The 57671-nt window shown below is 45.0% G+C and carries 48 protein-coding genes and 1 tRNA gene (2 of these 49 cut by a window edge); 20 read left to right on the forward strand and 29 right to left on the reverse strand.

Annotation, left to right across the window (positions count from 1 at the left end; genetic code table 11):
- Together pdxH and KDM92_RS13735 are read right to left on the reverse strand one after the other, a co-directional pair.
- Positions 1-468: the 5' portion of a pyridoxamine 5'-phosphate oxidase gene (gene pdxH, locus KDM92_RS13730; RefSeq protein ID WP_189347355.1), read on the reverse strand. The gene continues 168 nt to the left of window position 1, outside the view; 468 of the gene's 636 nt are visible here — the first part of the coding sequence; it begins with the start codon at positions 466-468; its stop codon lies off the left edge, out of view.
- Positions 469-626: 158 nt separating this feature from the next.
- Complete coding sequence (locus KDM92_RS13735) at positions 627-1163, reverse strand: hemerythrin domain-containing protein (protein ID WP_212685027.1); 537 nt, start codon at positions 1161-1163, stop codon at positions 627-629.
- Between the two features lie 206 nt (positions 1164-1369).
- On the opposite strand from KDM92_RS13735, the gene tcdA reads away from it, so the two are divergent.
- On the forward strand, positions 1370-2188 hold the full coding sequence (tcdA, locus tag KDM92_RS13740) for a tRNA cyclic N6-threonylcarbamoyladenosine(37) synthase TcdA (RefSeq protein WP_212685028.1): 819 nt from the start codon (positions 1370-1372) through the stop codon (positions 2186-2188).
- Between the two features lie 39 nt (positions 2189-2227).
- Here the strand turns inward: tcdA and KDM92_RS13745 are convergent, their stop codons facing one another.
- The 8 genes from KDM92_RS13745 to KDM92_RS13780 form a co-directional block, all read right to left on the reverse strand.
- On the reverse strand, positions 2228-3127 hold the full coding sequence (locus KDM92_RS13745) for a DMT family transporter (protein ID WP_212685029.1): 900 nt from the start codon (positions 3125-3127) through the stop codon (positions 2228-2230).
- A 67-nt stretch (positions 3128-3194) separates the two neighbouring features.
- Positions 3195-4289, reverse strand: a complete 1095-nt coding sequence (locus KDM92_RS13750) for a M48 family metallopeptidase (RefSeq protein WP_212685030.1) — start codon at positions 4287-4289, stop codon at positions 3195-3197.
- Positions 4290-4304: 15 nt separating this feature from the next.
- Positions 4305-5573: a YjgN family protein gene (locus KDM92_RS13755; RefSeq protein ID WP_212685031.1), complete on the reverse strand. Its 1269-nt coding sequence runs from the start codon at positions 5571-5573 to the stop codon at positions 4305-4307.
- Between the two features lie 213 nt (positions 5574-5786).
- Positions 5787-6755 (reverse strand): metallophosphoesterase family protein, encoded by a 969-nt coding sequence (locus KDM92_RS13760; RefSeq protein WP_212685032.1) that lies wholly within the window; start codon positions 6753-6755, stop codon positions 5787-5789.
- A gap of 90 nt (positions 6756-6845) precedes the next feature.
- Positions 6846-7082, reverse strand: a complete 237-nt coding sequence (locus KDM92_RS13765; RefSeq protein ID WP_212685033.1) for a hypothetical protein — start codon at positions 7080-7082, stop codon at positions 6846-6848.
- A gap of 288 nt (positions 7083-7370) precedes the next feature.
- Complete coding sequence (locus tag KDM92_RS13770; RefSeq protein ID WP_212685034.1) at positions 7371-10190, reverse strand: M16 family metallopeptidase; 2820 nt, start codon at positions 10188-10190, stop codon at positions 7371-7373.
- A 241-nt stretch (positions 10191-10431) separates the two neighbouring features.
- Positions 10432-11142: an SOS response-associated peptidase gene (locus KDM92_RS13775; protein ID WP_212685035.1), complete on the reverse strand. Its 711-nt coding sequence runs from the start codon at positions 11140-11142 to the stop codon at positions 10432-10434.
- 74 nt (positions 11143-11216) lie between these two features.
- On the reverse strand, positions 11217-11798 hold the full coding sequence (locus KDM92_RS13780) for a 5-formyltetrahydrofolate cyclo-ligase (protein ID WP_212685036.1): 582 nt from the start codon (positions 11796-11798) through the stop codon (positions 11217-11219).
- Between the two features lie 33 nt (positions 11799-11831).
- On the opposite strand from KDM92_RS13780, the gene KDM92_RS13785 reads away from it, so the two are divergent.
- The 5 genes from KDM92_RS13785 to KDM92_RS13805 all read left to right on the forward strand — a co-directional run bounded on the left by KDM92_RS13785 (position 11832) and on the right by KDM92_RS13805 (position 17996).
- Positions 11832-13871: a lytic transglycosylase domain-containing protein gene (locus KDM92_RS13785; protein WP_212685037.1), complete on the forward strand. Its 2040-nt coding sequence runs from the start codon at positions 11832-11834 to the stop codon at positions 13869-13871.
- Positions 13872-13888: 17 nt separating this feature from the next.
- Positions 13889-14608, forward strand: coding sequence for a glutathione S-transferase family protein (locus tag KDM92_RS13790; protein ID WP_212685038.1), 720 nt, complete (start codon positions 13889-13891; stop codon positions 14606-14608).
- 47 nt (positions 14609-14655) lie between these two features.
- Positions 14656-15891 carry a multifunctional CCA addition/repair protein gene (locus KDM92_RS13795; protein ID WP_212685103.1) on the forward strand — a complete coding sequence of 412 codons (1236 nt, stop codon included), beginning with the start codon at positions 14656-14658 and terminating at the stop codon, positions 15889-15891.
- A 158-nt stretch (positions 15892-16049) separates the two neighbouring features.
- Positions 16050-16874 (forward strand): hypothetical protein, encoded by an 825-nt coding sequence (locus KDM92_RS13800; protein ID WP_212685039.1) that lies wholly within the window; start codon positions 16050-16052, stop codon positions 16872-16874.
- Between the two features lie 105 nt (positions 16875-16979).
- The gene (locus KDM92_RS13805; protein ID WP_212685040.1) at positions 16980-17996 is read left to right on the forward strand and encodes a PstS family phosphate ABC transporter substrate-binding protein; all 1017 of its coding nucleotides are present in this window, start codon (positions 16980-16982) and stop codon (positions 17994-17996) included.
- A 143-nt stretch (positions 17997-18139) separates the two neighbouring features.
- On the opposite strand, the gene KDM92_RS13810 is transcribed toward KDM92_RS13805, so the two are convergent.
- Positions 18140-18640, reverse strand: coding sequence for an Lrp/AsnC family transcriptional regulator (locus tag KDM92_RS13810; protein WP_189347382.1), 501 nt, complete (start codon positions 18638-18640; stop codon positions 18140-18142).
- A 200-nt stretch (positions 18641-18840) separates the two neighbouring features.
- Between KDM92_RS13810 and hppD the strand changes: the two genes are divergently transcribed.
- The 3 genes from hppD (at position 18841) to KDM92_RS13825 (ending at position 21956) form a co-directional block, all read left to right on the forward strand.
- The gene (hppD, locus tag KDM92_RS13815) at positions 18841-19959 is read left to right on the forward strand and encodes a 4-hydroxyphenylpyruvate dioxygenase (protein ID WP_212685041.1); all 1119 of its coding nucleotides are present in this window, start codon (positions 18841-18843) and stop codon (positions 19957-19959) included.
- 89 nt (positions 19960-20048) lie between these two features.
- On the forward strand, positions 20049-20933 hold the full coding sequence (gene phhA, locus KDM92_RS13820) for a phenylalanine 4-monooxygenase (RefSeq protein ID WP_212685042.1): 885 nt from the start codon (positions 20049-20051) through the stop codon (positions 20931-20933).
- A gap of 228 nt (positions 20934-21161) precedes the next feature.
- Entirely contained in the window at positions 21162-21956 is a 795-nt protein-coding gene (locus KDM92_RS13825) for a type IV pili methyl-accepting chemotaxis transducer N-terminal domain-containing protein (RefSeq protein WP_212685043.1), read from the forward strand.
- A gap of 166 nt (positions 21957-22122) precedes the next feature.
- Here the strand turns inward: KDM92_RS13825 and KDM92_RS13830 are convergent, their stop codons facing one another.
- Positions 22123-23019, reverse strand: a complete 897-nt coding sequence (locus KDM92_RS13830) for an LpxL/LpxP family acyltransferase (RefSeq protein WP_212685044.1) — start codon at positions 23017-23019, stop codon at positions 22123-22125.
- Positions 23016-23876 (reverse strand): lysophospholipid acyltransferase family protein, encoded by an 861-nt coding sequence (locus tag KDM92_RS13835; protein ID WP_212685045.1) that lies wholly within the window; start codon positions 23874-23876, stop codon positions 23016-23018. Before KDM92_RS13835 ends, KDM92_RS13830 begins: the two co-directional genes overlap by 4 nt.
- Before the next feature lie 285 nt (positions 23877-24161).
- On the opposite strand from KDM92_RS13835, the gene metK reads away from it, so the two are divergent.
- From metK to KDM92_RS13860, 5 genes are all read left to right on the forward strand, one after another.
- Positions 24162-25340 carry a methionine adenosyltransferase gene (gene metK, locus KDM92_RS13840; protein WP_212685046.1) on the forward strand — a complete coding sequence of 393 codons (1179 nt, stop codon included), beginning with the start codon at positions 24162-24164 and terminating at the stop codon, positions 25338-25340.
- A gap of 81 nt (positions 25341-25421) precedes the next feature.
- A complete protein-coding gene (locus KDM92_RS13845; protein ID WP_230408354.1) occupies positions 25422-26297 on the forward strand; it encodes a M14 family zinc carboxypeptidase in 876 nt (291 codons plus the stop codon).
- Between the two features lie 257 nt (positions 26298-26554).
- The gene (locus tag KDM92_RS13850; protein ID WP_230408355.1) at positions 26555-28639 is read left to right on the forward strand and encodes a prolyl oligopeptidase family serine peptidase; all 2085 of its coding nucleotides are present in this window, start codon (positions 26555-26557) and stop codon (positions 28637-28639) included.
- Between the two features lie 122 nt (positions 28640-28761).
- Positions 28762-30513 (forward strand): ABC transporter ATP-binding protein, encoded by a 1752-nt coding sequence (locus tag KDM92_RS13855; protein WP_212685047.1) that lies wholly within the window; start codon positions 28762-28764, stop codon positions 30511-30513.
- Entirely contained in the window at positions 30503-32302 is a 1800-nt protein-coding gene (locus KDM92_RS13860) for an ABC transporter ATP-binding protein (protein WP_212685048.1), read from the forward strand. The genes KDM92_RS13855 and KDM92_RS13860 overlap by 11 nt, the downstream gene beginning before the upstream one ends.
- A gap of 47 nt (positions 32303-32349) precedes the next feature.
- On the opposite strand, the gene KDM92_RS13865 is transcribed toward KDM92_RS13860, so the two are convergent.
- Complete coding sequence (locus tag KDM92_RS13865) at positions 32350-32955, reverse strand: hypothetical protein (RefSeq protein WP_212685049.1); 606 nt, start codon at positions 32953-32955, stop codon at positions 32350-32352.
- A 253-nt stretch (positions 32956-33208) separates the two neighbouring features.
- Here KDM92_RS13865 and KDM92_RS13870 point away from each other — a divergent pair, with 253 nt between their 5' ends.
- Positions 33209-35452, forward strand: coding sequence for a penicillin-binding protein 1A (locus KDM92_RS13870; RefSeq protein ID WP_212685050.1), 2244 nt, complete (start codon positions 33209-33211; stop codon positions 35450-35452).
- A 268-nt stretch (positions 35453-35720) separates the two neighbouring features.
- On the opposite strand, the gene KDM92_RS13875 is transcribed toward KDM92_RS13870, so the two are convergent.
- Together KDM92_RS13875 and KDM92_RS13880 are read right to left on the reverse strand one after the other, a co-directional pair.
- Positions 35721-36323 (reverse strand): DUF2242 domain-containing protein, encoded by a 603-nt coding sequence (locus tag KDM92_RS13875; RefSeq protein ID WP_212685051.1) that lies wholly within the window; start codon positions 36321-36323, stop codon positions 35721-35723.
- A gap of 195 nt (positions 36324-36518) precedes the next feature.
- The gene (locus KDM92_RS13880; protein WP_212685052.1) at positions 36519-37583 is read right to left on the reverse strand and encodes a 3-deoxy-7-phosphoheptulonate synthase; all 1065 of its coding nucleotides are present in this window, start codon (positions 37581-37583) and stop codon (positions 36519-36521) included.
- A 261-nt stretch (positions 37584-37844) separates the two neighbouring features.
- Between KDM92_RS13880 and KDM92_RS13885 the strand changes: the two genes are divergently transcribed.
- Positions 37845-38360, forward strand: a complete 516-nt coding sequence (locus KDM92_RS13885; RefSeq protein WP_212685053.1) for a hypothetical protein — start codon at positions 37845-37847, stop codon at positions 38358-38360.
- Between the two features lie 141 nt (positions 38361-38501).
- Here the strand turns inward: KDM92_RS13885 and KDM92_RS13890 are convergent, their stop codons facing one another.
- From KDM92_RS13890 to KDM92_RS18890, 5 genes are all read right to left on the reverse strand, one after another.
- On the reverse strand, positions 38502-38795 hold the full coding sequence (locus KDM92_RS13890; RefSeq protein WP_212685106.1) for a CocE/NonD family hydrolase: 294 nt from the start codon (positions 38793-38795) through the stop codon (positions 38502-38504).
- Positions 38796-38880: 85 nt separating this feature from the next.
- Entirely contained in the window at positions 38881-39996 is a 1116-nt protein-coding gene (locus KDM92_RS13895) for a S41 family peptidase (protein WP_212685054.1), read from the reverse strand.
- A 127-nt stretch (positions 39997-40123) separates the two neighbouring features.
- A complete protein-coding gene (locus KDM92_RS13900) occupies positions 40124-40564 on the reverse strand; it encodes a hypothetical protein (RefSeq protein WP_212685055.1) in 441 nt (146 codons plus the stop codon).
- Positions 40565-40710: 146 nt separating this feature from the next.
- Complete coding sequence (locus KDM92_RS13905; protein WP_212685056.1) at positions 40711-41448, reverse strand: response regulator; 738 nt, start codon at positions 41446-41448, stop codon at positions 40711-40713.
- Positions 41449-41519: 71 nt separating this feature from the next.
- Positions 41520-43241, reverse strand: a complete 1722-nt coding sequence (locus tag KDM92_RS18890; protein ID WP_212685057.1) for an ATP-binding protein — start codon at positions 43239-43241, stop codon at positions 41520-41522.
- A gap of 299 nt (positions 43242-43540) precedes the next feature.
- On the opposite strand from KDM92_RS18890, the gene KDM92_RS13915 reads away from it, so the two are divergent.
- Positions 43541-45283: a cation:proton antiporter domain-containing protein gene (locus tag KDM92_RS13915; RefSeq protein WP_212685058.1), complete on the forward strand. Its 1743-nt coding sequence runs from the start codon at positions 43541-43543 to the stop codon at positions 45281-45283.
- A 32-nt stretch (positions 45284-45315) separates the two neighbouring features.
- On the opposite strand, the gene KDM92_RS13920 is transcribed toward KDM92_RS13915, so the two are convergent.
- The 8 genes from KDM92_RS13920 to KDM92_RS13955 all read right to left on the reverse strand — a co-directional run bounded on the left by KDM92_RS13920 (position 45316) and on the right by KDM92_RS13955 (position 53917).
- Entirely contained in the window at positions 45316-46107 is a 792-nt protein-coding gene (locus KDM92_RS13920; RefSeq protein WP_329603162.1) for an oxygen-binding di-iron domain-containing protein, read from the reverse strand.
- Between the two features lie 233 nt (positions 46108-46340).
- A complete protein-coding gene (gene ggt, locus KDM92_RS13925; protein WP_329603163.1) occupies positions 46341-48041 on the reverse strand; it encodes a gamma-glutamyltransferase in 1701 nt (566 codons plus the stop codon).
- Between the two features lie 354 nt (positions 48042-48395).
- Positions 48396-48983 (reverse strand): 50S ribosomal protein L25/general stress protein Ctc, encoded by a 588-nt coding sequence (locus tag KDM92_RS13930; protein ID WP_189347423.1) that lies wholly within the window; start codon positions 48981-48983, stop codon positions 48396-48398.
- A gap of 117 nt (positions 48984-49100) precedes the next feature.
- Positions 49101-50057 (reverse strand): ribose-phosphate pyrophosphokinase, encoded by a 957-nt coding sequence (locus KDM92_RS13935; RefSeq protein WP_189347425.1) that lies wholly within the window; start codon positions 50055-50057, stop codon positions 49101-49103.
- Between the two features lie 148 nt (positions 50058-50205).
- Positions 50206-50282, reverse strand: a tRNA-Gln gene (locus KDM92_RS13940).
- Between the two features lie 101 nt (positions 50283-50383).
- The gene (ispE, locus tag KDM92_RS13945; RefSeq protein ID WP_212685059.1) at positions 50384-51256 is read right to left on the reverse strand and encodes a 4-(cytidine 5'-diphospho)-2-C-methyl-D-erythritol kinase; all 873 of its coding nucleotides are present in this window, start codon (positions 51254-51256) and stop codon (positions 50384-50386) included.
- A 4-nt stretch (positions 51257-51260) separates the two neighbouring features.
- Positions 51261-51914 carry a lipoprotein insertase outer membrane protein LolB gene (gene lolB / locus KDM92_RS13950; RefSeq protein ID WP_212685060.1) on the reverse strand — a complete coding sequence of 218 codons (654 nt, stop codon included), beginning with the start codon at positions 51912-51914 and terminating at the stop codon, positions 51261-51263.
- 173 nt (positions 51915-52087) lie between these two features.
- Entirely contained in the window at positions 52088-53917 is a 1830-nt protein-coding gene (locus tag KDM92_RS13955) for a tetratricopeptide repeat protein (RefSeq protein ID WP_212685061.1), read from the reverse strand.
- Positions 53918-54068: 151 nt separating this feature from the next.
- Here KDM92_RS13955 and mutM point away from each other — a divergent pair, with 151 nt between their 5' ends.
- The 3 genes from mutM to KDM92_RS13970 form a co-directional block, all read left to right on the forward strand.
- Positions 54069-54890, forward strand: a complete 822-nt coding sequence (gene mutM, locus KDM92_RS13960) for a bifunctional DNA-formamidopyrimidine glycosylase/DNA-(apurinic or apyrimidinic site) lyase (protein ID WP_212685062.1) — start codon at positions 54069-54071, stop codon at positions 54888-54890.
- 83 nt (positions 54891-54973) lie between these two features.
- A complete protein-coding gene (locus KDM92_RS13965; RefSeq protein ID WP_189347435.1) occupies positions 54974-56899 on the forward strand; it encodes a dynamin family protein in 1926 nt (641 codons plus the stop codon).
- Between the two features lie 125 nt (positions 56900-57024).
- Positions 57025-57671 carry the 5' portion of a beta propeller repeat protein gene (locus KDM92_RS13970; RefSeq protein ID WP_212685063.1) on the forward strand. Its footprint extends 454 nt past the window's final position, so 647 of the gene's 1101 nt are visible here — the first part of the coding sequence; its start codon is at positions 57025-57027; its stop codon lies off the right edge, out of view.

A 57671-nucleotide genomic window follows, 5' to 3' on the forward strand; every position in this document is an offset into this window, starting at 1 on the left:
AACTTCTGCCAATTGATCTTCTAATTGCTGACGATTGGCGATCACTTGGCTTTGCTTAGAAGCGCATGCGCTTTGTCGGCTGCCTAATGGTCGGCTATGGAAATACGCATCATTGTCTTCTTCTGAGATCTTATGAATCTTACCTTCGATGCGCACCTGACGCTCGAGCGCCGTCCAAAAAAACAATAAAGCTGCATGACGGTTTTGTGATAGCTCTTGTCCTTTACGGCTATCGTAATTGGTGAACCAAGAAAAACCACGTGAGTCAAATTCTTTAATTAAGACGATGCGTGATGAAGGTTTGCCTTCGGCATTCACGGTTGATAGGCTCATCGCGTTTGCTTCCGCAACTTCTGCCTTAAGCGCTTGGTCGAACCAATGTGCAAATTGTTTAAATGGATCGTGAGCGACATCACTCTCAGCCAAACTGGCGAGTTGATAATCTTTTCTGAGGCTAGCAATTGACATACTTTTTCCTTGAAATGAAAACTTCGTCTAGAGCGAACTGAAGTTTTTTAAATAAATCTTCTTATTTGATCTTAGCTTTAAACACGTTGTAAACACTAGTAAAAACCAAGTCAGTTTTTAAGTGCAATTAAACCAGTTATGGACGCTGTTCGATGCTATCAGATACTATTAATACCACGTCGCGCCTGCATTGCCTGACCAAGTTTGTGCATTTGACCAGGATTAAATAAGCGCATTGCCATTGGTGCGATTTGCGTTTCTTCGATTTGCATGTGTTCTTGATAAATTGCTTGAAACTCCGCTACATCTTTTGCATCCAAACTCGAATTACTTCCATCTGCAATACTGCTTAGTTGCGTTTCTAAGCGTCGCCATTGGTCTGCCATTTGCTGATGCTGTTGCAGAATTTTTGGCAGTATCGCGCTGAGTAATTCAGCATCACTTCCTTGTGCTATTTGCGTTAATTCTGGCAATAAATCAATTTCTTCATCATCGTGATGTAACGGAGCCGCATTTTGAAAATACTTCAATACGGCCAGTACTGCTTTTTGTGCTTCTGCATCTGCTCCATATTTTGCCAAGTGCGGTAATAATTTTTCTAAAATACTGAGTTGCTTACGAATTCGATCATGGCAATGCTTTAGAACTGCCAAAGGCTGATCGAAGCCAGGGGCGCTTGCAAATAGAATATCCATGATGAATTTAAATTAAGTAAAGTTAAAACAAACAACTAGGCAGAAAAATTATCCAACATTCTAGCGAATTGCGCTCAATTCTGGCTGATCACGCTTGCGTAAGATCAAGTCGCCCATGCTTAATTAAGCCGAAGCTTGTAAAATAGCGCCAATTTTAGCTGTAATCGCAACCGCAGCCTTCATCTCCCAATAAAGAAATATTTCCCATGCAGCAAGCTGTCTCCACTTTTGATGATATTGATTATGAACGCCGATTTGCTGGTGTTGCTCGCCTGTATGGCACAGAAGGTCTTGCTCGATTTCAACAAGCGCATATTTGCGTGGTTGGCGTTGGTGGGGTTGGATCGTGGGTGGTCGAAGCATTGGCGCGTAGCGCAATCGGTCAAATCACGATGATCGATTTGGATAATGTCGCCGAATCGAATGTAAATCGACAGATTCAAGCAACAAGCTTAACTTTGGGCAAGGCGAAAGTGACTGCGTTGGCAGAACGTATTGCTATCATTAATCCGTATTGCAAAGTGCATGAAGTAGAGGAGTTTGTCGAGCCTGATAACTTATCGCAAATGATAGGACAACACGGCTTTGATTATGTGATCGATGCGATTGATAGCGTCAAAGCAAAGACCGCATTAATCGCTTATTGTCGCGAACAAAAAATACCTTTGATCACGATAGGTGCAGCAGGTGGGCAGACCGATCCTTGTAAAATCGAAATTCGTGATTTATCTAGAACAGAGCAAGAACCATTGCTTGCTTTAGTGCGTAAGCGCTTACGTCAGAATTTCGGTTTTCCACGCGGTAGCAAAAGTAAGTTTGGAATCGACGCTGTGTTCTCGATGGAGGCATTGCGTATGCCCGAGACAGCAGAGACGGCAGACGCATGTGCAGTTGATGCGAGCCAAGGAATTTCTGGCTTAAATTGCGCCGGTTTCGGCTCTTCAATCGTCGTCACCGCCTCTTTTGGATTAGCAGCCGCTGCCCATGTGTTGCGTAAGTTGGCTTTTGCAACTGAGACAGATTAGCCTCGTCGAGATCGCCATCAAGACTGTGACTAGATGGCGTTAAGCGCGATTAGGTTCTCCGCGCAATGCCCAAACCACGCCCGCCATACACAAGACCATGCCCGACCATTCTATCCATCCTGGGTGGTAATTTTCTAATTGAATCGATAGCAAAACTGAGATGATCGGCGTAATGACGCCAATGAAGACAGTCTTTTGTGCGCCAATGCGATGGATCAGTGTGAAGTAACATGCGAATGCAATCACCGAGCCAAATAGGGATAAATAAATCAAAGATAACCAATAGTTGATGCTAGATGGCAGTGTCCATTGTTCGCCACTGATCATCGCAAACAAACTAATCCAAGCGGTACCCCAAGCCATCGCCCATGCCATCGTTAACAAAACGTTTTGACTATGTTGACGGACTTTGACGACCACAACATTGCCAAACGTACTCGCAAGCGTTGCGGTCAACGCCAAGCCTAAGCCGAGCAAAAAGTGGGTGTCGTGACCAGAGTGCGTTTCTTCCCAATTATTTTTTAGGGCAGGAAAGAACAGTAAGATCACCCCAGTTATCGAGACAAATGCCGCGCCCCAGATGCGCCAACTGAGCGGCTTTTTGAAAAATATTCTCTCGGTGATAGGAGACCAGATCACCATTAAGGCAAATAAGACCGCGACCAAGGCAGAAACTAAATATTGTTCTGAGGTGTAGGTACAGACGTAACTTAAAGAAAAAGTGAAGAAACCTTGCAGCGCCAGCCAACCCTGTAGTTTCCAAGGTAAACGCAGCGATTCCTTTTTTAATAAGCACCACAAAAAAAGACAGAGTGAGGCTAACCCAAATCGATATGCGACCGAAACTGCGGGTGCGACTTCGCCCAGTTGTTGTGTAATGGCCCAAAAGGTCGAACCCCAAATTAATGAGGCGATAATAAATAGTAGAGAAGATGGCATAGCCCGCTAGTGTAACTTTTTTTGCGCGAGCTTGCCGGTATTTGCTAGCCTTGTGCAGACCTTGTACTTACTTTGCCGCTTGTCTAAATCGCTCAATACGTTTTTCGGTCATTGGATGGCTAGATAGGTAATCATTGATTTGCTCTTCTAACCAACTGGATTGGCGTTTCTTTTTTGTTAATTTGTCGGTGGATGTATCCTGATCCAATGACTCAAATAAATCTGCCAAATGGGCTGGTGAAATACCGCGAGATTGCAATAAGCGAATCGCGTATTCATCAGCTTCGGCTTCTTTTTCTTGCGAATATCTTGCATTTAATAAGCCGCCAGCTGCAACACTTAGGATATTACTGAAATCACCTATGGTAGCACCAAGCAAAACGGTCATCAGCGATGTTTCGGTAATATTGTGCATGCTGTGCCTTAGTTCAATGTGGGCGATCTCATGGGCTAGTACGCCTGCCAATTGCATTTCGCCAGCGCGTGTTAGAGGCAAATTCAGTGGCGAATTCCGTTGCGATGTTGCTTGCGAATCCTGCTTGGGCATATGTTGTATCATCGCATCCGTCAGATAAATGCTGCCATTCGGCAGTGCCAAAGCATTCGCGCCTATCTTTTCACTTTTACGCAATTCCAAACGTAGCGGAATTCGGGTTGCATTTGGTTTAATCGCTTCAAATATCTTGGTGATTTGCGCTGCTTGCTCAGCCTTGATATCTGATTCTGTGAAATAGTCAGCATCTAACATGCTTTCAACTTCAGTCCCTAAAAAATCATCGGCTTGCTGTGGAATCATGGGCACAATTTGCTTAGCTAAAATTGGTCCGCCATAACGATAGCTACCGTAGAACAGAGCTAATACGACTGCGATAGCAAATAGCGCGATGCCCCAATTGCGTTGCCAATGTTCAACGAGACTGGCTTGGTAAGCAATTTGCTTCAATGCAGCTTGCTGATCTACGGCTGCGTGTATTTCACAGTGCGATCCATCGTCAAATTGTAAGATCAGCGCGGCATTGAGATATGGTTCTGCTACGTGTGTGGTCTTCTTAGAAAAAAATTTATTGAATTGTGATGTGGTGATCTTGATCTGATCTGCATCGATGCTGATGTTGGCGGGCTGGATAATGCTACTTTGTGCATTAAAATAATTTGCATTCATTTAGGTGCCTCGCTTTTACCAAGAAAGATCAAAGCCAAAGAATTCTGCTGAACTCTCCGCAGTTGCATTTTCATTGTTTGTACTCGATCTTGTGGTCTCGAACGCATCTGCATTGGCAATCACCAGCATATGTTCTAATCGGAAGCGATAGCTACGAACTACCGCAAATGGACGATATAAACCGAGTGTGCAAATGGTGAGTAGTGCATTCACCGTTTGTAGGCGGGTGTAGCCCCACACTGGCAAATTGGATTGGAATTGAATGTCATCTAACTGCGTATGATTCCATGAAGCGTTCCAGATTTTGGTTTGCAAGAAAGGTCCGAGTACTGAGTACACAAGCAAGCCGATCAAGGCAGAGCTAATGATGCCGATAAGAGCGGTACTAAATCCCACATCAGTTTCAGTTCCGCTGCTCAAGAAAATAGATACGCCAAGCGCGAATATGATTCCACCAATGATCGCCACTAGGGTGGCATTGAAAAAAGTAACGAAATACGGCCAGACAAAGGCATGGGTGGAAATATCTGCCTTAGATTTTTTTTGTCCAAATCCAAAATTATTATGCTGGTAGTACTTCATGCGCGCGTGTAGCCACGGCCAAGACAAATACAGCAAACCTGGTAGCGCGACGAACCAACTCAGAGGAAATAGCACCGCGATCAAGGCGGGCAATACAAAGATGATCGCGATCGGTAGATAGATGGCATAGGCTGTGCTGAGTGCGCCATGGAAATCGAATCGTAGGCCACGATAGCTGGTGTTCCGTAAGCGAAAGCGTAATGCGCTGCGCATCATCCATGGCAGGCCAAAAAATAATAGCGACGCGAAAACCAGCGCAAATCCTTTGGATAAGCCAAAGACATAATGGTATAGAAATAGCAGAATGGCGGCGATGATACGACCGCGCAAAATCGTTGTTGGGTCACCGTGAAAATTAAAGCAGGCACCTGCCAATTGGGTATTGCGATCAAAGTATTGCAGTCGCCTGACTTTTGCCCAAGCTGAGTAAATACCCAAGCTGAGTAAGCTCAAACAAAGATTCACTATCCATATTTTGAAATACTCTTTACCACTGCCAGTAAAAACGGCTTGATAGTTGAGCGGCGGTGGTGGGTATAAATCTGCGTAGTTGGGTAATTGTTCCGCTGAACCTTGGTCCACTATCGCGGCTTGCGTGGTTTGCGCAGACTGGCTGAAATCATCTATGCTAGAAACAACTTGGTTGGATGGCATGGACTGACCATTTGTTGAACTGACCGTATCAAGCGCATGTTCTGGCATTGCGACTCCTAGAAAAAAGCGATAGTGAGTCAAGGATCATAACATGCGAGATTGTCAATTAAATAAATTTCTCGCGATAATGCTTAAGTTGCGGTGCAAGCTGCTAATTGGCTTAGTTACCTGAATTAACTACCTAAATTAGTTACCTAAACTTGGATTGGAATACTGATTCGTCTAATGAATAACTTATTTATTAATTCATCGACAATCTCGCTAGCGAATTGCATGACAAGTGGCCTCACCTTTATCCAGAATCTGCTTACTTTCTGCTGCGATAAATTCCCAAGAATATGCATTGCTTGCCAGCGCAAGTTTTAGCACGCCATGACGATCGTTCTGTCTCACTTCACTACCATCTTTCACCAAAAAGATCGGTGACAACTTTGCACCGCCAGTACCAACTACAAAGCTTCGAATACCGTTGCTAGCATCAGGCACGCCATTTTTATCTAGCGGCGCGAATCGCTCATAATGATGATCATGACTCGTTAGTACGAGATCGGCTTTTGCATCTGCTAACAGCTTCCACGCATCTTGCATGACTTTATTATTGCCGTGGCCGCCAGATGAATAGACTGGATGATGCCAAAACGCGAGTATGCATGATGCTTGATTTTCACGCAGCGTTGATTGCAGCCAAGTCAATTGAGTTTGCATGGCCTGGTGCTTGATATTGCTGTTTAGCGAGATGATCAACCAGTTTCCCAAAGTCTTTTTGTAGTAACCGCGTCGATTACTGCCAGCTAGCTCATCAAAGTAATTGTAATAGCCAGAGGCGAGGGGAATTCCATAATCATGATTTCCCGGTGATGGCAAAGTACGTTGTTTAAACTGGCCCCAAGTTTGATCGTAGCAATCGTTAAATTCTTCGGCTTTTCCTACCGGATAGGTATTGTCCCCTAGTGTGATGACATAGGCATTTTTGTCTTGTTGTATGCCTGCTCTGATCAATGCAGCAGTTTGTGCTGCGTCTGTTTGTGAAGCAGCTTGCTTGCGACAATCAGCGATATCGCCAGCTGCGTAAATGGTGATGGGATTCGGTTTTTTCGGAATATTCTTTTTTGTTTGTGCATCGACAGTTGGGTGAAAAATCAATGCGGATAAAATGAATAGCGCGTTCCGATGGAGACTACTTGCACGAATTGATAAATTTGAAAATTGGAATTGAACAAAGTTAAGCATCGGCATTCAGGACAAGGGATAAAACAATATTTTACCCGCATATCCTGAGTCCTAGCGTAAATGCGATGCGTGAATCGCTTTGATAATTGCTTAGGCGCGAGCCACATTCGGATCGCAACAGCCGCAGCAAGGGCTACCTGATTTTTCGCTTGGTACAACTTGTTGTACAGCGTTTTGCACAGGGGCGTTGTTGTTGCTTAATTTAGCAGGTGATTTGGCAGCGGAAGATGATTGCACTGCTGATTCAGTTGTCGCTTGATTATTGATTTGGCTGGCGCTGGTTAAACTAGTGAAGCTGCTATTTGTTGTGGATTGTGACGTGTTCATACTCTACTTCCTAAAAGACGATGGGAATAGGTAGTGTAATTCTGCCTTGACGGATTACTGTGCAGGCTCGTATGCAAGTTCACGATTTCTTGATTCTCGATAAGTGGAGTTGAATCGCGCGTAGATTTGCCGTCGATTTACGTGGGATAGGCGGAAATGAAAGATTGAATAAGGATGAAGCGAGGATAAGAGTAAAAAAGGCAAAAAAGACAAAAAGGGCAAAATTCAATAAAGAATTTTGCCCTTTTGTTGTCTGGCAACGCTAATTTGCGTCACATAGCGATCTTACTATTTACTGATTTTTGCTTGATCACCCGCATTGATCACCGAGATGTTTTCCGGCTTGATTAATTGACGTAACGCTTGATTGACTTGCGCCACAGTCAAGGCAGCGACTTTTGCTTCAAAGTCTTGGTCAAACTTCATGGTGCGATTAATCGCCAGATAGTTTGACAACTGCGCTGCTAAGCTTGCATCTTGTGTGCGACCTACTTCTTCCGCTTGCTTCCAGCCTTTTTTCGCTTCGATCAATTCGGCTTCTGTGAAACCTTCAGTGACTGCTTTTTGCACTTCTTCACGCAAAGCCGCTTCGACCTTCGCGGTGTTTTGTGGCGCGCTCAATGCATACGCAGCCCACATGCCACTTGGATCTTGACTTGGCACGTTTAAGAAGGAACCAACACCATACGACAAACCTTCTTTTTGACGAATACGATCAGCCAAACGACTACGCAAAGCACCGCCACCCAGCATATGGTTTGCCATCAACAATGCTGGATGAACTTCAGCATCGTCTTTGATCGCCACAGGATGAATCGCGAGTAAGAAACTGCTGGCCTTATCTGGTGTATTGAGTACCAGCTTTTCACCTGCGACGGCTTTGATTTGACGTGCGATCCTTGTATAAGTTTGTTTGGCTTTCCAATCACCAAATAAGCTTGCCAACTGGGCTTTTAAGCTAGTCGGATCAAAATCACCAACCGCTGAAAAACTAGCACTATCCGCACCAAAATATTGTTGGTGGAAGGCTTTCACATCTTCTAATTTGACAGTTTTTGCGGCAAGCACTTGCTCAGGTAAAGTATTTACGTGCAATACATGACCAGCTGGCGTCGCATCGGTGAGGCGTGCCATTGCATTACTTGCTTGTGCTTGTGGTTCTGGAATAGATTGCTCAATACGCCCAACAATGGCTAATTTGAGTTCTTCAAATTCGCTACTAGGGAAGGATGGTTTTTTCAAAACCTCTGCCAACAAATCAATCGCTGCCGCTAACTTATCGCGTGTGGTTGTGATATTGGCGGTAATGCCTTCTGCATTGCCGCCTATCGTCACCTGTGCATTTAATTTATCGAAGCTATCTTTGATTTCTTGACGAGATAAACGATCTGTTCCTTTGTTCAATAGGCTCGCTGTGAATTGTCCAATTTCAGCTTTGCCTTGTAAGCTTGCTTCACTACCCATACGCAAACGTAAGCTTACACTGACAGTCGCACCTTTGGTTTTCTTCGGTAGCAAAGCGAGTTTCATTCCATTGGATAGATTGGAACGTTGTGTACGTTTTTCGATATTTGCAGGACTAGGATCAAATGCCTCACCTTGCTCAACTACCGCTTGACCTTTGTAATCCTTCACGAGCTTGAGGATGTCCGGTGTCGATGGTACTTCGGTACGATCTGCGGTATCGGTTGGGATAAATCGACCGAGTGTACGATTGGTCGCTTTTAAATATTTTTCTGCAGCGGCTTGTACGTCTTTCACCGTCATTTTTTCGATCTGATCACGTTCAATAAAGAACAAACGCCAATCGCCTGCGGCCATTGATTCAGTTAACGCAATCGTCAATTGTGCTGTGTCATTTAAGGCGAGTTGAATTTGTTTACGAGCAGCTTGCTTCGCGCGATCTAATTCTTCTTGTGTAATCGGTGCGGTTTTTAAATTTTCGAGAACCTTTAACAAGGCTTCTTGTGCGGCATCCAAATTATTTTCTTTTGGCACGATGGCACCAAATATGCCATAGCTGGGTTCTAGATTGCTGACTGTGTTGTAGTTCACCGCGGTGGCAAGCTTGGTTTCAACCAAGGCTTTATGCAAACGTCCGCTTGGAGCACTAGTCAAAATATTTGCCAGCAAGCCTAGTGCAGCGGAATCGATATGCGCAGACGGTGCCATATGGTAACCAGCGCCAACAAACTGCGTACCACCGGTGCGACGCACTGTTACAGAACGCTCACCATCTTGCGTTGGTTCTGTGGTGTAGGTTGGGTCGATGACGCGATTTGGTTTTGGAATGCGACCAAATAGCTCGTTCACTTGCTTGAGAATTTTTGCATCGTCGAATTTACCGGCGATCATCAGAATCGCATTGTCTGGCTGGTAGTATTTTTTGTAGAACGCACGTAAGCGCGGGATGTTTACTTGCTCAATATCGGAACGCGCGCCTATCGTTGATTTGCCGTAGTTGTGCCAATCGTAAGCGACCGCTTGGATACGCTCAGTAGTGACACCAATCGGATCGCTTTCACCAATTTCAAATTCATTGCGAACGACCGTCATTTCACCTTTTTGCGTTTTTGGGTTCCACAAATCGTTTTGATCAATGGCAGCGTTGATCATGCGATCGGCTTCCATCGCCAACATTTGTTTTAAATTGTCTTCGTTGGCAGGGAAGGTCGCATAGTAGTTGGTACGATCGTACCAAGTGGTGCCGTTGAATTCTGCGCCAGTCGCGTTCAATACTTCCACTGGGGATTTGGTGCCTTTCTTAATGCCGAAATTAGCACTTGGTTTGAACAATAAATGTTCCAATAAATGCGCCATGCCGGTCTCGCCGTAATTTTCATGACGCGACCCGACCATGTAGACTAAATTGGTTGTCAGCGTAGGCTTACTCGCGTCTGGAAACAAGACCACGCGCATTCCGTTCGCCAATTTATATTCTGTGATGCCTTCAACGGTAGTGACTTTGACTGGCGCTGCTAATTGTTTTGTTGATTGCTTAGAATTACTTGTGCTGATTGCTGTTGTTGTTTCGATTGGTGTTGTTGCTAGTGTCAAGCCTGGTGTCAAAATGCCAGCACTGAGCATGAGTAAAGTAATTAATTTCACCTGGAAATCCTTAAAAATACAACGAGGTGAGCAACATAGTTGATTTGCTAATTATTTGCAATTAGCTACAAGCAATTCTGCTAATTTTTTGTGAATTACTTAAGTGAAATAAGGAATTAATTATTTAATTGATTAAGTAATTAATTAAGAATGCTGTTTGAATTATTGGAGAGCGAGAGATTTGCTAAGGTTTTTAAATTGTGAGTTATTACCGAAAGAATGGCGGTATGCAATGACTTACTTATTCATCGTCAAACAGTGAAGCTTGAATTGCAGATGGGTTTGTCGTTGGACGTTTTGTTTTCGCGCGGGTTCTATCCAGGTTCGCCGCCTTTGCCCACATCTGTTCAGCGGGGAAAAGTTGTAGAAATTGGCGCGCTAAATCTGGATGAGGACATGCAAGCCACCCATCGTAATCTTGCTCATGCAAAATCACCAAGGAGCGTTTTTCATCTTCGGGCTTTTGAAATTGTCGCATCACAGGATGCAGATCGGCATTGATGGTGATTTGCGTGAAGGAAAAACTCTGTTGACCATCTTCTTCATTCCATCCTTGGTAAAGGCCAGCGACTGCAAAATCGCTATGATCTTTGACACCAATTTGCCAACGTTCTGCCTTACCTGTCTCATAGTTGGGTTCGAAGAAGTTTTGCAATGGAATAAGACAACGTTGCCCCATACGCCAAGCTTGCGCAAAACTGCGTAACTGATCGATTGTTTCGGCACGTGCATTCATGGTGCTAAAGCGCTTAACTCCAGCGGGAATTTTGCTCTTCGGGATCATGCCGTAACTACCCAACTGCGCACGCCGGCGTTTTAAGTGATCGTGTGTGATGAATGGAGCAGCGTAGTCTTGCCAAATCTCGGGTCGCCAGTCTTCTCCGGTTTGATCAATCGCAGCAAATTTCTCGACTAGCTGATCGCGCCGAGTTGGTGTGTAGTTGACGCACATGACAGTATTTTTGTGAAATGACTTTTTCGATTCGGTGCTAATTTAGCCTGCATATGTTGGCAGTTTTTGCAGATTTAAATTGAAAGCTGAAGTTCGGTAATTATATGCGTGAGTGGAATATCATAAACTTCGGGCGTGAATTCGGTTTGAGCCAGTTGGTAAGCGATACCCACCGACTTTGCTTGCCGTAGTTGCGCCAAACTACGGTCATAAAATCCACCACCGTAACCTAGCCTAAAATTTTGCGAGCTAAAGCCGACACAAGGGATCAGTAGCATGTCGGGGGCAATACCATGCTCACGATTGCGAGGAATTGGGATGCCAAAACTATCGGTATCCATAGAATCGCCTGGACACCATTCAACAAATTTAAGTGCTTGCGCCTTGCCGACAACGATGGGCAGCGCTAATTTGACACCAAGCTGCTGTAATTCTTGGTAACACTGTAGTAAGTCGGGTTCAGCTTGGATAGGCCAATATACCGCTAGGTGTTGCGGCATGTTTTGTTGAATCAAAGCGATGACTTGATCGGCGATGCTGCGATCCCATTGCTGGCGCAGGGCGAGTGGGCTTTCTTTACGAATTTGCAGTAAATCGCGGCGTAATTGCGCTCGGTTTGGCATTTGTTCTTTTACGCTATGGTGTGGCTGTGTCATACTGTTAACAGGTTTAAGAAGGATATGCTTGAAATGTTAGAACAACAACTACATGGTCGCTTTACACGTTGCTTCACACGTCGCTTTATGCGTCGTTTGGTAAGCGGCATCTTTAGCAGCAGCTTTGCTATGTTAGCAGCTTTGCCTGTCTTTGCAGAAAATGCTCCCCGCGCAATGTCGCTTGAGGCCGCGATGAGCGCACCAGTAACAGGCGTCATCAACGATGATGATCGCTTTATGGCCTTACGTGATGCAGCGATACACGATGATGCTAAGGCTGCGCAAATGCATGCTTCACAATTGACGCAGTATCCGATTCCTTCGTATGTGGATTATTACGTCTTACGCACCCGCATTCGTTCGGCATCGGCGGCAGAGATGCAAAGCTTTTTTAAGAAATATGAAGGTAGTGCAATCGCTGATCGCTTGCGTAATGATTGGCTATTGGTGCTTGGTTATCGCGGTGATTGGACGAATTTTGATCAGCAATTACCCTTGTATGTGGTGAATGATGATCATCAAGTTAAGTGCTACGCTTTGTTATCCAAAGCGCTCAAGCAGCAACGTGTGGCAATTGAAGCGCGCAGTTTGATCACCTCGCCCAAACAATATGGAGACGGCTGCTATCAATTGATTGGTACGCTGTATGAACAAGGTCAATTTACTGATGCTGACTTGTGGGCGCAAATGCGTATCGCTGCAGAGTCTTCGGCAATGCCATTGGCAAAACGTTTAGGAAAGATGTTGAATATTCCTGAAAAGCGTTTAGTCGAGGCGATGGATAAACCGAACAATTTGCTAAAAAAAGCGCCAGCCAATGATCGATTGAGTCGTGAATTATTTTTGATGGCCTTAGGGCGCGCTGCGAAACAAGATCCGGACAAGTCGGTCGCTGCGTTGCAAAAGTTTGGTGATAAGTTGAATGCGAATGACAAAGCGCAAGCTTGGGCAAATATCGCATTACCAGCGTCACAAAAATTGCAGGCCGAGGCACTTACCTATTGGAAACGCGCTGATGCTGCGCATTTAAGTATAGAAGCGTATCAGTGGCGCGCCCGTATGGCCTTGCGCGAGGGCGATTGGAAAATGGTAAAGACTGCGATTGCGTCAATGCCGATTGCGTTAAAGAACCAGCCAGCTTGGATTTATTGGCATGGTCGTGCACTTCAACAAGAAGGGAAAAAAGAAGAAGCGCAAAATGTCTTTGCGAGCATCTCAGATCAAATGCATTTTTATGGACAGCTGGCCTTAGAAGAACGTGGGCAAAAGATCGGTGTTCCTGCATTAGTTAAGCCAGTTAGCCCAGAAGAATTAGCGCCGATTGCACAAAACCCTAATCTACAACGTGCCTTGAAATTTTATGCGATGAATTTACGCTTTGAAGGTACGCGTGAATGGAATTGGGCTTTGCGCAGCATGAGCGAGCGCGAACTGATTGTGGCAGCAGAGTTTGCACGTCAAAACGCTTTGTTGGATCGTATGGTCAATACTTCAGACAAGACGAAATCGGATATTGATATTCATCAGCGCTTTCCAACGCCATTTAATGACAGTATGTATAAAGCCACGCAAGCGGTCGGTGTTGATATGGCTTGGGTGTATGGCTTAATCCGACAAGAATCTCGCTTTGCTACTGCAGCGAAATCGCATGTTGGTGCTTCTGGCTTGATGCAAGTGATGCCGAAAACAGCGAAGTGGGTCGCTAAAAAAATCGGATTGTCCGATTACGTGCCGCATCAAGTAAATGATGTCGAAACGAATCTCGCCTTGGGTACCAATTATTTGAATATGGTACTGACTGATTTGGGCGGTTCGCAAGCTTTGGCTTCTGCTGCTTACAATGCAGGGCCAGGTAGGCCGCGTGCGTGGCGCTCAACACTGACGCGTGCAGTCGAGGGCGCGATTTTTGCAGAGACCATTCCATTTTCCGAGACACGTGATTACGTCAAAAATGTATTGTCGAACGCCACTTATTACGCGGCGATTTTTGAGAAAAAACCGCAATCATTAAAAGCCCGTTTAGGCACCGTCATACCTAAAGGGATGAGTGCCGATGAGCCTGAATATCAATAGCTGAGTAGGAGTCTGTCATGCAAACCAATGAAGAAAACTTAGATCTGCAAACGACCCTCGCGCCATTGCAGCACGCCATGCGTAAGAGTAATTATCGTCTAGTGATAGGCAATAAAAATTATTCCTCGTGGTCGATGCGCCCTTGGTTGGTGATGAAAACTTTTGGTATTCCATTTGAAGAGATCAAGGTGCTATTAGATAGGCCGGATACCACACAAAAAATCTCGGAATATTCTTTGTCTGGTCGCGTGCCTGTTTTGTTAGGTGATGACTTGGTGATCTGGGATTCTTTAGCGATTTGCGAATACTTGGCAGAACGTTTTCCAACCTATCACTTATGGCCAGAAAATGTCGCTGCGCGTGCCACTGCACGTAGCGTTTGCGCTGAAATGCATTCTGGATTTAGTCAATTGCGAGATGCGATGCCGATGAATATTCGAGCCAGTTTTCCGGGTAAAGGTCGCACCGCTGGTTCGCAAGCCGATATAGGTCGTATTAGCGAAATTTGGGAAGATTGTCTGTCCACTTATGGTGCGCATCGTTTCCTGTTTGGTGATTTCTCTATCGCCGATGCATTCTTCGCGCCGGTTGTGATGCGCTTTAAAACTTACGGAGTTTCCTTGGCACCGGCCTTGCAAGCGTATTGTGAACGAGTTGAAGCACATCCTGCGGTGACGCAGTGGGTGCTTGGCGCATTAGATGAGCATGACGATATGCCTAAGTATGATTTTCCTTAATCTGAATGTGGCGGCATATTGAAATCCGCTCAGTGATATCTACTATGTTGAAATCTTATGTAGTCGGTGGTGCGGTACGTGATGCCTTGCTGGGTTTGCCCGTGCAAGATCGTGATCATGTGGTGATTGGCGCGACTCCGGAACAAATGTTGGCGCAAGGCTTTGTGCCGGTTGGAAAAGATTTTCCTGTATTTTTGCATCCCAAGACACACGAGGAATATGCGCTCGCCCGTACTGAGCGCAAGACTGGCGCTGGCTACAAAGGTTTTGTATTTCATACTGATCCTAGTGTCACTTTAGAACAAGATTTAATCCGTCGTGATTTGACCATCAATGCGATTGCGCGAGATGAACATGGCGGCTTGATAGATCCTTTTAATGGACAACGCGATTTGCAAGATGGTGTGTTTCGCCATGTTTCCCCCGCGTTTGAAGAAGATCCTGTACGCATTCTTCGCGTCGCGCGTTTTGCTGCACGTTTCTCGGTAGCTCCGCATGCTTTTGTGGTGGCGCCCGAGACAATGGCGCTGATGAAATCGATGGTGACAGCGGGTGAAGTCGATGCCTTAGTTCCAGAACGTGTGTGGCAAGAAATATCGCGCGGCTTGATGGAGCAAAAACCATCTCGCATGTTCGACGTATTGCGAGAATGTGGTGCTTTAGCGAGATTGCTTCCTGAATTAGATGCACTATGGGGCGTGCCGCAACCAGCAAAATTCCATCCTGAAATTGATACGGGCGTGCATATCATGTTGGTGATTGATTATGCGGCACAACAGGGCATGTCTTTGCCGATACGCTTTGCCGCTTTATTGCATGATCTCGGTAAAGGAACTACCGATCCTGCGATATGGCCACGTCATCATGGGCACGAGGAGCGTGGCATTGCTTTAGTGAAGAAGGTCTGTGAGCGCTTGAAAGTACCCAGTGATTGTCGAGATTTGGCGATCATGACCGCGCGAGATCATGGTAATGTTGGACGGAGTCAAGAAATGCGTCCTGCGACTTTGCAAGACATGCTAGAGCGAAATGATGCATTTCGTAAGCCACAGCGCTTTTTGGATATGTTGAAGGCGGCCGAGTGCGATTGTTTTGGTCGCGCTGGTTTAGAGAATATTCAATTTCCGCAAGTGGCATTCTTAAGTGCGGTCTTAAATGCGGCTTTGGCAGTGAATGCCGGTGAAGTTGCACAACAATTTTTAGGTCAACCGCAGAAGATCGCAGAAGCAATACGTATCGCGCGTATTGACGCCATTCGATCATTGATCTCTGCATCGGCATAGACGTCAGCATCTGCGTTTAATTCATGCTGATATAACTAGCCATGTAATCATCTCGTCATAACTCGTCATTAAAATTCGAACACAAAATAAGAGTGCTGTTCTGTATTTGCTCACAGCACCGATTCTTGCTAGTTCAATTCCAGATGATAGAGAAAATGATGTTACACAAGTCCCTCAAGTTCGTTTTTGCCTCGATGTTTTTTTGCGGTGCTGCTGCAAGTGCTGATTATCGTCCAGCACCTGCTGCCAGCATTACGCCACCGCCCTTGCTCACCGCTGGCATGTTTCGATTAGAGTCAGAGCGTAGTTATAAACTGAGCTTGCAAATGGCTTTGGGCATCTTGAGTGGGCATACCGAAGTACAACGCTCACGTTCGCTAGAAAATATTGCACGTTTGCGTAAAGACTTATCACGTCAAGTGCGTTCAGAAAAAAGTGGTAAAGCTTTTAATCGCGTCAATCTTGCATTGAATGATCAAGTCGAATCATTACCTCGCTTGAATGCCAAGACTGCTGCCGCGATGTATGACGTGAACGAAGATATTTTGATTAAAATGAATTTCTTGTCCTTCGCACTTGAGACAGAAACCAATGATGCTAGTTCTCGTGTGACCGGCTTGGCTTTGCGTCAGGCTTCTTTGGCACAACGGATGGCAAAAATCGTGTTGCTTCGTTCCATGGATAAAAATATGCAGGCAAAGCAAGGCTTGCAAGTCGATTTGGCGCAATCACGTATCGAATTTGTCAATGGTATGCATCTACTAGCGGAAGAGGCGCAATCCGATAAAGCCCTGCGAGATCGTCTCAGTTTAGCGCAGCAACAATGGCTGTTCTATGAGAAAGCATTGAGTTCTCCTCAGTTCAAAGCGGAAGACTTACGCAATATTTCTTCTACCAGTGATCGCATTGCGCAAATGATGGTGGAAATTGTACGACTCGGCTATGGTTTGCCGCCAGATCCTAGCATCATCGCGCAGCAGTAATCGATAGACGACATTAGTTCAACTTAGTCCAGCACAGCAATACCCGACCCAATTTAGCTTTAGCGAAAAAAGCTTGATACCAACCAAGACACCTCAGGATAAATTATGAAATTAACTCCTCAGAAAAAATTACATGCATCGATTGCCTTATTTATTTTCGGTGCCTTATTGTCGACGCAAGCGACTAAAGCACAGGCGCAATCGATGATTAAGATCGATGGTTCTAGCACAGTATTTCCGATTACCGAAGCGGTGTCAGAAAAATTTCGTGAAAAAAATAGTGCGGTGAAATTCACGATTGGTATCGCCGGCACTGGTGGTGGCTTTAAAAAATTCTGCAAGGGTGAGACCGATATTTCGAATGCATCGCGCCCGATTCTGAAAAAAGAAATGGCCGAGTGCAGCAAGAATGGTGTGCATTACATGGAGTTGCCTGTTGCATTTGATGCGGTGACTGTGGTGATTCATCCTAAGAATAAGTTTCTTAGCAAAATCACTGTAGAAGAGCTCAAAAAGATTTGGGAGCCGGCAGCACAAGGTGTGATCACGACTTGGAATCAAGTTAATCCAGCATGGCCTAAAACACCGATTAAATTGTATGGTCCGGGCGCTGATTCGGGTACGTTTGATTACTTTACCGAGGCGATCAATGGCAAGGCAAAATTAAGTCGGACTGACTTCACTACCTCAGAAGATGATAACGTGATTGTGCAGGCAGTATCGCGCGATGTGAATGCGATGGGCTATCTTGGATTTGCTTATTATTCTGAAAACAGTAAGCAATTGAAGGCAGCAGCAATTGTTGCGAAAGACGCTAAGTCTGCAGTCTTGCCATCAGTGAAGACGGTGATGGATGCTAACTATCAACCATTAGCACGCCCGTTGTTTATTTACGTGAACGCAAAAGCGGATCAACGTCCGGAGGTGAATGCCTTTGTTGATTATTATCTCAACAATGCAGATGCGATCGCCAAACAAGTGAAATACGTTCCTTTGTCGATGAAAGACTATCGTCATACGATGGTGAATTACAAAGTGAAGAAGACAGGAACCGCATTTGGTGGCGAGGCAGAGGTTGGCGTTACGATTGAAGAGTTGCTAAAACGCGAACCGAAAAATTAGTCACTGAGTTTTGAACTAAGATTTGCACAAGCTCAGCACAATTGTCTGCACGAAGTCGTGCGTTTAAATGAAGCTTGAATCAAACTCGACAGTGTAAGAAAGCCAGTAGCCTTACTGGCTTTCTTATTTGTGAATTGGGCGATTTAACTCATGCCGACTGGCAGTGCGGTGGTATCTTTAATCTGCTGCAAAGCAAAACTCGATTTCACATCCAGCACCGCAGGATGTTTTAACAAAGTCTCCATCATAAAGCGCGAAAAATGGTTCATGTCTTCGACGCGCACCCGCAATAAATAATCCATCTCTCCGGTCATTGCATAGCAAGCGACGACTTCTGGCCATTGCTCGACCGAAGCGGCAAAATCGATCCGCGGTGAGCGAGAGTTGCCTTTGGCGGGTGTGTCGGTATGTTTCTCTAACCTGACATTAATATAAGCCAATAAGCCGAGCCCAATTTTTTCTGCTTCTATTAGCGCAACGTACTTGCGTATTACCCCTGCATCTTCTAGTCTTTTGATACGGCGTAGGCAAGGCGATGGAGATAGATTGACGCGTTCTGCGACTTCCTGATTCGTCAATCTACCGTCTGCTTGTAAAATCGCTAAAATTTTACGATCAATTTTATCCAGTTCAATTTGAGGCATGTTCTGCTCTATGTTTGATTTTTGTAGCAATATTATTGCTCAAATAGTCGTTGATGTGCAGTATTTTGGAATTTTATGGCGTATTAGAGGCTTTATACTTGCGGATTGATTTGGCGCAAGGAATCTTTGTTTTGATAGCGATAGATAAATAATCTGACATTGCTTGCATCATAAAAAATGTTTTTTAACCGGAGATAACAATGACCTTCCAAACTTGGGAAAACCCGATGGGGACAGATGGTTTCGAATTTATCGAATACGCTGCGCCAGAACCAAAAGAACTTGAAAAATTATTTATTGAAATGGGTTTCACTGCGATTGCTAAGCATCGCACCAAGAACGTTACTTTGTATCGCCAAGGTGACGTTAACTTTATTATTAACGCCGAACCAAATTCGTTTGCACAACGCTTTGCACGCAAGCATGGACCATCCGTGTGCGCATTCGCGATTCGTGTGAAAGATGCCAACTTTGCTTACAAACGTGCGTTGGAATTAGGCGCATGGGGCTTTGATAATCAAACTGGCCCAATGGAATTGAATATTCCAGCAATCAAGGGGATTGGCGATTCATTGATTTATTTCGTTGATCGTTGGCAAGGTAAAGATGGCGCTGAAAAAGGTGCGATCGGTAACATCAGTATTTATGACGCTGACTTCGTAGCGATCCCGGGTGTTGATCCAAATCCAGTTGGTCATGGTTTGACTTACATTGATCACCTTACGCACAACGTACACCGTGGACGTATGGCTGAATGGTCTGACTTCTACGAAACTTTGTTTAATTTCCGTGAAATCCGTTACTTTGACATCGCTGGTAAATTGACTGGCTTGAAATCAAAAGCGATGACTTCTCCATGCGGCAAGATTCGCATTCCAATCAACGAATCTTCGGATGATAAATCTCAAATCTCTGAATACTTGGACCTGTATCACGGTGAAGGTGTGCAGCATATCGCGATGGGTACCGATAATGTGTACCAAACTGTCGCCGATATGAAAGCTGCTGGCGTGTCTTTCCAAGATACGATTGATACTTACTATGATTTGGTCGATCGTCGTTTGCCTGGTCATGGCGAAGACGTGGAAGCCTTGCGCAAATTGCGTGTATTGATTGATGGTAAGAGCACAGAAACGACGCGTGAATTGTTGTTGCAGATTTTCACAACGACAGTCATCGGTCCTATTTTCTTCGAAATCATTCAACGCAAAGGCGATCAAGGTTTTGGTGAAGGTAATTTCCGTGCCTTGTTTGAATCGATTGAATTGGATCAGATTCGTCGTGGTGTCTTGAAAGACGATACAGCCACTACAGCGTAATTCGTCACAAGCAAATTACGACACGAACAAAAAAGAGCTAACAACAAAAAAAGCTAACAATATGTTAGCTTTTTTTTGGAGACAAATTGATGGATACCTCAGTTTCAAATGAAGATTTCTTGGCGACGGTAGCCGAAAAATCGAATGGTGCTGCCTTACGTGGTGATTACGCGCATATGGACGCACACTATGTGGTGCAGCAGGATTGGGCTGCCTATACCGAGGCCGAGCATGATCTCTGGCGCAAACTGTACCAACGTCAAATGGCACTCTTGCCGGGACGTGCATGCGATGAATTTATCGAAGCATTGGCAAAGATGGATATCAGTGCGGGGATTCCGGTGTTCGAAAAAACCTCTAAAGAATTATTCGCTGCAACGGGTTGGACAATTGTTGCGGTACCAGGCTTGATTCCCGAACTGACATTTTTTGATCATCTGGCGAATCGTCGGTTTCCGGTGACTGTTTGGTTACGTAAGCCCGAAGAATTTAATTACATAGTTGAACCCGATGTGTTCCATGATTTCTTCGGTCATGTGCCACTTTTATTTAATCCTGTATTTGCCGACTATATGCAGCGCTACGGTCAGGGTGGTTTAAAAGCGATGCGGCTCGGTGGCTTGGATGAACTCGCGCGCTTATATTGGTACACGGTGGAGTTTGGTTTGATCAATACACCGGCCGGCATACGTATTTATGGCGCGGGCATTTTGTCGTCTGGTGGCGAAGTCGAGTATTGCTTGACGCGTGGTACGAAGTCGCGTCACATTCGTTTGGATATCGAACGCTGCTTGCGTACCTTGTACAAAATTGACTCGTATCAAGAGACGTACTTTGTGATCGACAGTTACCAACAGTTATTTGATGGCACTGCACCTGACTTCACCCCGATTTATCAAAAGTTAAAGTCGATGGATGTGCTGCCAGCAAATACCTTGTTGGCCGACGAAATCGAATTACTTCCCGCGCTTTAAATCACTGCGGTGCGTGACGGCTAAGGTGGTCACGCACTTTCTTTATCTAGTTAGTTTGACATTGCGTTGGTACTAACATGTACTGACTTCTGCTAACTACGTCTCAGGCTTTCAAGTTGTAGGTAATCCCTAAGCTAGTCCTTAATTTTGCCATCGGTAGTTCGAATGGCGAATGGTTTGCGTTGCACTGGCGATTTACTATTTCTGATCATTTTCGGGAGTGTAAATATGCAACGTAGAGATTTTATAAAAATCGGGTGCGTGCTAAGTGCCAGTTTGGGGCTCAGTTCAGTTGGTTTTGCACAAGTACAAAATCTGAATGATGCGATCAACAAGGCAGGGCGACAGCGCATGTTATCGCAACGTTTGGCGAAAGCCTATTTGCAGATTGGTATGGGGGTTGATCTCGACCAATCTCGAAAAATCTTGGACGCTTCTGCTGCGCTGTTTGATCGTCAATTGATCGAATTAAAAAATTTTAAGACGACAGCCGAGATCAAAGATGGGATTTTGAAATCGGATAAGACTTGGCTGGTGTACAAAGATTTACTACTAGGCAAAGCCGCCAATCCTAGCGATGCAAAGCAAGTGCTCCAGATGAGTGATTCACTACTCACGATGGCCGATCAAGTGACGCAACAATTGGAAAAGCAGGCGAATTCCGCTGCTGGCAAATTAGTGAATATCGCTGGGCGTCAGCGCATGCTCTCGCAACGCATGGCAAAGATGTATCAAGCCATACAGTGGGAAGTCGTGGAAGCGTCGAGTATGCAATCTTTGGAAACAATACGAAAAGAATTTAATAGCAATATGCAGCTATTAGAATCCAATGCAGACACCACCAAATCTATCCAGAATGAATTGAAGTTGGCGCGTCAGCAATGGGCGTATTTTGATCACGCCATTCGGCAGCCTGCTGATCCACGTATGCGCCAGCAATATGCAACCACAGTGGCGACAACCAGCGAGCGCATTTTGCAGCAAATGGATATTGTTACAGGCTTGTACCAAGCGCTCAGTTAAGATCACCTAGGATCACTTAGGCTCAACTAAGTTCGCCTAAGCTCAATTGAGTGCGCGTTGCTAGATGTGGCAATGAGTGACGGTGTTCATCGTTAATCGCGTGTGTTATCTATGCAATACGTAATGTCAGCGCCAATCGATTGATTGGCGTTTTTTTTGATGAGGTTTACTGATGTGTATCTTGAAATTGCTGGGTATTTTTGTAGACGCTTGCTTCACCTTGTGGTCGTGTTTTGAAGCGGCGGTGGGTCCAGAAATATTCGGCTGGCATCTTCAAGATTTCTGATTCGATATAGGCGTTCATAAAACGGGTAGAGCTAACGATATCGGTATGCGGGTAGTCTTCCCAAGCTTGATCAAACTTCACATTCCAACCATCGTAGCCCGGACGTATGCTGGCGATCACCGGAATCACTTTGGCATGAGTTGCCGCGGCAATTCGTGGCAATGCGGTGAGTGTCGCAGCGGGGACACCAAAGAAGGGCACAAATTCTGCATCTTTGGCACCAAAATCCATGTCGGGTAACATGAAGAATGGCAGATTTTCCTTCATCGCGCGAATGATAGGTTTGACACCTTCTGCACGTGAAAATAATTTTACTGGACGAAAACGTGAGCGACCTTTGCGCAACGCCTTATCGAAAGTTTTGTTTCTTTGCGTGGTGTAGATCGAGCAGAGTGAAGATTCCAACATTACTGCAACACCCGCAACATCGAGACTCACAAAATGTGGGCACATGAAAATTGTTGGTGAGCTCGTCATTTCCGCCACCGGCATGGCATAGTCGACATGAATTAATTTACGTAGACGGCGTTCGGAAGACCACCAGAGAATACCTCGTTCCAATACGCTACGCACATAGACTTGAAAATGGCGTCGCGTGATTTTCTTTCTTTCTGACTCTGGCATTTGCGGAAAACATAAGCGCAGATTCGTTAAACAGATATGGCGACGGCGACTCAAAATGAGATATAAAAGACTACCTAAGCCTTCGCCAATACGCGCCAAGATCGGCAGCGGCAACCAGTGCAGCAGCCACATAATTAGTACGGCAAATCTCATGCGTTTTCCTGTGATTGGGTTTCTTCTGGACCAGTGACACCATCTGGTTTTTTATAGCGGTGATAACTCCAGAAATACTGACTTGGCACCTTGGCGATGAGTTTTTCCATTGCTTGATTAATCGCGCGGGCTTGTTGTGCGGCGTCGCCGTCGAGTGACTCAGTAAAGGGAACAAAGCGTTGCACGAAGCCACGACCGAAAGGCAGGCGCTCGGCATAGGTCAAGATAATTGGCGCACCTGTCATCGCCGCTAATTTGGCAGATAAAGTCATGGTGTAAGCTGGTTTCCCAAAAAAATCAGCCCACACGCCTTCACCCTCTTGCGGTACTTGGTCGGGTAATAAGCCGATCGCTTCGCCTTTTTTTAAGGCTTTAGCCAAAGCACGAACGCCGGATAAATTAGCGGGTGCTAATAACATGCCACTGGATGCGCGTGCGTCTTCAAGTAGCGGCTTCAAAGCGTCTTTTTTTGGCTGTCTGTATAGCACAGTCATTTTGGTGCGTAAGGCGATAGATTTTCCAGACAGTTCAAAACAACCTAAATGCGGTGTCAAAAAAATCACGCCTTTTTTGGCATCAATCGCAGCCTGCGCGATTTCCCAATTTTCTAATCGAACCTTGGCGGCCAATCGTTCTGGTTTGCCTAACCAAATCAGCGGCAATTCCATAATATTTTTGCCAGCTTCGCGCAATGCGACACCGACTTGCCCTTCGCAAGAGGCGAGTGCCATATTGCTACGCATGCGTTTGCGATAAGTTGGCGATAGGGCGTACACCACATAGCCAAGAATGACACCGACAAAGTGCAGGACAGGAAGTGGGAAAACCGATAAAAAACGGAACAGACGAATTAACATGAGTCTGGAAATGATGGTGAATTACTAAGAGTGATGGATTTTTTCATATTGATACACCTCAAAAATCTAAGGCAATTCGACATGAATCCTGTAAGAGGCGTAAAATAGCACATATTGGCACCTGAATGAAATGATGCAGAGCGATCTGTCAGCATATCTTGAAGTAAATCAGGCGCCCCCGCCGAGTTAAATAGACAACTTGCGAAGCGGGTAATAAATTTCGCTAAAGCGTCGCAGGAACTCTTTCTTACTGCGACTTTACGTCACATTTTATAGGAGCCTGCGATGGCAAATGATTTTCTCTTCACCTCAGAATCAGTTTCTGAAGGTCACCCAGACAAAGTTGCGGATCAAATTTCTGATGCAATTTTAGATGCAATCTTCGAGCAAGACCCACGTTCCCGCGTAGCTGCTGAAACCCTTGTGAATACTGGCTTAGTGGTATTAGCTGGCGAGATCACGACGAATGCACATGTCGATTATATTCAAGTTGCACGCGATACCATCAAGCGTATTGGTTACGATAATACCGAATATGGTATTGATTACAAAGGCTGTGCGGTTTTGGTGGCTTACGATAAGCAATCGAATGATATCGCGCAAGGTGTTGATCATGCATCCGATGACCATTTGAATACAGGCGCGGGCGATCAAGGTTTGATGTTTGGTTATGCTTGTGACGAAACGCCAGAACTCATGCCCGCACCGATCTACTACGCGCATCGTTTGGTAGAGCGCCAAGCGCAATTGCGTAAAGATGGTCGCTTGCCGTTCTTGCGTCCTGATGCAAAAGGTCAAGTGACGATGCGTTATGTTGATGGCAAACCGCACAGTATCGATACAGTCGTTTTGTCGACACAACATAGCCCAGATCAAAGCGATGGTAATAAGATGAAGCCATCGTTTATCGAAGCAGTTGTTGAGGAAATTATTCGTCCAGTATTGCCAGCAGAGTGGTTGAAAGATACGAAGTTCTTGATCAATCCTACCGGTCGCTTCGTGATCGGTGGTCCACAAGGTGATTGTGGTTTAACTGGTCGTAAAATCATCGTTGATACTTACGGCGGTGCTTGCCCTCACGGTGGCGGCGCTTTCTCTGGTAAAGATCCTACAAAAGTCGATCGTTCTGCCGCCTATGCGGCACGCTATGTGGCGAAAAATATTGTCGCAGCTGGTTTGGCAAAGCAGTGTCAGATTCAAGTGGCGTATGCGATTGGCGTGGCACGTCCTATGAATGTGACGGTGTACACTGAAGGTACGGGCGTAATTCCAGATGAGCAAATCGCTGCTTTAGTGAACGAGTATTTTGATTTGCGTCCACGTGGCATTATTCAAATGCTTGATTTATTGCGTCCAATTTATCAAAAGACTGCAGCATACGGTCACTTCGGACGTGAAGAACCTGAATTCACTTGGGAACGTACTGACAAAGCGCAAATCTTACGCGCTGCCGCTGGTTTGTAATTTATTGATTCATTGGATTTATTCTTCATGCTCAAGCGCCAAGTTGTTTTGTCGGACGTGAAGAAATATCAGAACAGAGCGATGCGACTATTGAGCGCATCGCTCTTTTTATTTGGCGTTAGTATGCATCTCGATGCGCGCGCTAATGTGCGAGCAGAACCTGTCTCTGCACCGGTCAAATTGCAACAGTGGTGTAAGCAAGTGACACCGCGTTTGCCCAAGGTGTCCTTGAATGAATGTTTGCAGAGCAAGCTTGCTCCTAGCGATGGTCGCTCATTCAAAGCGATACCATTAATGACCAGAGATTTCTCCGCAGATCCACGCACAAAAAAAGTGCGTAGAGTGTTATTGATTGGCGGTATCCATGGTGACGAAAAGACTGCGACCGCGGTAGTGTTCAAGTGGTTAGCAGCGATGAGCAAATCGAGTACACAAGAATTTCAATGGAAGGTCGCGCCGCTGGTGAATCCTGATGGTTTACTTGCGCCAAAGTCCACGCGTGTCAATGCGCGAGGTGTGGATTTAAATCGCAACTTTCCAACCCCAAATTGGGAAAAAGAAGCTTCGCAGTATTGGGCAAAAAAGACGAAAAGTGATCCACGTCGTTTCCCTGGCAAGAAACCTATTTCCGAGCCTGAAAGTAAGTGGATTTTTGATACGATCAAATCCTTTCAGCCAGATGTCATCATTTCTGTGCATGCACCCTTTGGTGTGCTTGATTTAGACGGGCCAGCACAACCACCGACGCGCTTTGGGCGCCTGCATTTTAATCGTGTGGGAGTGTATCCGGGTTCGTTGGGAAATTACAGTGGAATGCATCAAGAGATTCCAGTCCTCACAATCGAATTACCTCATGCTTTAACAATGCCGAGCCCGAATGAAATTAATCGCATTTGGCAAGATATGCAGGCTTGGATACGTCAACATATCGTGGTACGTAAAAGTGAAGCACCTTAGCGGCGTATCCTGAGGTCTTTTTTGTAGCTGAAATAAGCGGATATCCCCTCATCGCGCATCGTATTTTTCTGCACTTTTTTGATACTTCGCTGTCTAATCCGATTACGTTTATACTTCACTATTCTTTTTTCTTAAGATTGATGCTTTTTAATACGAGCCGCGACGCTTTGCATGCTGTTTGAGAACAAGCGTATCTTTTGACAAACAAGAATATTTTTTCAATCGACAATTGATCAACAATTTCAACGATAAAAATCATGAAAACAAAAGTCAAATTACTCGTGTTGGCAGCGACCGTGTTTAGTATTCACAATGCGATGGCGCAGGTTGAGGACAAACATCAATGGTTAGAGGACGTCGGCGGTGAGAAGGCGCTCGATTGGGTCAAAGCTCGCAATCAAGAAACCAGAAATAAGCTCGACAACGATGCGGGTTTTTTAAAGTTACGTAGTGATCTGCAAGTGATCCTTGATTCTAAAGATCGCATTCCAGGCATACAAAAAATCGGCAATGCGGTTTATAACTTTTGGACAGATGCGGAGCATCCGCGCGGTGTTTGGCGTAAAACAAGTTTAGTCGAATATCGTAAGCCATCGCCAAAGTGGGAAGTGGTAATGGATTTGGACGCGATTGCCAAAGCGGAAAATGAGAATTGGGTCTTTAAAGGTAGCCAATGTCGTGAGCCGGAGTACGATCGTTGCATTATTAATTTATCACGCGGTGGTGCAGATGCGGTGACCATTCGTGAGTTTGATTTAAAGACGAAGCAGTTCGTAAAAGATGGTTTTAGTTTGCCAGAATCCAAGATGAATGTTGCATGGCGTGATAAAAATACCTTGTTTGTTGGTACTGATTTTGGTGCTGGATCAATGACAGATTCGGGTTATCCGCGTATCGTCAAAGAGTGGACACGTGGCACACCTATCAGTACCGCTAAAACAATTTTTGAAGGCAAGAAAGAAGATATTAGTGTGTCGGCTAGTCGAGTCAGCCATCGCGGGATTACGCACGAAATTGTGAACCGCGCGGTTACTTTTTATACTTCTGAAGTGTTCTTAATGCGCGGTAGTAAGTTGTTGAAGTTGGATATTCCTGCGCAGACAGGTTATGAATTTTTCGGTACGCAATTCATCGTTACACCAAATGAAACTTGGACTACCGGTGGCAAAACTTATCCGCAAGGTAGCGTTTTGGCGATAGATTTCGAAGCCTTCTTGAAAGGGGATCGTAATTTTACTGTTCTGTTTCAACCGACAGATAACGCATCCTTTACGGGTGTTACAGCAACCAAGAATTATTTGTTAATGCAATTGCTGCAAGACGTTAAGAGTAGTTTGGTTGAACTGCAATTTAAACAAGGAAAGTGGATTGCTCGTAACGTGACTCTGCCTACGATGGGTGCAGTCGGCGTCAGCCCTCTGGATTCGGAAAAATCGGACGAGTATCTACTTAGTTACTCTGATTATTTGACACCGAGTGTGTTGCATCTAGCTAAGGCGGGTACAGATCAACGCCAATTATTGAAGTCCGCACCTAGTTTTTTTGATGCTAGTCCGTATCAAGCCGTACAAAAGTTTGCGACATCAAAAGACGGTACTAAAGTGCCTTATTTTATGGTGCACAAAAAAGATATCAAACTTGATGGTACTAGCCCGACTTTGTTATATGCGTACGGTGGTTTCCAAGTTTCTTTAACACCTTCTTACTCCGGCGGTATTGGCAAAGCTTGGTTAGAAAAAAGTGGCGTATATGTGGTGGCAAATATTCGTGGCGGTGGGGAGTACGGTCCACGTTGGCATCAAGCCGCGTTAAAACAAAACCGTCAACGCGCGTATGAGGATTTTGCTGCAGTAGCAGAGGATTTGATTCGTAGCAAAATCACTAGTGCAAAACATTTAGGTGCAATGGGCGGAAGTAATGGTGGCTTATTGGCTGGGGTGGCGCTGACGCAGCGTCCTGAGTTGTTTAACGCAGTGGTTAGTCAAGTTCCTTTATTGGATATGCAGCGCTATAACAAGTTATTGGCCGGTGCTTCATGGATGGGGGAATATGGTAATCCTGATGTGCCAGCTGAATGGGAATACATTCAACAATACTCGCCGTATCACAATGTGAAGGCGGAATTGAAGTATCCAAACGTCTTGTTCATTACATCAACCCGTGATGATCGTGTTCATCCAGGCCATGCACGTAAGATGGCCGCCAAAATGTTAGATCAAGGTCATTCCAATGTTTGGTATTACGAAAACATTGAAGGTGGACATGGCGGTGCTGCAAATAATGCGCAGCGTGCAGACATGAGTGCGATCACGTATTCGTTTTTGTGGAATATGTTGAAGTAAAAAGCATTAGACGCAGTGGCGCAGGGGACGCAGAAAATCTTCCTAGAATTTTTCTCTGCGTTCTCTGCGCCTTTGCGTCTCTGCGTCTATGAGAAAAGTGATCTCAATTTGAAAGTCCTAGCATGACCCTGTACCAACTCCTCGCCCAATTTATTCGTCAACATTGGCGCTCTTACTTTGCCGCTGCGGTCATGCTGTTTTTGGTGGCGGCATTGACTGTATTAATTCCCCGTAAGATTGGTCAGATTATTGACTCTATGGTGGCGCACAATTTGGCTGGTGAAGCTTTACTGTGGGAATTGGCAACTGTGTTGCTGATGGGTGTCGCGATTTACTTTTTGCGCGTTGGGTGGCGCTTGCAGTTGTTTGCTGCATCGTATCGTTTAGGGGCGCAATTGCGCTTACGTTTGTATCAGCGTTTAAGCATGCAAGGCCCGGCTTTTTTTCAACAACAACGTACCGGCGATTTGATGGCTTTGGGTACTAATGATGCGGATGCAATTGAGTTGGCTGCGGGTGAAGCGGCATTGGCAGGATTTGATGGTGCGATGACTTTTGTGCTGGTGATCGGCATGATGACCTTGGGTGTCGATTGGCGCTTGGCGATAGCGGCACTATTGCCTTTTCCATTCATGGCTTGGGCGTTTAAAAAGATCACTCACCATGTACATGATGCATCAAAAGAATCATTAGAACGTTTTAGTAAGCTCAACGATCACGTCCAAGAAACTATTTCTGGTGTACGCACTTTGCGGGTATTAGGATTAGAGCAGCGCAACGCCGAGCAATTTGCTGAGATGGCAGAGCATGCCGCTGCCGCAAGCTTGAGTGCGCAAAGGTGGGAGGCCGCTTACGAACCAGCGGTTGGTGTTGCTCTAACTGCGGCGGGTGCTTTGACTCTCGGTGTAGGTGCTTATTTGGTTTGGCAAAACGAAATGAGCATCGGCAATCTGACCGCATTTAGTATGTATTTAGGTCAATTGATTTGGCCGATGTTTGCTGCTGGTTGGGTCTTGTCTTTATTAGAACGCGGTAAAGCGGCATGGGGACGTTTACGTCCAGTTTTGGAAGCGGATTTGGTGATTCAAGATTTAGGCACGATACAAAGCCAAGTGGGTGGTACCATTCATTTTGATAAAGTGAGCTTCTCGTATCCCGGTCAAGCCAATTTAGCGCTAAATCAATTGAGCTTTGATCTGCATGCCGGACAAACCTTAGGCATTGTGGGCGCAACTGGCGCTGGCAAATCTAGTGTGCTCCGACTACTGCTAAGGCAATTTGAGACCAAACAAGGTCAAGTACGGTGGGGCGAACATCGTATTTCGGCTTATCCATTGGAACGCCTACGCAATGCGATCAATTGGGTAGCGCAAGAGCCTTTTTTATTTTCTGCATCAATCGCTAGCAATATCGCTTTATCGAACCCGCAAGCAAGTCGTGAGCAGATTATGCATGCAGCAGAATTAGCAGCGATTCATGAAGACATCTTACGTTTTCCTGAAGCTTACGATACCCCAGTTGGTGAGCGTGGTGTGACTTTATCTGGCGGACAAAAACAGCGCGTGGCGATTGCGCGTGCTTTACTAACGGATAGTCCATTATTGTTATTAGATGACGCACTATCAGCGGTTGATACCGATACCGAAACACGCATACTTAGACATCTAGCCGAATTGCGTTTAGCGCGACCGGAACGGAGTGCGATTATCGTTAGTCATCGTTTAAGTGCGGTAGCAGAAGCCGATCATATTTTAGTATTGCGCGAAGGCGTATTGATAGAACAAGGTACCCATTCGCAGCTATTGGCACTCGATGGCTGGTATGCGAGTCAGTGGAAGTATCAACAATTAGAGGCAGATTTAAATGCAGCCTGAAGTTCACGCAAATGCAGAGAGTCAGTCGAAAGAACAGCATAGTCAAATCGATAAGCCGTCTGAGAAAAAACTGGCTGTGCAACTATTAGTTCAAGCAGCCAAACCTGAGAAAACCCATGTCATTTTAGGTGTGCTATTTTTGTTTCTAGCATCAGCACTTGAAGCTATAGGGCCGATTTTAGGTAAGGCATTTATCGACCATTATTTACTACCTAGGAACAATGATATCTGGATGATGACAGGTATCTTGCTGGCGTTTGTTATTACCGGTTGGTGGGCGACTTGGCTGCGTTATTTGCAATTGACGCGCCTAGCTGGCGTCGCGATGCGCTCGGTGCGTCGCTTGCGTGAGCAGGTGTATGCACATGTCTTGCGATTGCCGATGGCTTTTTTTGATAAAGCGATCACTGGGCAACTGGTGAGTCGTGTCACGAATGATACCGAGGCAGTCAAGAACTTGTACGTACAGGTGTTGTTTGTGATGCTTGATAGTTCTATCGTCGTGCTCGGTGCTTTGATTGCGATGGCATGGTTGGATTGGCGTTTGATGTTGATCGTTTTAATGTTAGTGCCAGCTGTAGTCGTGATCGTATGGTTTTATCAGCGTTGGAGTGCGCCAGCGGTAACGCGTGCGCGGCAAATGCGCAGTGAGATCAATGCGCAAGTAGCTGAAAGTATTAATGGCATGAGTGCGCTGCAAGCTTGCAATGCGGAGCGCGGATTTGGTGAACGCTTTGAAGCCACCAATCAAAAACATTATGCAGCGCGTGTCGATGAATTACGCGCTAATGCGTGGTTACTGCGTCCAGCATTAGATTTATTGAATTCTCTATTGCTGGTAATTGTGATTTTTGTGTTTGGTCAACGTAGTTTTTCTGGATTAGAAATCGGCATCTTATACGCGTTTGTGAGTTACATCGCACGTGTCGTCGATCCCTTGATACAAATTACTTTACAGTTTGGACAAATTCAACAAGCGGTAGTGTCCGCCGCACGCGTTAATACCTTGTTACAAGAATCGACTGCCGCCAGCAAACAAAATGATGCCGAGATTAGTCACGGTGCACTGCATTTGTCGAAGGTGCGATTTGGTTACGATCCCGCGCAAGTGATCTTGCATGAAATTGACTTAGATATTCCTGCAGGAAGTTTCTATGGCGTCGTTGGCCATACTGGTAGTGGTAAATCGACGCTGCTTAGTTTGCTATTGCGCTTTTATACCGCGCAGAGTGGCAAGATCCTGATCGATCATCTCGATTTACAAGAGTTGAGTGATGAGCGTTTTCGTGCCAGTGTTGGACTAGTGCCGCAAGAGCCGTTTTTGTTAGCAGCGAATGCACGTGAAAATATTGCGATGGGACGTGATATTAGTGAAGCCGATATTATCGCCGCCGCGAAAGCCGCACGCGCACATGATTTTATTTTGCAGTTGGAACATGCTTACTTGACGCCATTAGGCGAGGGCGGTGCGAAGCTATCAACAGGACAAAAACAGCTGATCGCGATTGCGCGGGCATTAGCCGGTCGACCCAAGATTTTGTTTTTAGATGAAGCAACTTCGCACATTGATAGTGAGACCGAACAGATTGTGCAGTTGGCTTTGAATGAGTTACGAGGAAAAGTGACCATCGTGGCAATTGCACATCGTCTATCAACCATACGCGATGCCGATAACATCATCGTTTTAAATCACGGTCGTATCGCCGAGCAAGGACAACATACTGAGTTAATGGCGATTGAAAATGGCTTGTATCAGAAATTATATCTGCTGCAAACTTTAGAGGACTAGGTGGCGGAACTGGGGCAAAGAGAAGTAGTTGTGCTTCCTGAATAAAATCAACGCGGACAAATAACAGGCCTCGCCTCGGCTTGGTTTAAGTAAGTTCTACCGGGATCTGGCGCTTTGAAACAGGTATTTCCTAGCTTCGTAATTTGCGTGCCATCTGCAGCCTGAAAAGTTTCTAATTGCAAGCCGCGCGGTTTGCCTGCTTTTTCTATCTTGTGTGCGAGCTCTTCCCACTTATCTTTGTAGGGATAGTTTTGCTTTTGCCAGTATTCGCGTGCGATTTGATTTGCTGGCTTAGCTGCCTCTATCTTTTGTTGTTCAAATCGAAGATCTCGTTCTAAAGATTGACTGATGGCCTTGACGTCGCGATTGAGTGTGGGTTGCGGTGGAGGCTCTACTTCTAGCTCGTCAGTTGCTTTGCTTGTTTGATTGGCTTGTGGCGGGATGGCAGTTAAGGATGGTTTGATCGCTACTTGACGCTTGGTGTTGGCAATATTTTCTTGTTTGGTCTTAAGTTCTAATCGAGTGCTTGGACTTTTGATAAAAACAATCGACATCTTTTGTTTGAGTTGATCCAAATTACTAGATTGCTTGCTTGAAAAGCTTGGCCAATCTGATGCGTTGATAATGCTATATAGGCATGCCAGATGGCTCATCAATACGATCAATATACGCAGTAATCTTGATCTAAATTGCGTGTCAAAAACCATAGCAAGACGCCAATATGAAAACGGGAATTCGCAAGTCTAGTGGAGATCGATGCATCGCGAAATCGTCGATTTGGATGATCTAAGCCTTGCTCTAGATGGTACCGAATTGCAGTACCAAATAAAGAAAACGCTTGCAGCGTAAGATAGTCGGTTTACACTGTGCGTTTTCATTTTACGCCAAGCTTCTTGGCCGCTTTCTATGAAATGGTTACTCGCCTTAGCCGCTGCCAGCGTAGTATTTATACTTGGTTTGCTCGCCTATATATTTCTGATCTTAGCGCCCGGTTTACCGGAATTAACCGCAGTAACCGATTACAAGCCGAAGATTCCGTTGCGCATTTATACAGCCGACAATAATTTGATTGGCGAATTTGGTGAAGAACACCGAGACTTTGTCGCAATCAAAGATATTCCTGAGAAAATGAAAAAAGCTGTGCTATCGATTGAAGATGCGCGTTTTTATGAACATAGTGGGGTCGATTATATTGGTGTAGCACGAGCAGTAGTGGCGAATGCTACTGGTGGTGTGAGGCAAGGTGCGTCAACTATTACGATGCAGGTCGCACGTAATTTCTTTTTGACTCCTGAACAATCTCTCTCTCGTAAATTACGTGAAGCAATGTTGGCGCGACGTATTGAGCAAGCTTTGTCAAAAGATCAGATCTTAGAGCTGTACATGAACCAGATTTATCTTGGTCAACGTACTCATGGTTTTTCTAGCGCAGCACGCACTTACTTTAATAAATCGCTCAAAGAATTGACGATTGCAGAAACCGCGATGTTAGCGGGTATTCCGCAAAATCCAGCACGGCATAATCCGGCGGTTAATTTTGAACGTGCTAAAAAGCGCCAGCTGCTAGTTTTAAAAAGTATGTTGAAGCACGCGGCTATTACGCAAGCGCAATATGACCAAGCCAGCAAAGAAACGTTGCGTGTGACCAAAGCCGCTCGATTTGAATCTCATGCGGCGCATGTGGCAGAAATGGTCAGACAACAAATTTATGCGCAATTTAAAGATGAGACTTACACGCTTGGCATTAAAGTTATTACGACGATAGATAGTGATGAGCAAGATGCTGCTTATGAATCTTTACGTCGTAATGTGTTAACTTACGATCAGCGTCATGGCTATCGTGGGCCTGAAGCCTTCATTGAATTACCGACTGAGGAAAATTTGCGAGATGAAGCGATTGATGAATTTTTGCAAAAATTTCCATCGAGTGAAGGGTTGATTTCTGCGGTCGTCACAGCGGTTACGCCTAAGTTGATTAAAGCAGATCTCGCCACAGGTGAATCGGTCGAGATTAGTGGTGAGGGCTTACGTTTGGCGGCTAGCGCACTGCAAGCAAAAGCAAATCGGGATTTAAAGATTCGTGTCGGCGCTTTGATTCGTGTCATGCAAGACCGCAAAGGAAAATGGTCCGTCACGCAAACACCAGAAGTTGAAGCTGCGTATGTGTCATTAAACGCGAATAACGGTGCTTATCGCGCGTTGGTCGGTGGCTTTGACTTTAAACGCAAACAATTCAATCGGGTTACGAGTGGCTGGCGTCAACCAGGTTCGGTGATTAAACCCTTTGTGTATTCAGCTGCATTAGAAAAAGGCTTCTCGCCAGAAACACTTATTAATGACGTACCTTTGTCAGAAACCAGCGATGAATTATTAACTTGGGATCCACGAAATGATGATGGTCAGTACGATGGCCCGATAGAAATGCAACAAGGTTTAGCACGTTCAAAGAATGTGGTGTCAGTCAGAATTCTACGCGCGATCGGTGCGGCGTATGCGAAAGAATTTCTCGGGAAATTCGGCTTCGATCCGAATAAACATCCATTAAATTTAACCATGGCTTTGGGAACTGGTAGCGTGACACCTTTGCAAATGGCGAGTGCGTACGCAGTGTTTGCCAACGGTGGCTACCAAGTAAAACCTTGGTTGATTCAAAAAGTCGTCGATGCAAAAGGCACGATCTTGTTTGAAGCGAAAGTAGATAATTTCCCAAGTGAAGATGCACGTGTATTGGATAGTCGAAACGCTTTTGTGGTTGATAGTATGTTGCGTGAGGTCGTGCGTTCAGGCACAGGTGCAGCCGCCTCGCAGAAGTTAGGGCGGCGTGATTTAGCTGGCAAGACTGGAACGACCAGCGATGCAATTGATGGTTGGTTTGCTGGTTATTCAGGCGACATTGTTGCCGTGTCGTGGATGGGTTTCGATGAACCTAAGTCCTTGGGCGGCAAAGAGTTTGGTTCTACCGTTGCTTTACCAATTTGGATAGATGCGATGCGACATGCCCTGAAAGGTCGACCGGAATTTATTCGCCAAGCACCTGAGAATCTCATTTTCTCAAATGGAAAATGGATGTACGTCGAGTATGAAAATGGAGCAGGTGTGAAAACGCTAGATGTCGAAGAGCCATTAGGGACGATCTCATCAGAACAATGAGAAGGTGTGACGAGGCACAAACGACAGTGCTAAGAAATTTTCAACAAAAATGTCCAAAATCAAATCAGGCAAAAAAAGAGCCCGCAAATCAATGCGGGCTAAATCCACACCCTTGGAGGAGTAGTCAGATGAGCCTTCATCATATACAGTCAATATGACGGGCTGATGACGTGGATTATTTTTTTCAATCAATCAATTAATTAAGCAATCAAGCAAGCAATCAACAGTATTGCAAATTTGCGCCATGCGATAATTTGATTCTCGCCAATCATGGCTGCTCTTGCTCTGTACTGGTAACTGGTGCTGTGGTCGTTGGCTTTTCGACTGCTTCATCGTCTGGTTTCACATCATCGAGGTAGCGTTCCACCAAATCAAAAAAGCGGCCATACAGCTTGGCATCAGAAATTGTTTCACTCGCCACTTTGACCATAGAGTCATTGCTGGCACCAAATGGTAGTGAGATCGAACCTATTCCACCGACACCAAGACTTGCACTATTAATGTTCTTCTTTAATGAATAACGATCACGCACAGCATTTGCAAAAATAGTGGTGCTGTTACTGCCCTTGCTGTTGGGGGCGCACACTACATTGAATTCAATTTCTACATGCGTCTCGTCGTCTGACTGAAATTTGCGACGACCTTTGACATTGTTGTCATTTGCACCGTTGATGATATAGCCTTGACTAAGCAAGGCTCGTCTTGACGCTTCGCAAGCCTGTTTCTCGCTACCTGGCACGGCATGGGTGAACATATCAGCGGTGCCAAATTCATCTTTGTGTAATACCGTTTTCTTAGGTGTGCTGCAGCCAACAAGGCTCAACAAGCATAGTACAGAACTAAGGATGACGAGATTTTTTTGATCAAACATAGAATAAGAAACGCGTAATGATTTTTGCTTCAACACTCATGCGGTGGGCTGAAATTGCCTTGGGCATAAATCGCAGTGGACTTAAATAATACGTATCAATTTTAGCACTAGGATTCTGCCTTGTTACGCGAATTATTTAAGTCAGCCTGCCGATACAATTGGTCGTTTGTATTGCGACTTATTGATACGATCTGCTTATGCCGATTGACGACTACGCAAGCGAATCGCCGCTTCCCGTATCATATTCTCGGTGCTCGCCCAATCGACGCAGGCATCTGTGACCGAGCAACCATAGATCAATTGTGATAAATCTTCGGGTATTTTTTGATTTCCCGCAACGATGTTTGATTCGATCATCACCCCGACTAAAGCTTGATTACCATTCACGACTTGATTGATCACATCGGCCATCACCAAGGGTTGCAATTCTGGCTTTTTATAGCTATTGGCGTGCGAGCAATCGACAATGATATTCGCTGCTAACTTGGCTTTCTTTAAGGCTTGCTCGGCCATAGCGACAGATACGGTGTCGTAATTAGGGCGACCATCGCCACCACGCAAAACGACATGTCCATATTGATTGCCACGGGTGCGCACTACGGCAACTTTGCCTTGTCCATTTAAACCTAAAAATGCATGTGGATGCGAGGCAGAAAGAATCGCATTGATCGCGATACTAATGTCGCCATCGGTACCGTTTTTAAAACCAACCGGAGTCGAAAGACCAGACGACATTTCTCTATGGGTTTGTGACTCGGTTGTCCGTGCGCCAATCGCAGTCCAACTAATTAAATCGCCCAAATATTGTGGAGAAATTGGATCGAGTGCTTCAGTGGCGGTTGGTAAGCCAAGTTCGCAAATATCTAATAAAAATTGACGCGCTTTTTCCATACCGAGATCGACTTTGAATGAATCATCCATCAAAGGATCGTTGATATAACCTTTCCAACCCGTGGTTGTTCTTGGTTTCTCAAAATACACGCGCATCACTAACAGCATCGTGTCTTTTACTTCTTCTTGTAAGGCTTTTAGTCGACGCGCATAGTCGAGGCCAGCGATAGGGTCATGAATCGAACAAGGCCCTACGACTACGATGAATCGTGGATCTTTGCGATCCAAAATATTTTTTAAGGCTTCGCGACCGGCATCGATAATTGCCGCTGCGTGTTCAGATAGAGGTAATTTGGCATGTAGTTCCTCTGGCGTCGGCATCGGTGCGAACGAGGTGACATTTATATTTTCTAAATCTTGGCTATTCATAATTGCGCTATCAAAGTAAGGTTAAAAGTTGGTATCTATTATAGGGTAGCGAAGGATTTTGGTTTGTGCTGAAAACAGCGATTTAGAAGCAGAAATCGCCTGAAATGTCTGAAGATGTTGGATAAAGTTGATCGACTCACATGAATTATCAGCATAGACCGGAATTAAGCCGTTTTCTCGCGCTTATTCTGTGGATGATGTGCTCTTGATATTTCTTACACTAAGCACTCTTAGTTTGTTAGATCAATCTTGAGGTGATTTATGATGTCGTCCACCGCACAGCAACATGGCAGATACAGCGAACCAAAACGTTTGCATGGCGTGCCAGGCAATGTGTATATTCTGCGCAATTCTGGTTTGAAAGAAGGTTTGCTACAAATTGGCTTGAGTCGTCGTTCTGGTTGGGCAAAGGCATTGGAATTAAATCGCGACAAAGCTAATATTATTCCGGGTAGCTTTGAATGTGTATTTGAAATTCGTGCGCAAGACGGCGGTGGCGCGCTTGAAGCAATCATGCTGGCCTTGCAAAATAAGCGTTGTGGTCGACGTGAACAGGATTTTTTCGAGATCGAATTACATCGAGCCGAAGCGATTATTACGCAATGCGTAAGAGAAGCTGATCTTAAGTTTCAGAACCGCTATCGCCACGAGTCTGCACTGCGCGAGTATTTAGAGAAAGAACAAGCGCAAAATGCACCTGAAGAAACGATCGAACCCATCGTCCAAGAGGGCATATTTAAGAAAGCATTTTCTTGGATGTCTAAGGCGATTAACTAATCTACTGACTTTAGTTATTGAGCTTAGTTGCGCTACCTAGGTATTCAGCAAAGTGACGTGATTTCGCATCAAGCAAGATCTTCTTCTACGCATCAAATTGGCTAAGTTATGAAGTATCTCCACGTCACTTTGCGTCAATAGCTACTGAGAATTTGGGTTGATGAAAATATTATTCTCCGTCGGTAAACCCATACTAGGTTTGCCAGCGACATAGGGCACAATGGTTTTGAGAGCAAGATGTAATTTCTTAGTCACCGCCCATTTCGTGAAACCATTGTAGCTGTCACCGCACATTCTGACCGCACTATTGCTCCAACTCTGTTTGCCAATCCAATCGATGACCGTATTAGCATTTCTGCCATCATATACGTAAGGAGTGATAAACTTCTTGCTAGCATTGGTACCTCTGATTGAGAAATGAGAAGAAAAAATAATTGCAGAGAGATAGTGAAGCGCAGAGCGAACAAATTGTCTGTCTAACTAGCGAATACCACCAATGTCGATCTGCGCATCAGACGCTTTATTTCGTACCGCTTTGTGTTTCCTTCAGCAGCCTGTCTAAGGCGCGTTGGATGTCGGCTTTCTTGCCTGGATGTTTTTCTTTCGCCAGTAGATGCTCCAACGCTTTGCGATGTGCGACCCCTAAAGCGTCATTGGCATTGCTTAGAATGTCAGGTTTTACACCCACTCCTTCCCAGTTGGTTTTCGTAATCGGATTGATCGAGCGACCAAACGGAATGCTCGCCATAAAATGTGGATGTAGCCGCTGTCCGTCTACCGGATGCGCACCGCCACCGGTGACTTCTCCAACTGTGATGCTGCGCTTTAGACTTTGTAAGGTATAGCTTAAATCTTCAGCTGCTGAAAAAGTGCGTTGACTAGTCAAGATATAGACTTCCTTATTTTTGTCATAGCGTGGTCCGGCGGTGTATGGCGTGCTCCAAATTTGCGTTGTTTTGTTTTCCGCACGGTTATAGATGTCGTTTAGATGTACCTCTGGATCTGTGAAGTGACTAGCAATGAGTGCGACTGTTTGTGGCGAACCTCCGCCGTTTTTTCGTAGATCAATAATCAATGCATCACTTGCATTTAATAAGGTCATCGCTGCACTAATTGCGTGTCCGACGATTTCGGTTGGACCAAAACCACGTAGATCGAAATAGCCAACATTGCCACCTAGTCGTTCAACTCGCTCAACGCCGTAATTCACCGCTTGCATAAACTGACGCTCCTCGGCGTCCAAGCGTTTTTTTTCTTCCGGGCTGGGTTCCCCATTCGCATCAACAGGTGGGATTTCATTCGCCTCGAAAAAGACATTCAAATGTTTATCCTTGGTTTGTTGCTGTAAATGTGTCGTCAGCGTTTTAGCGAATTCGCGCGCACTAGTGAATTTATCGTACTCTCCATTTTTTTGTCGTTGCTCTAACATCGTATTGACTTGATCCGCAACATCAGGAAATACATACTTTTTAGACATACTTTGCTTTAATTCTTGGAGCACGATTTCTTTATCTTTTGCCGAGATATTGAGATCTTTTTTGTCTTGCGGCGCTTGCGCCATTGCCTGGCCGACGAGTAAGCAGAAACTGCCAACGATGGTCAGCAGATATTGATTAGAGAATTGAAAAGTGAACATGGGCTTCCTTGAAAAGCGAATTGTTTTTATGTCTCTGCGAACTCTAGGTGCGAATCGGCAAAGACCTGTAGGTAGCGGCGAGTGAATGTTGAATCGTCGCTAAATGAGCGTTGAGGCACACTGCAATTTATTGACGAGCCTGGACACGATGGATGTCGAGAAGCATCTTGCCGTCGCGTTTAACACATTTGCCGCTGAACGTGATGGAATCACTTTGCTTGGCTTCAATCTTCGCGCCTTCAGCTTTATCTTTGCAGATGTAATGCAGTTCTTCTGGAATCTCTAATGCTGGTGGCAATGGTGCAGATGGCAGTGCTGGTGGCGAAGGTGGTGTTGGTGGCTCTAGGGTTGCGGGCACCGTGGGTGGCGCAGGAGGTGCTGGTGGCGGTGGAGGAGGGAGTAGTTTCAAGCATCGATTCTTGCCAGTAGTAGACTCGCATTGAATACTGATGACGGTGTTGGCAAGGCTTGTTTTCTTGACTTCTGTTTGCTTGATTTTTGATTCTGCAATACTTAAACCTGTTGCGCCTAATGCGGCGAATATAATGACAGCGGCTAAGATTCTCATGATTTCTCCTAGATTTGTATCCAACATTTTCATTTTGAAAGATGGTCGTGTTTTACTTGACCATTGCCGTCATCATGAATCGCAATTGTGGAGAAATAATGGTGAATCGTGGAGTTGTTGAATAAAATCCCGATCAAGGTCGCGGGTTAATTTATTTTGCTGTGATTGAATCCGTCAAAGCGATAGCCTAATCCATAGATTGCGTGAATTGGATTATCGTCTGCGCGTATCTGTGCGATTTTCTTGCGAATGTTTTTGATATGGCTATCGATCGCGCGATCAGTTACATCTAAGCTATCTTGCGCGACAAAATTCAGTAGTTGTGCGCGCGAGAAGACTTGCCCCGGATGTTGGATGAAGTGTTCGAGTAACAGAAATTCGCTGCGCGTTAGTTCTAACAATTGCTGATCTAAATAAATCTGATAAGCGGCATGATCTATACGAACTAGATCTGATTGCTCACTTTCTCTATTGATCGCTTGGTCGCTGTAGCGATTGTTCGGTACGGTGTTTGATACGCGCCGTAAAATAACTTTAATGCGTGCCATCAATTCTCTAGGACTAAATGGTTTGCAAAGATAGTCATCTGCACCAATTTCTAATCCAAGCAATCTATCGATTTCTTCTACCTTTGCAGTGACCATGATGATAGGAACTTGCGAGAAAGTTCTGACAGCACGACACAAACTAATACCGTCCAGGCCCGGCAACATGAGGTCAAGTACGATCAGATCAGGTCGTTTTTGCCGGACTTGCGCTAGCGCGACTTGTCCATCGCCAATGATCGTGCTTTGATAGCCTGATGCATGCGCGTAATCAGCAATTAAGGATGCTAAATCGGGTTCGTCTTCGACAATAAGAATTTCTGTTGGCGTATTGAGCATAGCGAATTGACTGGCAGAGTAAGTGATTAGTAGATGCAGAATTATTAGGTAATAAGGTATTCGGTGCTAACTTAGACACTTGCTGGGTAAAGAGAAAACCGGATTTGCACGTGCAAGCCACCAAGTTCGGAATGAGAAAAATCGATGCTTGCATGGTGGGCTTCCAAAATACGGCAGCATAAGGCGAGACCTAAACCAGACCCACCATGTTCACGATTGCGCGAACTATCTGGTCGATAAAAACGCTCACCTAATCGCGCCATCGCAAGTGACGGAACTTCTGGTGCGCTGTCTTCAATGTGGAGATATAAAAACTGTTGATCACTATTCCCGCGGATTCGAATGCATCCGCCCGCGTTGGTATAGCGTATTGAATTTTCCAGCAAATTATGCATAACTTGGCGCAAACGTTCTCTATCTCCGTGAATGGAATGTGCTTGTGGTTTGGCTTCTATCATAAAGCGTAAATGCGCGTGATGAATTCGATCTTGAAAGTTGCTACTTTCTTCTTCAATCAAGGCCCATAGATCCATTTTTTGCATTTGATATTGCAGCGTGCCGATGTCGGCGCTCGCCAATGTATAAAGTTCATCAACTAACTTGTTTAAGGATAAAACCTGACGCAACATCAATGCGATATTTTCAGTGTTGGCGGGACGAATGCCATCTTGTAGCGCTTCTAATTGCGCACGTAACACGGCAATTGGCGTTCTTAACTCATGCGAGGTATCGGCTACCCATTGCCGTCGGCTTTGTTCTGCTTGTGCTAACTTTTCTGCCAATTGATTAAAACTATTTGCCAGTTCACCTAATTCATCGCTACGGCGCACTGCGACACGGGTGTCGAACTTACCTTGTTCCAGCGCGCGTGCGCTTGCGGCAAGTTGATGTATGGGGCGCCGAAAATGTAACGCCAACAGCAATGCCGCTAAACCACTCAAACTGATGCTAATGACGACGATCGTGATGATCATGTCGGCTTGTTGCTGCAGGAAGTCTCGTGCCATATCATCGCTTGGCACTCGCGATTTTTGCACTGATAAATACCCGATCACTTCGCCTTGATGATAGAGCGGTCGCATCCCCTTTTGGCTTTGATCAAAATTTCTATCTAAAGGGCGACCGGCCAAGTAATTTTCTGCTTCGTCGAGCAAGCTAATGCGGCTGTTTAAACTTTGAAGTTGTTCCTCTGATGCAGACACGTCGACGATATCGGTTTTGGTGGATGCTTGATTTGTTGGCGCTTTAATCGGCGTGACAGGCGGAGGAGGTGGTAGGGGCGGTGGTGGTGGCAATGGAGGCAGCACTGGCGCTTGCGCTGCTACTGGAGCTGCTGGGTTTGCTGGAGAAACAGGTGAGACTGGCGCAGCGGGCTTGGCAGGGGGCGCAATATTGTTGCGTGTGTTCGGTTTAAGCTCGTTTCTAACTTTGCTCGTGCTGTCGTTTCGTGTTGATATGGTGGATGTGACCGTCGACTTTTGCTTTATTGCATCGACAGATTCTTTCCGTGATGGTGCCGAATTTTTAATTTGATACAAGCGAATTAGTTCTTGATTGATCCACGCCTTTTTTTGTTGAGGATCGTTCGGTAGAAATGACCAGCTTTCGTTGGTGGCATATTGATTTTGAATCGAATCACCAATTTCTTGCAGGCGATCGAGTTCAATTTTGAGCGCATAGTCAGCAAAACCACTACTGACTTTTTCGCGCATCATTAGTAAAGCGACGATAACGACCGTGGTGAGCGATAGGAGAACCGCAAAAAATAAGCGCCAACCAATAGAGAGTTTCACGTCCGGATTCTGAATAGAAAAGAAGGTAGTGTAGAACTTAGCTGTGTTTGCGCCAAGCGCTTTCTATGTGCTATTTTGTTTTTATGCCGAACTGAAAAAATTTTCTCTGATTCGTTTTTTCTCCATCATTTATCCATGATCTTGTGACGAAGCTGGAAATAGATTCGTGAAAATTGCGTTGCAGCAATATCTAGGTTGCTCATGCCTTTATAATCAGATCCTTTCGGATTGTTGATACGAGTTAAACCGTGCGCAAGTCGCGTTGAAAAAATAAGCTATAAAATTTTTCGGAGACATACATGGATCATCACGCTGGCCTACCGTTTTTGAGAGAGACGCTGCTCTTTCTAACGCTCGCTGGCATTCTCATTCCCTTGTTACAACGCTTCAAAATTAATCAGGTTTTGGGCTTTCTGACGATAGGTGTAGTGCTCGGCCCTTTTGGTGTCGCGCAGTTTGCTCAACAAATGCCTTGGTTGAGCGTCATCGCTTTTTCTGGTGACGCTGAAGTGCAATCTTTGGCTGAGTTAGGCGTAATGTTTTTGATGTTCTTGATCGGACTTGAATTGTCCGCTGAGCGCTTGTGGAGTTTACGTCGTTGGGTATTTTTGGGTGGTAGTGCGCAGCTTTTATTGACGGCGGTGATGATTGGTAGTCTTGCGTATTGGTTTGGTAATCGTCTTGAAATTGCTTTGCTATTGGGTTTGGTATTTTCACTTTCTTCGACGGCGATTGTGATGCAATTACTCACGCAACAGCGAGCGATGGCTAGCCCAATGGGGCAAGCGAGTTTTTCTATGTTGATGCTGCAGGATTTTGCAGTCGTGCCTTTACTGATTTTGGTGGATTTATTAGGTAAACAGACCACCGACAATTTGAGTATCGTCGTTGGTATGACTTTATTGAAGTCATTGGCGGCAGTGTTGTTTATTTTCTTGGTTGGGCGACGCGTCGTTGCACCGGTGTTTCGTTACTTCGCGCAGCAGCGACAGCCGGAAGTATTCATGGCACTCACTTTATTGGTGACTTTAGGCATTGCAGGCGCGACCGCCGCGGTGGGATTGTCCCTAGCTTTGGGCGCGTTCTTGGCAGGCTTATTGCTCGCAGAAACAGAATACCGACATGAGGTTGAAGTTACCATAGAACCTTTTAAAGGCTTGCTGATGGGCTTGTTCTTTATGTCGGTTGGTATGGGAATTAATCTTGCTGCATTTGCGCAAAATTATGTGTGGATTTTGGCCTCCGTACTTGGTTTGGTTCTGATCAAGGCGAGCGTCGTTGCGCTAATTATGCGTAAGGGTGGATTAAGCTGGGGCAAGTCGATTGAAGGTGGATTTTTATTAAGTCAGGGCGGTGAATTTGCTTTTGTGATTATTGGCGTGGCAGCGACGACGAGCATTTTGTCGCGAGACATTGCGCAGTTTATGTTGTTGGTGGTCAGTATTAGTTTACTGATGACGCCCTTCTTTGCGAGGGCGGGTCATGTTCTTGGGCAGTTTGTGGAACAAAAATTTTGCTCGCAGCAATCGCAGGAACAAGCGAGTTTGCCTGAAGAGTTGAGTAGCCATGTGGTAATTGCCGGTTTTGGACGGGTTGGCCAATTGCTCGCCGATATTTTGCAGAAGCAAGGTGTGGCTTATGTCGCAGTAGAACATGATGCCCATGTAGTTGCTAACTTGCGCAAGCAGGGGCGCAAGGTATTTTACGGTAATGCAGCACGGCCAGAATTATTACGCAAAATGCATATGCAGCATGCGGCTGCATTATTGGTCACGATGGATCAACCCGCTGCGGCGATGCATGCAGTATTAGCGGCGCGTAGTGAGTATCCCAAGTTGCCGATTTATGTGCGTTCTCGTGATGAAATTCATGCATTGGAACTACGCACGGCAGGCGCTACTGCGGTGGTACCAGAAACCTTAGAGGCTGGTTTACAACTTTCCTTTTTTGCCCTGAATGCCTTATCTATTCCAGAAGGTGAGATTAATCATATTCTGGATCAAGAACGTGAATTGCGAGTTTCCAATCAAGCTAAGCTCTAGACTAGTCGTATGCTTAGATCGCTAGTCCCGATTTATCGACCGGCAATAGGACGAAAGCGATAATGTTCTTGTGAAAATAAATCGATACCGCATTGAAGGTTTTCTATCCAGTCTAAAAATGCGGGAATCGCTTCTCCAGTAAGGTAGCGACCATGTTGCGGAACTAGCATCGCAACATCCATTTGTCTGACCATGTTGACCCAAAAGCGGCACACTTTATTCGACACCATATACCGCTTATGAAAGCCGCTCATGGTGTGCAACTGTTCGTAGAATTCTGCTTTGGTTGTGATCGGCATTGCGATAGTTTTTGCCTCGACTAGCGAGGCGCCCATATCACCAGAAAATAAGATTTTTGAAGTGCTGTCATAAAACTGGAAATTACCTTCAGCGTGCAAGAAGTGCGCTGGAACGGCATACAGTGTCGAGCCTAACATGGGGACAGGCATCCCTTCATCGGGAATGCCGATAATTCGACCATCCGCGCGATTTAAGTTACAAAAGTGGGGGACAAAGCGTGCCCACAGTTGTGATACATAGAGATGGCATTCTGTACTGTAGAGCCATTTATCTAAGGCACCGATAATGTCGGGGTCTTGGTGTGAGGCGAATAAAAATTCGAGATTCTTCTTCGGCAAATACTTTTGCATTGCCAAGGTAAGCGCGTTGTAGGTGATATTGCCAGACGGGTCGATTAAGGCACCTTGCCCATGCGAGACGATCAGAAATTGGTTTGCCTGTACCGCATCTTCGGCCGAGCCTGTGACCAGATCATTGAACATGATGCAACTATGTTTGCCATTATTAAATAGTTCAATTGCCACGAGGACTCCTATTATCGATTTCTAAAAACTTATTTTAGATCAAGCAATAAAGGAAAATTTGATATGGATTAAGTTTGTGCTGCGAATGCACAGAAAAGCTGATTAAAAACAGACAGTTAGTGACCTTATGACAAAGATTAATTGGGTAGGAAGTGGGATAAGACTGTAGTGCAAGTACGCGCTAGCGTACTTGCACTGGTCGGTGATCATCTTAAGGCTTCGAGCTTGATATTTTAATAGGCTAAGGCGCGCCCATCAGGATTGCGTGGGTCGGCAAAAGCTTCCAAACCATCCGCAGTGATTTTAATCGTCTGAGTGCGTCCCATCGAACGTCCGATCGAAAACTTGTGGCCTTTCTGTTTCAAAATTTCCAGGGTGTCCGCATTAAAGCCTCGTTCCATCCGAATTACGTCAGGTTCCCATTGGTGGTGCAGGCGTGGCGCAATGCTGGCTTCGGCTGGATTTAATTGATGATCGATGACATTTAGAATAATCTGCAAGGTGGTAGTGATGATGCGACTACCACCAGGGCTACCCGTCACCAAGAAAGGCTTGCCATCTTTCAACACCATGGTCGGTGTCATCGAGCTTAATGGGCGTTTTTTTGAGGCGACTGAATTTGCCTCACCACCAACTAAACCAAAGGCGTTCGGTACGCCTGCTTTGACTGAGAAATCATCCATTTCGTTGTTGAGAGTGATCCCTGTGCCAGTGGCGACGATACCGCTACCAAACAATAAATTGAGTGTGTAGGTGGTGGCGACAACATTGCCGTATTTGTCAGCAACTGAGTAATGCGTAGTTTGGTCGCTTTCATATGGCAATGGTTTGCCTGGTTTGATTTGTGTTGATGGTGTGGCGCGATCTGGGTTGATATGTTGGACTAATTCATCCGCATATTTTTTTGAAGTCAGACCGCTCATAGGTACTTTGACAAAATCCGGATCACCTAAGTACTCAGCGCGATCTGCATAAGCTAATTTCATTACTTCCGTTAAGGTGTGGATATTCTGCGCGCTATTTAAGCCTTGTTTGCCAATCGGGAAGTGTTCAAGCATATTCAACATTTGTATCACGTGTACGCCACCAGAACTCGGAGGCGGCATTGAAACCACCTGATAACCACGGTAATTCCCAGTAACGGGTAGGCGTTCTACTGCCTGATAATTTTTCATATCTTCGGCACTAATCATGCCACCGTGCTTCTTCATTTCAGCAACAATCTTTTGCGCAATGCTGCCTTCATAAAATGCTTTTGGCCCTTGCTGTGCGATCAAACGCAGTGAATTTGATAAATCTTTTTGTACTAATTTTTCGCCGGCACGGAGAGGGCGATCACCTTTAAAAAAGATCGCGCGGCTAGATTCCCATTTGCCTAACTGATTGCGACTTGCTTCTAATAATTGTGCTAGATGCGGTGTCACTTCAAAGCCTTGCTCTGCGAGTTTGATTGACGGTGCGATTAAGTCTTTTAAGGACATTGTGCCGTATTTGCGCAATGCAAGATCAAGCCCAGCAACAGTTCCGGGAACGCCGACTGCGAGGTGGGAAGAAGTCGAGTTACCCGGAATAATTTTGCCACTCGCATCGAGGAACATATCGCGATGGGCTAAGGCGGGTGCTAATTCACGAAAATCTAAGGCGATATTTTTCCCACTTTTGGCATCGTGTATCAGCATAAAACCGCCGCCACCGATATTTCCTGCATGCGGCAGCACTACTGCCAGCGCAAAGCCTACTGCAACGGCAGCATCCACCGCATTGCCACCACGTTTTAAGACATCTAAACCGACTTGGCTCGCTAATCCTTGTTCACTAGAGACGATGCCATTTTTTGCGCGCACTGGGCTGAGAATGTCGTAGCTAGTGTCATATTGAATTTGTGCACCAGTGCTTTGTACGCTGGTACTTTGCGCATAGCTTGTTTGGATGATGCCGACTTGTGAGACGGTGAATAAGCTGGTAATGACAGCGATCGAAGCGAGGCGAAACTTTTTGATTGAAGACACAAGGAAATTCCTTTAGCGTGGACTGCGGTCACAATCTAATTTCAATTGTGAGCGATGATTTGATGAAAGCTTGATTGTCGCTAAGTCGGGCAGATATGTCGAGAATTGCTTACTGAAATTGTCGCACGTGGATAAAAAAGACGATGTTAATAAGCGATTTTTAGAAATCACTTATTTAAAAATAATTCGAAAAATTAAACTAGGGTCGGAAAAAACTTGCTGCATAAAAAAAGCCACCTGCGAGGGTGGCTTTTCAATTTAAAAGAAAAAACTTTTAAATTATTTTGCTTCAGCGTCTGCAGAAGTTGCGCCAGCTGGTTTAACAGCGATAGCAACAGTTGCATCGTCACCGTGCACTACAGCAGAAACGCCTTTTGGCAATTTCAATGCAGATACGTGTACAGATTGACCTGCTTCCAATTTGGACAAGTCAACTTCGATGAATTCTGGCAAATCTGCTGGCAAGCATTCTACGTCCAATTCAACCGCAACGTGACTGATCACAGCAGAAGACAATTTAACAGCAGGAGAAACTTCTGCGTTAATGAAATGCAGAGGTACTTTTACATGGATCTTTTTGTTTGGATCAACACGTTGGAAGTCAGCGTGCAATACCAATTGTTTAAACGCGTGCATTTGGAAATCGCGCAACAATACTTTTTCTACTTTACCATCTACATCCATGTCGAGAATGGAAGAGTGGAATACTTCTTTTTTCAATGCATGGAACAAAGCATTGTGATCCAAAGAGATATTCACTGCTGGCTCTGTACCACCGTAGATGATGCCAGGTGTTTGACCAGCATTACGCAGGCGGCGGCTCGCTCCGGTGCCCTGTTCTTTACGTGCAAATGCGACTACTTTCATTTTAATACTCCAAAATAAGCAATGTCTTTTCAATTAACATTGCGTTGACTTTCCCGCGACCAGGAAAGTGAAAAAGCTGCTAAGTACCGAAATACTTAACAGCCGAAAAATCGATCTTTATTCAGAGAACAAAGAAATAACTGATTCGCCTTTCGTGATGCGGCGGAAAGTCTCCGCTAACAAACTATCACAAGATAACTGACGAATTTTTGTACAAGCTTGTGCGGCTGCTGACAATGGGATAGTGTCAGTGACCACTAATTCATCCAACGGCGAATTGTTGATGCGATCAATTGCAGGGCCAGATAAAACTGGATGCGTACAATACGCCAATACTTTTTTCGCGCCGCGTTCTTTCAATACTTCGGCTGCTTTGGTTAAAGTGCCTGCCGTGTCAACCATGTCATCCATAATGACGCAGTTACGACCTTCAACTTCACCGATGATATTCATCACTTCAGAGACATTCGCCTTTGGACGACGTTTATCGATAATCGCCAAATCGCAACCTAAACGTTTTGCCAATGCACGCGCACGAACAACGCCACCAACGTCAGGAGAAACGACTAATAAGTCATCGTAATTCTTGGCAACCAAATCACCTAACAAGATCGGTGATGCATAAATATTATCGACTGGAATATCAAAGAAACCTTGGATTTGATCTGCGTGTAAATCCATAATCAATACGCGACCAACACCTGCCTCTTCCAACATATTCGCTACTACTTTGGCAGAAATCGCAACACGCGCAGAGCGAGGACGGCGATCTTGACGTGCATAACCAAAGTAAGGAATTGCTGCAGTGATACGACCAGCTGAGGCGCGCTTCAAAGCGTCTACCATCAACATGATTTCCATCAAATTATCATTCGTTGGCGCACATGTTGATTGCAACACAAAAACATCTTTACCGCGGACGTTTTCGTTGATTTCGACCATCACTTCGCCATCAGAAAACTTGGAAACGTCTGCTTTACCAAGGCGAATACCGAGTTGCTTTGCAACACCCGCAGCTAAAGCAGGATTGGCATTACCAGTAAAGACCATCATGTTGTCGAGAGCGTGTGCCATGAGATCACCTAAGGGAATTAAAAAGCCATGCAAGACAGAAAATGCATCATCACGCTTAGAATTCTTGTTGTAATGATTACTGAAAAAACTGCCGTTAAAAACCGAAAAGCCGCCGCATCATTTTGTATGCGGCGGCTTGGGAATTAAATGGCAGGGGAAAAAGGATTCGAACCTTTGCATGCCGGAATCAAAATCCGGTGCCTTAACCAGCTTGGCGATTCCCCTACACAACCGTTTATCAATTGCTTAGTTCATTTTGATATTCAGCGAAGCCGCTATTTTATCTTGAAATCTGCAATCAACCAAATTTTTTATTATGCGTGCTATCAATTTATTTTTGAATTGATAGGATGATGTTGTAATGCTTTAGCAATCCACGATGTCCATTGATTCGGTACTTGTTGCAATACTTTTTTTGCTGCGTCTTCACTTGGAAACGCGCAAAAAACACAAGAACCAGAACCAGTCATCTTGGCATCACCCTGATTTATTTCAAATTGTTTTAGCCAGTTTATGACTGCTGCAATTTCTGGGTGTAAAGCACAAGCAACAGCTTGCATATCGTTTTTCCATTCAACATTCGCTGCACTGGAAAAGTCCGCTATTCTGACGGGCTTCGTGTTTCTTGTCAACTCTTTGGATGAAAAAATTGTCGGTGTTGGTACGTGCACACCCGGCTCTATCACTACGAACCACTGTTCGGGCGTTGATACTGCTTGGATTTGTTCACCGATACCTTCAACAAAGGCATTTTCACCAAAAATGAAGAACGGAACGTCTGCGCCCAGTTGCAAGCCCAGTTCCATCAAAGATTCTTTGCTCAGATTGCATTGCCATAACTTATTTAGTGCAAGTAAAGTGGTGGCAGCATCAGACGAACCACCGCCTACACCGCCACCCATAGGCAGGCATTTATGTAAGTAGATATCTGCACCTTGTTGAATATTGCAGTGTTGTTGTAATAGTTTGGCTGCGCGAACCACCAGATCATTTTCTTCCGGTACACCGTGAACCTGATTTAATCGATGGATTTGACGATCTGCTCGGACGTAAAAATCAAGGCTGTCACAGCGATCAATTAACTGAAAGACGCTTTGTAAAAGATGATAGCCATCGGCACGACGACCGACTATGTGTAAGAACAGGTTTAATTTAGCTGGTGCTGGACACGCGAGTAGTTGAGACAAATTGGTCGTCATGATCTTATTGTGCCGACGGTTCTATGATGATCTTAATTTTCACTTCACCCAGTTCTTCCGTGTATCGTTGTAAATCGATGCGCTTGGGACGGATAGTGCCAGCATCTTCTTGCCAACTGATAAATTGTAACTGCCATCCTTGGCTCTGCACCTGAAAGTAATCTTGCACGGGCACAGCAGCAAATTTTCCATTTGCTTGAATATCAAAGCCTTGTAGCCAGCCTTTTAATCCCGTTACGGGTATCGTCCAACCCAAATTTTCAGCTAACAACTGCTCAATATCTGGCGCGCTGCGTGGTTCTTGTTTGGCTTGTGTTAGCACGGCACCTTGTGCATTTTGTTGTACGGTAGCGATGGTTTGACCCAAAGGTGAACTCAGGGTGATAGTGAGTTCCTGCGGCGCTTGTTGCCACTCAAAGCTGGTACTAATTGTTTCTGTTTGTTCGCGTTGCTGGTATTGAATCGAAATACGTCCAGTCAATTGCACTTGTTCTTGCATAGTTCTCGGCTGGCTATGCTGTGCGTTAGAAAACTTTGGTGATGTACTGCAAGCACTTAGTAAGCTACCAAATAAGCTAGCGTAGCACGCGATTAGAAAAAATCTCGTGTAAGTTGAATATGTGGCGAGGGCAGATAACGGTGACTCGTTTTTTAACATGGAAAATAATCGTAATCTAAAAAATGCGAAATAAAACTGAGAAACAAACTGCGAGATAAAACTGAGAAACAAAGTTGCAAAGGAAACGCGAGTTTATGCTGCATTAACAATTTCAGCATCAAGGCATTTTAGTCGCAATGAAAAGTATGAAGTAAAGTTCAGCAATATTCGCCTTAAGGTAAATTTAATTCGAGTCTCTCCAGCGTACTCTTTAGTAGTGCATTGCTGGGATCTTTTTTACGTGCTGCTGTAAATAGTTGTAGCGCTTCCTCTTTCTTACTTTGTACCCATAAAATCTCTGCTAGGTGCACCGACACATCGGCATCTTGCCGCATGCCCAAAGATAAGCGAATGTACTTTTCCGCATCAGTAAATTGTTTTAAACGATATTTGACCCAACCCAAGCTATCTAAAATGTAAGGATCATTCGGGCTTAATTGATTGGCAGCTTCGATTAAAGCTAAGGCTTCGTCTAATTGTACATTCCTATCGGCATAGGAATAGCCAAGCGCGTTATAGGCGAGGGCATTATTTGGCGCAATTTGAATTAACTGCTTCAGCGCCATCTCCATTTCTGGGTAATGCTTCATTGATTCCGCCAGCATTGCAAAGTCGTATAGTAATTCGGCACTGCGCGGGAATTCGCTGAGTGCCATTTGTAATAAGACAAAAGCCTCGGTACTTTGTCCTGCATCACGCATGATTTGCGCTTCTGTTTGAAGTAATAAAACTTGTTCCTTATCTTGTCTTGCAGTGATCGTTTGTAAAAATTGACGTGCTTGCAGAAATTTCTGCTCACTTGCCATCAGTAAGGCGCGACGCATTTGAATGGTGAACCATGCTGGGTTTTTGCCATCATCGGATTCAATTTTACTTAACCAAGTATCGGCGCTTTGTTTGTCATTGCGTTGTAATGCAATTTGTGCCAGTCCAATGTATGCCGTGCTATTGTCTTCGTTCTTTCCAAACGCACCTAAGAGTTGTTTGAAATAAGATTCAGCGGTATCAAGTTGTCCCGTTTCCATTTCGATGGTGGCCAAGGTGTGTAGCGTTTGAGCCTTACTTAATGTCGTTTTATTGGGATCTTCTAAAAAGCTCAAGAACTCAGCCTTCGCTAAGGCGAACTGTTTGCTATCCATCAGCATAGTGGCGTAGGCTAGGCGTACTTCTTTGGCGTTGGGATAACGTTTGAGAAAATCGGCAACTAACTCGAATGCATCTGCTTTATCAGAAGCATTTGCTAGGGTTAGTATCGCCAGTTCTGAACTAGGTTCTAAGGCTAAGGCTGCTTTAGCTTCTTGTTGTGCGCGCTCGATATTGTCAGCGCGATAGGCTGCGCGTGAGATTGCAACATGTCGGTCAATGCTATTCGGTTCCGATGCGAGTATTTTTTCTAAGCTAACTAAGGCAGCTTGTTTGTTGTTAGTGCGATTTAAACTGCGTTGCGCTTGATGGATTAGATTGGTTTTTTCTTCTGCGTTACTTTTCTTCAGAAGCTCGCCAAAAAAATTCTCCATCGCCAAATAATCATTTTTGATCTCTAACAAGCTTAGATAGTATTGATCGGCTTCTTGTGAGTTTGGTGCCAGCTCGCGCCACAGGCGTATTGCCGCCATTGATTCATTGATTTGACGTGCGGACATCGCGATTTCGGCAGCGCGTTTTGCTAATCGCGGATCGCTGGTTTGTTGGGCTAATCCCATGATGGTGACGAACGGACCTTGCCATTCGCCACGTTGCAATGCGATATCAGATGCTGTCAATTTGAACAAAACATCTTTTGATAGTCCGGATTCCGATGGTTTCTGTTCGGCTTGCTTTGACTTTTTCGGAGATATAGCTGGCGTGTTATTTTTATTTTTCGTGCTGACAGGCTTTGAATAAGGAATTTTTTCTTTACTACTATGCGCTTCGTTGGATTGTGCGTTGGCAATTTGATTTACAGTCAGGATCACACAAAATGAAGAGAGCAAGTGATGAATGCAAGAGTTGGTTATTTTCATTCGAGTCTGGATAAATGAGAGAATTGCTGAAGCTAGGTACAATAGCCCGTTGAGTGAAGCTTGATGCAAATGATTTTACGCTGAAATGTAACGCGATTTGTGTCAACTTGTATATGCCCTGTAACGCTAAGTTTGCCGATGAGAGAGTTTTATGCCGGAATTACCAGAGGTTGAAGTCACGCGATTAGGCGTAAATCCCCATGTCGAAGGAAAGACGGTAACAGAATTAATATTGCGACGCGATGGTTTGCGTTGGCCATTTCCTGCCAATTTGCGAGAATTGATTTTGCATCAAACCATCTTATCAACTGGCCGGCGCGGAAAATATCTCCTTTTACATTTCCATCACGGTAGTCTGCTCATCCATCTTGGGATGTCAGGTAATCTGCGCATTATGCCTTCCACAACGCCGCCGCAAAAACACGATCATGTCGATATTTTGCTAGGCGAGCAAATGATGCGTTTAACCGATCCGCGTCGTTTTGGTGCGGTGCTTTGGCATGACCATGCAGATGGCGCGTTAGAAGAACATCTTTTGTTGCGTCATCTCGGAGTTGAACCTTTAAGCGACCAATTTAGTCCCGAATTGCTCTTTAAACAGACACGGCAGCGCAATGCAGCCATTAAACAAGTCTTGTTGGCGGGTGATGTGGTGGTTGGTGTTGGTAATATTTATGCATCAGAAAGCTTGTTTCGAGCGCGCATTCATCCTAAAACCGCAGCGAATCGCATTAGCTTAAAGCGTTATCAAGCTTTGGCGATTGCGATTCGAGAAATTCTGGCGCAAGCGATTAGTCGCGGTGGTAGCAGCTTAAAAGATTTTGTTGGTGCAGACGGAAAAACCGGGTATTTTCAACAGTCTTATTTTGTTTATGATCGTGCGGGTGAGCCTTGTCGTGTTTGTCAAGGGACAATTAGACACATTACACAAGGTCAACGTAGCAGCTTTTATTGTGTAAATTGTCAAAAATGAGCCAGAATGTCGTATTGTTGAGTTTCTTAAAGAAAACAAAGTCGCAACTCGACCTGCGGTAAAAGAATAAATTTGAGGATGCTATGAGTAATTTGGTTCAGAATTTTGAAGAATACAGTGGCTGGCGCACAGGCGTTGCCCAAGCGATTGAGCAATATCGTGCTTGGATCGCTGATTCTGATTTTGCTGACAATATTCTTGACCAGCGGATTTTGCGTTTAAAAGAACGCCTAGTCGATGATAAATTAACCATTGCTTTCGTCGCCGAATTTTCTCGTGGTAAATCAGAGCTAATTAATGCGATTTTCTTTGCCGAATATGGTCAACGCATTTTGCCGTCTTCAGCCGGTCGTACCACCATGTGTCCGACAGAATTGCTATATGACGAGAGTATGCCGCCTTGTATTCGTTTATTGCCGATCGAAACTCGTAGCGAAACTTTAAGTACGACAGAATACAAAGGTCATCAACACGTGTGGACTGTGTTGCCGCTCGATACCAAATCGGGTGATGGCATGTTAGAAGCATTTAAACAAGTTAGTCTAACTAAAAAAGTCAGTAAAGAAGTCGCCAAATCATATGGTTTGTATGACGAAAATGATCCCGATGCTGCTTTAGAAGTGGATGAAAATGGTTTAGTCGAGATTTCGCAGTGGCGTCATGCGATTGTGAATTTCCCACATCCTTTGTTGAAGCAAGGTTTGATCATTGTCGATACGCCAGGTTTAAACGCCATTGGTACTGAGCCTGAATTGACCTTGAACTTGATTCCGAATGCGCACGCCGTTTTGTTTATTTTGGCAGCAGATACTGGCGTGACCAAGAGCGATATTGAAGTGTGGCGCGATCATATCGGTAGCGGTGCAGGTCGTATGGTGGTCTTGAATAAAATCGATAGTATGTGGGACGAATTACGCACCCCAGAAGAAATCGAAGCGCAGATTCAACATCAGATTGCATCTGTCTCCCATACCTTGAGCTTGGAAGAGAAACAAGTATTTCCTATCTCGGCACAAAAAGGCTTGGTCGCAAAAATCAATAAAGATGCGCCACTATTAGCAAAGAGTCGATTGCCAAAACTGGAATATGCGCTATCAAAAGAATTGATTCCGTCTAAAAAGAATATCATTCGCGCCCAATTGGCGAGCGATATACAAGAAATTACGGATGGCCAATACGCGGTAATTAATGCACGTGGTCGTGGTGTTAGTGAACAATTGCACGAACTCAAAAGTTTGCGTGGCAAGAATCAAAATGTGATTGAACACATGATGAAACGCGTGACTTTAGAGAAACAAGAATTCGATGCTAGTTTGATGAAGATGCAAGGAACGCGCGCCGTCTTCACACGACTATCGACCGAAGTGTACACAAGCTTGGGTATGGAAATTCTGAAAGAAGAAATTAAAACCGCCAGAGAGGATATGGAATCGAGTAAGTTTTCTTTGGGTTTAAAAGAGGCGATTAAAAATTTCTTCACGCAGATTAAGTTAAATCTGGAGGCATCGAATCGCAAGACCGATGAAATTTCAGAGATGATGGCGATTATGTATCGTAAGTTTTCAACAGAGCATGGTTTGGCGCTCACTGCACCTATGCCATTCTCATTGGACAAATATGTGCAAGAAATTAATGCGATTGAGTCCGTGTTTCAACGGCAATTTAGCACCATTACCTTAATGACGACTTCGCAAAAAGTATTGATGCAAAAGTTTTTTGATTCTATCTCTGCACGCGTGAAACAAAGTTTTTCACAAGCCAATCGTGATGTTGAAGCTTGGCAAAAAGTGGTGATGGCACCGATCGAGGCGCAAATTCGTGAGCATAAAAATCAACTAAAAAACCGTATGCAATCGATACAACGTATTCATGTTGCGACCGATAGTTTGGAAGAAAAAATTACCAGTTTTGAAGCGATGATGAGCGAAGTCGAAACACAGAAAAAAACGCTAGAGACTTTGCGCAGTAATATTCAAAAAGCCTTGTCGTCAGAATTAAGCGCGGTGTAATCGAAAGTATTTGAGACATCAATCGCTAGAAGTAAGATCGTCACACTTGCATGCCTTATTAAATGATAGCAATCTAAAACGCTGATAATGTTTTTATCAGCGTTTTTCTATTGAGGAGAACAAAAATGAAAAGTCATCAAACTGTTGAACATTGCCGTACTATGATTCGGCAAAGTATCTGCTTGCTGCTTAGCAGCTTGTTTTTCTCAAGCGCAGTTTTCGCGCAAGATGCATGGAAAAAAGTGGATTCTGGGGTCACGGTAGAACTACGGGGTTTGTCCGTGGTGAATCGCCATGTCGCTTGGGCTAGTGGTGCGAAAGGCACTGTGATTCGTACCGTTGATGGCGAAAATTGGCAAAACGTCTCGATCAGTTTGTCATTGCCCGAAACAAGTCAGTTAGATTTTCGTGATATTCAAGGCATCGATAAATTCACCGCAATCGCGATGAGCGCAGGTCCGGGCAAAGCGTCGACGATTTATAAAACGACTGACGGTGGTGCCCATTGGGAACAGATGATAGTGAACGGCGAAGCCACAGGGTTTTGGGACGCGATAGATTTTTGGGATGCCAATCATGGCGTCATTTTTGGTGACCCGATTGCAGGTCAGTTCCAAGTATTAATTACAAATGATGGTGGCAAGACTTGGAAGAATGCGGCGAAAGATTTGACGCAATTAGCAGCTTTACCAAATGAAGGTGCGTTCGCTGCGAGTGGTACTTGTGTGTCGATTGCCGGTAAAAATGATGTTTGGTTTGCGACTGGTGGAGC

This window comes from Affinundibacterium baiyunense (assembly GCF_018139645.1).
GTDB lineage: Bacteria > Pseudomonadota > Gammaproteobacteria > Burkholderiales > Burkholderiaceae_D > Undibacterium > Undibacterium baiyunense.

What these genes read in the sequence shown, in the direction of transcription:
- KDM92_RS13870 (WP_212685050.1), top strand. Translation starts at nt 33,209, where the DNA reads ATGAAATGGTTACTCGCCTTAGCCGCTGCCAGCGTAGTATTTATACTT.
- KDM92_RS13800 (WP_212685039.1), top strand. Translation starts at nt 16,050, where the DNA reads ATGTTACACAAGTCCCTCAAGTTCGTTTTTGCCTCGATGTTTTTTTGC.
- KDM92_RS13900 (WP_212685055.1), bottom strand. Translation starts at nt 40,564, where the DNA reads ATGAGAATCTTAGCCGCTGTCATTATATTCGCCGCATTAGGCGCAACA.
- KDM92_RS13850 (WP_230408355.1), top strand. Translation starts at nt 26,555, where the DNA reads ATGAAAACAAAAGTCAAATTACTCGTGTTGGCAGCGACCGTGTTTAGT.
- phhA (WP_212685042.1), top strand. Translation starts at nt 20,049, where the DNA reads ATGGATACCTCAGTTTCAAATGAAGATTTCTTGGCGACGGTAGCCGAA.
- KDM92_RS13780 (WP_212685036.1), bottom strand. Translation starts at nt 11,798, where the DNA reads ATGACACAGCCACACCATAGCGTAAAAGAACAAATGCCAAACCGAGCG.
- KDM92_RS13760 (WP_212685032.1), bottom strand. Translation starts at nt 6,755, where the DNA reads ATGCTTAACTTTGTTCAATTCCAATTTTCAAATTTATCAATTCGTGCA.
- KDM92_RS13825 (WP_212685043.1), top strand. Translation starts at nt 21,162, where the DNA reads ATGCAACGTAGAGATTTTATAAAAATCGGGTGCGTGCTAAGTGCCAGT.
- KDM92_RS13790 (WP_212685038.1), top strand. Translation starts at nt 13,889, where the DNA reads ATGCAAACCAATGAAGAAAACTTAGATCTGCAAACGACCCTCGCGCCA.
- metK (WP_212685046.1), top strand. Translation starts at nt 24,162, where the DNA reads ATGGCAAATGATTTTCTCTTCACCTCAGAATCAGTTTCTGAAGGTCAC.
- KDM92_RS13845 (WP_230408354.1), top strand. Translation starts at nt 25,422, where the DNA reads ATGCGACTATTGAGCGCATCGCTCTTTTTATTTGGCGTTAGTATGCAT.
- KDM92_RS13855 (WP_212685047.1), top strand. Translation starts at nt 28,762, where the DNA reads ATGACCCTGTACCAACTCCTCGCCCAATTTATTCGTCAACATTGGCGC.
- KDM92_RS13875 (WP_212685051.1), bottom strand. Translation starts at nt 36,323, where the DNA reads ATGTTTGATCAAAAAAATCTCGTCATCCTTAGTTCTGTACTATGCTTG.
- KDM92_RS13935 (WP_189347425.1), bottom strand. Translation starts at nt 50,057, where the DNA reads ATGGCACACGCTCTCGACAACATGATGGTCTTTACTGGTAATGCCAAT.
- KDM92_RS13860 (WP_212685048.1), top strand. Translation starts at nt 30,503, where the DNA reads ATGCAGCCTGAAGTTCACGCAAATGCAGAGAGTCAGTCGAAAGAACAG.
- KDM92_RS13785 (WP_212685037.1), top strand. Translation starts at nt 11,832, where the DNA reads ATGTTAGAACAACAACTACATGGTCGCTTTACACGTTGCTTCACACGT.
- KDM92_RS13735 (WP_212685027.1), bottom strand. Translation starts at nt 1,163, where the DNA reads ATGGATATTCTATTTGCAAGCGCCCCTGGCTTCGATCAGCCTTTGGCA.
- KDM92_RS13955 (WP_212685061.1), bottom strand. Translation starts at nt 53,917, where the DNA reads ATGAAAATAACCAACTCTTGCATTCATCACTTGCTCTCTTCATTTTGT.
- KDM92_RS13885 (WP_212685053.1), top strand. Translation starts at nt 37,845, where the DNA reads ATGATGTCGTCCACCGCACAGCAACATGGCAGATACAGCGAACCAAAA.
- KDM92_RS13905 (WP_212685056.1), bottom strand. Translation starts at nt 41,448, where the DNA reads ATGCTCAATACGCCAACAGAAATTCTTATTGTCGAAGACGAACCCGAT.
- KDM92_RS13755 (WP_212685031.1), bottom strand. Translation starts at nt 5,573, where the DNA reads ATGCCAGAACATGCGCTTGATACGGTCAGTTCAACAAATGGTCAGTCC.
- KDM92_RS13895 (WP_212685054.1), bottom strand. Translation starts at nt 39,996, where the DNA reads ATGTTCACTTTTCAATTCTCTAATCAATATCTGCTGACCATCGTTGGC.
- tcdA (WP_212685028.1), top strand. Translation starts at nt 1,370, where the DNA reads ATGCAGCAAGCTGTCTCCACTTTTGATGATATTGATTATGAACGCCGA.
- KDM92_RS13745 (WP_212685029.1), bottom strand. Translation starts at nt 3,127, where the DNA reads ATGCCATCTTCTCTACTATTTATTATCGCCTCATTAATTTGGGGTTCG.
- KDM92_RS13880 (WP_212685052.1), bottom strand. Translation starts at nt 37,583, where the DNA reads ATGAATAGCCAAGATTTAGAAAATATAAATGTCACCTCGTTCGCACCG.
- KDM92_RS13835 (WP_212685045.1), bottom strand. Translation starts at nt 23,876, where the DNA reads ATGTTAATTCGTCTGTTCCGTTTTTTATCGGTTTTCCCACTTCCTGTC.
- KDM92_RS13810 (WP_189347382.1), bottom strand. Translation starts at nt 18,640, where the DNA reads ATGCCTCAAATTGAACTGGATAAAATTGATCGTAAAATTTTAGCGATT.
- lolB (WP_212685060.1), bottom strand. Translation starts at nt 51,914, where the DNA reads ATGTTAAAAAACGAGTCACCGTTATCTGCCCTCGCCACATATTCAACT.
- KDM92_RS13930 (WP_189347423.1), bottom strand. Translation starts at nt 48,983, where the DNA reads ATGAAAGTAGTCGCATTTGCACGTAAAGAACAGGGCACCGGAGCGAGC.
- KDM92_RS13750 (WP_212685030.1), bottom strand. Translation starts at nt 4,289, where the DNA reads ATGAATGCAAATTATTTTAATGCACAAAGTAGCATTATCCAGCCCGCC.
- KDM92_RS13915 (WP_212685058.1), top strand. Translation starts at nt 43,541, where the DNA reads ATGGATCATCACGCTGGCCTACCGTTTTTGAGAGAGACGCTGCTCTTT.
- mutM (WP_212685062.1), top strand. Translation starts at nt 54,069, where the DNA reads ATGCCGGAATTACCAGAGGTTGAAGTCACGCGATTAGGCGTAAATCCC.
- KDM92_RS13775 (WP_212685035.1), bottom strand. Translation starts at nt 11,142, where the DNA reads ATGTGCGTCAACTACACACCAACTCGGCGCGATCAGCTAGTCGAGAAA.
- KDM92_RS13805 (WP_212685040.1), top strand. Translation starts at nt 16,980, where the DNA reads ATGAAATTAACTCCTCAGAAAAAATTACATGCATCGATTGCCTTATTT.
- ispE (WP_212685059.1), bottom strand. Translation starts at nt 51,256, where the DNA reads ATGACGACCAATTTGTCTCAACTACTCGCGTGTCCAGCACCAGCTAAA.
- hppD (WP_212685041.1), top strand. Translation starts at nt 18,841, where the DNA reads ATGACCTTCCAAACTTGGGAAAACCCGATGGGGACAGATGGTTTCGAA.
- KDM92_RS13830 (WP_212685044.1), bottom strand. Translation starts at nt 23,019, where the DNA reads ATGAGATTTGCCGTACTAATTATGTGGCTGCTGCACTGGTTGCCGCTG.
- KDM92_RS13765 (WP_212685033.1), bottom strand. Translation starts at nt 7,082, where the DNA reads ATGAACACGTCACAATCCACAACAAATAGCAGCTTCACTAGTTTAACC.
- KDM92_RS13865 (WP_212685049.1), bottom strand. Translation starts at nt 32,955, where the DNA reads ATGAGCCATCTGGCATGCCTATATAGCATTATCAACGCATCAGATTGG.
- KDM92_RS13965 (WP_189347435.1), top strand. Translation starts at nt 54,974, where the DNA reads ATGAGTAATTTGGTTCAGAATTTTGAAGAATACAGTGGCTGGCGCACA.